The 40,740-nt window shown below is 67.6% G+C and carries 44 protein-coding genes (1 of these 44 cut by a window edge); 31 read left to right on the top strand and 13 right to left on the bottom strand.

The window, feature by feature from the left end:
• Positions 1–116 precede the first annotated feature (116 nt).
• From ACW7G2_RS12325 to ACW7G2_RS12310, 4 genes are all read left to right on the top strand, one after another.
• A complete protein-coding gene (locus tag ACW7G2_RS12325; protein ID WP_456976192.1) occupies positions 117–533 on the top strand; it encodes a CopD family protein in 417 nt (138 codons plus the stop codon).
• Between the two features lie 145 nt (positions 534–678).
• On the top strand, positions 679–1,683 hold the full coding sequence (locus tag ACW7G2_RS12320; RefSeq protein ID WP_456976190.1) for a hypothetical protein: 1,005 nt from the start codon (positions 679–681) through the stop codon (positions 1,681–1,683).
• A gap of 117 nt (positions 1,684–1,800) precedes the next feature.
• Positions 1,801–2,283, top strand: a complete 483-nt coding sequence (locus tag ACW7G2_RS12315) for a YajQ family cyclic di-GMP-binding protein (protein WP_456976188.1) — start codon at positions 1,801–1,803, stop codon at positions 2,281–2,283.
• Positions 2,284–2,385: 102 nt separating this feature from the next.
• Entirely contained in the window at positions 2,386–3,018 is a 633-nt protein-coding gene (locus tag ACW7G2_RS12310) for a DUF2799 domain-containing protein (protein ID WP_456976186.1), read from the top strand.
• Here ACW7G2_RS12310 and ACW7G2_RS12305 read toward each other — a convergent pair.
• The 5 genes from ACW7G2_RS12305 to ACW7G2_RS12285 all read right to left on the bottom strand — a co-directional run bounded on the left by ACW7G2_RS12305 (position 2,910) and on the right by ACW7G2_RS12285 (position 7,253).
• Positions 2,910–3,143, bottom strand: coding sequence for an N-6 DNA methylase (locus tag ACW7G2_RS12305; RefSeq protein WP_456976184.1), 234 nt, complete (start codon positions 3,141–3,143; stop codon positions 2,910–2,912). The two genes, ACW7G2_RS12310 and ACW7G2_RS12305, sit on opposite strands and share 109 nt — an antisense overlap.
• Positions 3,130–3,210, bottom strand: a complete 81-nt coding sequence (locus ACW7G2_RS12300; protein WP_456976204.1) for a hypothetical protein — start codon at positions 3,208–3,210, stop codon at positions 3,130–3,132. Before ACW7G2_RS12300 ends, ACW7G2_RS12305 begins: the two co-directional genes overlap by 14 nt.
• 142 nt (positions 3,211–3,352) lie before the next feature.
• The gene (locus ACW7G2_RS12295) at positions 3,353–4,555 is read right to left on the bottom strand and encodes a patatin-like phospholipase family protein (protein ID WP_456976182.1); all 1,203 of its coding nucleotides are present in this window, start codon (positions 4,553–4,555) and stop codon (positions 3,353–3,355) included.
• Positions 4,552–5,337, bottom strand: coding sequence for a 3-hydroxybutyrate dehydrogenase (locus ACW7G2_RS12290; protein WP_456976180.1), 786 nt, complete (start codon positions 5,335–5,337; stop codon positions 4,552–4,554). The genes ACW7G2_RS12295 and ACW7G2_RS12290 overlap by 4 nt, the downstream gene beginning before the upstream one ends.
• 233 nt (positions 5,338–5,570) lie before the next feature.
• Positions 5,571–7,253, bottom strand: a complete 1,683-nt coding sequence (locus tag ACW7G2_RS12285; RefSeq protein ID WP_456976178.1) for an alkaline phosphatase — start codon at positions 7,251–7,253, stop codon at positions 5,571–5,573.
• A 135-nt stretch (positions 7,254–7,388) separates the two neighbouring features.
• Here ACW7G2_RS12285 and ACW7G2_RS12280 point away from each other — a divergent pair, with 135 nt between their 5' ends.
• Positions 7,389–8,654, top strand: a complete 1,266-nt coding sequence (locus ACW7G2_RS12280; RefSeq protein ID WP_456976176.1) for a dicarboxylate/amino acid:cation symporter — start codon at positions 7,389–7,391, stop codon at positions 8,652–8,654.
• A 34-nt stretch (positions 8,655–8,688) separates the two neighbouring features.
• Here the strand turns inward: ACW7G2_RS12280 and ACW7G2_RS12275 are convergent, their stop codons facing one another.
• Positions 8,689–8,955, bottom strand: coding sequence for a hypothetical protein (locus ACW7G2_RS12275; protein WP_456976174.1), 267 nt, complete (start codon positions 8,953–8,955; stop codon positions 8,689–8,691).
• A gap of 146 nt (positions 8,956–9,101) precedes the next feature.
• On the opposite strand from ACW7G2_RS12275, the gene ACW7G2_RS12270 reads away from it, so the two are divergent.
• Genes ACW7G2_RS12270 through pdeM form a run of 5 tightly spaced genes read left to right on the top strand, consistent with a single transcriptional unit; the run spans position 9,102 to position 15,459 of the window.
• The gene (locus ACW7G2_RS12270; RefSeq protein ID WP_456976172.1) at positions 9,102–9,587 is read left to right on the top strand and encodes a pyridoxamine 5'-phosphate oxidase family protein; all 486 of its coding nucleotides are present in this window, start codon (positions 9,102–9,104) and stop codon (positions 9,585–9,587) included.
• A gap of 11 nt (positions 9,588–9,598) precedes the next feature.
• On the top strand, positions 9,599–10,594 hold the full coding sequence (locus tag ACW7G2_RS12265) for a ligase-associated DNA damage response exonuclease (protein WP_456976170.1): 996 nt from the start codon (positions 9,599–9,601) through the stop codon (positions 10,592–10,594).
• Positions 10,594–12,219 (top strand): ATP-dependent DNA ligase, encoded by a 1,626-nt coding sequence (locus ACW7G2_RS12260; protein ID WP_456976168.1) that lies wholly within the window; start codon positions 10,594–10,596, stop codon positions 12,217–12,219. The genes ACW7G2_RS12265 and ACW7G2_RS12260 overlap by 1 nt, the downstream gene beginning before the upstream one ends.
• Positions 12,216–14,753 (top strand): ligase-associated DNA damage response DEXH box helicase, encoded by a 2,538-nt coding sequence (locus ACW7G2_RS12255; RefSeq protein ID WP_456976166.1) that lies wholly within the window; start codon positions 12,216–12,218, stop codon positions 14,751–14,753. Before ACW7G2_RS12260 ends, ACW7G2_RS12255 begins: the two co-directional genes overlap by 4 nt.
• Positions 14,746–15,459, top strand: a complete 714-nt coding sequence (gene pdeM, locus ACW7G2_RS12250) for a ligase-associated DNA damage response endonuclease PdeM (RefSeq protein ID WP_456976164.1) — start codon at positions 14,746–14,748, stop codon at positions 15,457–15,459. Before ACW7G2_RS12255 ends, pdeM begins: the two co-directional genes overlap by 8 nt.
• Before the next feature lie 21 nt (positions 15,460–15,480).
• Here the strand turns inward: pdeM and ACW7G2_RS12245 are convergent, their stop codons facing one another.
• From ACW7G2_RS12245 to ACW7G2_RS12235, 3 genes are all read right to left on the bottom strand, one after another.
• Positions 15,481–16,356, bottom strand: coding sequence for a bile acid:sodium symporter family protein (locus ACW7G2_RS12245; RefSeq protein ID WP_456976162.1), 876 nt, complete (start codon positions 16,354–16,356; stop codon positions 15,481–15,483).
• A gap of 138 nt (positions 16,357–16,494) precedes the next feature.
• Positions 16,495–17,184 carry a C40 family peptidase gene (locus tag ACW7G2_RS12240; RefSeq protein WP_456976160.1) on the bottom strand — a complete coding sequence of 230 codons (690 nt, stop codon included), beginning with the start codon at positions 17,182–17,184 and terminating at the stop codon, positions 16,495–16,497.
• A gap of 149 nt (positions 17,185–17,333) precedes the next feature.
• On the bottom strand, positions 17,334–17,813 hold the full coding sequence (locus ACW7G2_RS12235) for a C40 family peptidase (protein ID WP_456976202.1): 480 nt from the start codon (positions 17,811–17,813) through the stop codon (positions 17,334–17,336).
• Between the two features lie 175 nt (positions 17,814–17,988).
• Here ACW7G2_RS12235 and ACW7G2_RS12230 point away from each other — a divergent pair, with 175 nt between their 5' ends.
• From ACW7G2_RS12230 to hutG, 5 genes are all read left to right on the top strand, one after another.
• The gene (locus tag ACW7G2_RS12230; protein ID WP_456976158.1) at positions 17,989–18,468 is read left to right on the top strand and encodes an FKBP-type peptidyl-prolyl cis-trans isomerase; all 480 of its coding nucleotides are present in this window, start codon (positions 17,989–17,991) and stop codon (positions 18,466–18,468) included.
• Between the two features lie 82 nt (positions 18,469–18,550).
• Complete coding sequence (locus tag ACW7G2_RS12225; RefSeq protein ID WP_456976156.1) at positions 18,551–19,792, top strand: DUF418 domain-containing protein; 1,242 nt, start codon at positions 18,551–18,553, stop codon at positions 19,790–19,792.
• 9 nt (positions 19,793–19,801) lie between these two features.
• A complete protein-coding gene (locus ACW7G2_RS12220) occupies positions 19,802–21,052 on the top strand; it encodes an NAD(P)/FAD-dependent oxidoreductase (RefSeq protein WP_456976154.1) in 1,251 nt (416 codons plus the stop codon).
• The gene (gorA, locus tag ACW7G2_RS12215; RefSeq protein WP_456976152.1) at positions 21,045–22,409 is read left to right on the top strand and encodes a glutathione-disulfide reductase; all 1,365 of its coding nucleotides are present in this window, start codon (positions 21,045–21,047) and stop codon (positions 22,407–22,409) included. Before ACW7G2_RS12220 ends, gorA begins: the two co-directional genes overlap by 8 nt.
• Before the next feature lie 34 nt (positions 22,410–22,443).
• Positions 22,444–23,220: an N-formylglutamate deformylase gene (gene hutG / locus ACW7G2_RS12210; RefSeq protein ID WP_456976150.1), complete on the top strand. Its 777-nt coding sequence runs from the start codon at positions 22,444–22,446 to the stop codon at positions 23,218–23,220.
• Between the two features lie 170 nt (positions 23,221–23,390).
• Here hutG and parE read toward each other — a convergent pair whose 3' ends face one another.
• Positions 23,391–25,295 (bottom strand): DNA topoisomerase IV subunit B, encoded by a 1,905-nt coding sequence (gene parE / locus ACW7G2_RS12205; protein ID WP_456976148.1) that lies wholly within the window; start codon positions 25,293–25,295, stop codon positions 23,391–23,393.
• 303 nt (positions 25,296–25,598) lie between these two features.
• Between parE and ACW7G2_RS12200 the strand changes: the two genes are divergently transcribed.
• From ACW7G2_RS12200 to ACW7G2_RS12160, 9 genes are all read left to right on the top strand, one after another.
• Complete coding sequence (locus ACW7G2_RS12200; protein WP_456976146.1) at positions 25,599–25,859, top strand: hypothetical protein; 261 nt, start codon at positions 25,599–25,601, stop codon at positions 25,857–25,859.
• A gap of 173 nt (positions 25,860–26,032) precedes the next feature.
• On the top strand, positions 26,033–27,715 hold the full coding sequence (locus tag ACW7G2_RS12195; RefSeq protein ID WP_456976144.1) for a CTP synthase: 1,683 nt from the start codon (positions 26,033–26,035) through the stop codon (positions 27,713–27,715).
• Positions 27,716–27,749: 34 nt separating this feature from the next.
• The gene (gene kdsA, locus ACW7G2_RS12190) at positions 27,750–28,583 is read left to right on the top strand and encodes a 3-deoxy-8-phosphooctulonate synthase (protein ID WP_456976142.1); all 834 of its coding nucleotides are present in this window, start codon (positions 27,750–27,752) and stop codon (positions 28,581–28,583) included.
• Between the two features lie 43 nt (positions 28,584–28,626).
• Entirely contained in the window at positions 28,627–29,913 is a 1,287-nt protein-coding gene (gene eno, locus ACW7G2_RS12185; protein WP_456976140.1) for a phosphopyruvate hydratase, read from the top strand.
• Positions 29,914–29,925: 12 nt separating this feature from the next.
• Positions 29,926–30,258, top strand: coding sequence for a cell division protein FtsB (ftsB, locus tag ACW7G2_RS12180; RefSeq protein WP_456976138.1), 333 nt, complete (start codon positions 29,926–29,928; stop codon positions 30,256–30,258).
• Positions 30,255–30,938 (top strand): 2-C-methyl-D-erythritol 4-phosphate cytidylyltransferase, encoded by a 684-nt coding sequence (gene ispD, locus ACW7G2_RS12175; protein WP_456976136.1) that lies wholly within the window; start codon positions 30,255–30,257, stop codon positions 30,936–30,938. Before ftsB ends, ispD begins: the two co-directional genes overlap by 4 nt.
• Before the next feature lie 65 nt (positions 30,939–31,003).
• Positions 31,004–31,495: a 2-C-methyl-D-erythritol 2,4-cyclodiphosphate synthase gene (gene ispF, locus ACW7G2_RS12170; RefSeq protein ID WP_456976134.1), complete on the top strand. Its 492-nt coding sequence runs from the start codon at positions 31,004–31,006 to the stop codon at positions 31,493–31,495.
• The gene (gene truD / locus ACW7G2_RS12165; RefSeq protein WP_456976132.1) at positions 31,492–32,550 is read left to right on the top strand and encodes a tRNA pseudouridine(13) synthase TruD; all 1,059 of its coding nucleotides are present in this window, start codon (positions 31,492–31,494) and stop codon (positions 32,548–32,550) included. Before ispF ends, truD begins: the two co-directional genes overlap by 4 nt.
• Positions 32,551–32,670: 120 nt before the next feature.
• A complete protein-coding gene (locus ACW7G2_RS12160) occupies positions 32,671–32,919 on the top strand; it encodes a hypothetical protein (protein ID WP_456976130.1) in 249 nt (82 codons plus the stop codon).
• Positions 32,920–32,945: 26 nt separating this feature from the next.
• On the opposite strand, the gene ACW7G2_RS12155 is transcribed toward ACW7G2_RS12160, so the two are convergent.
• The gene (locus ACW7G2_RS12155; protein ID WP_456976128.1) at positions 32,946–33,491 is read right to left on the bottom strand and encodes a Smr/MutS family protein; all 546 of its coding nucleotides are present in this window, start codon (positions 33,489–33,491) and stop codon (positions 32,946–32,948) included.
• A gap of 91 nt (positions 33,492–33,582) precedes the next feature.
• Between ACW7G2_RS12155 and surE the strand changes: the two genes are divergently transcribed.
• The 3 genes from surE to ACW7G2_RS12140 all read left to right on the top strand — a co-directional run bounded on the left by surE (position 33,583) and on the right by ACW7G2_RS12140 (position 35,866).
• Positions 33,583–34,365: a 5'/3'-nucleotidase SurE gene (gene surE, locus ACW7G2_RS12150; protein ID WP_456976126.1), complete on the top strand. Its 783-nt coding sequence runs from the start codon at positions 33,583–33,585 to the stop codon at positions 34,363–34,365.
• Positions 34,362–35,042 carry a protein-L-isoaspartate(D-aspartate) O-methyltransferase gene (locus tag ACW7G2_RS12145; protein ID WP_456976124.1) on the top strand — a complete coding sequence of 227 codons (681 nt, stop codon included), beginning with the start codon at positions 34,362–34,364 and terminating at the stop codon, positions 35,040–35,042. The genes surE and ACW7G2_RS12145 overlap by 4 nt, the downstream gene beginning before the upstream one ends.
• A gap of 92 nt (positions 35,043–35,134) precedes the next feature.
• Positions 35,135–35,866 carry a peptidoglycan DD-metalloendopeptidase family protein gene (locus ACW7G2_RS12140; protein ID WP_456976122.1) on the top strand — a complete coding sequence of 244 codons (732 nt, stop codon included), beginning with the start codon at positions 35,135–35,137 and terminating at the stop codon, positions 35,864–35,866.
• Positions 35,867–35,934: 68 nt separating this feature from the next.
• Here ACW7G2_RS12140 and ACW7G2_RS12135 read toward each other — a convergent pair whose 3' ends face one another.
• Together ACW7G2_RS12135 and yhbY are read right to left on the bottom strand one after the other, a co-directional pair.
• Positions 35,935–36,312, bottom strand: a complete 378-nt coding sequence (locus ACW7G2_RS12135; protein WP_456976120.1) for an Mth938-like domain-containing protein — start codon at positions 36,310–36,312, stop codon at positions 35,935–35,937.
• A gap of 33 nt (positions 36,313–36,345) precedes the next feature.
• Positions 36,346–36,651, bottom strand: a complete 306-nt coding sequence (yhbY, locus tag ACW7G2_RS12130; RefSeq protein ID WP_456976118.1) for a ribosome assembly RNA-binding protein YhbY — start codon at positions 36,649–36,651, stop codon at positions 36,346–36,348.
• A gap of 87 nt (positions 36,652–36,738) precedes the next feature.
• Between yhbY and rlmE the strand changes: the two genes are divergently transcribed.
• The 4 genes from rlmE to putP form a co-directional block, all read left to right on the top strand.
• Entirely contained in the window at positions 36,739–37,383 is a 645-nt protein-coding gene (gene rlmE / locus ACW7G2_RS12125; protein ID WP_456976116.1) for a 23S rRNA (uridine(2552)-2'-O)-methyltransferase RlmE, read from the top strand.
• Between the two features lie 32 nt (positions 37,384–37,415).
• Positions 37,416–39,329 (top strand): ATP-dependent zinc metalloprotease FtsH, encoded by a 1,914-nt coding sequence (gene ftsH / locus ACW7G2_RS12120; protein WP_456976114.1) that lies wholly within the window; start codon positions 37,416–37,418, stop codon positions 39,327–39,329.
• A gap of 70 nt (positions 39,330–39,399) precedes the next feature.
• Positions 39,400–40,299, top strand: coding sequence for a dihydropteroate synthase (gene folP / locus ACW7G2_RS12115; RefSeq protein WP_456976112.1), 900 nt, complete (start codon positions 39,400–39,402; stop codon positions 40,297–40,299).
• A gap of 120 nt (positions 40,300–40,419) precedes the next feature.
• Positions 40,420–40,740: the 5' portion of a sodium/proline symporter PutP gene (gene putP, locus ACW7G2_RS12110; RefSeq protein ID WP_456976110.1), read on the top strand. 1,170 nt of this gene lie beyond the right edge of the window; the window shows 321 of its 1,491 coding nt (coding positions 1–321); its start codon is at positions 40,420–40,422; its stop codon lies off the right edge, out of view.

The raw sequence follows: 40,740 nt of genomic DNA, 5'->3' as shown, positions 1-40,740 counted from the left end.
CCCCCCCCCCCCCCCCCCCCCCCCCCCCCCCCCCCCCCCCCCCCCCCCCCCCCCCCCCGCTCCTACCCGGGGGCCGGGTTGTGCGATCCTGTGGGATGGATTCAGGGAGTACCGAAATGTATCTGTGGACCAAGACTTTCCACCTGCTGTTCGTCATGGCCTGGATGGCCGCGGTGTTCTACCTGCCGCGCATCCTGGTGAACCTGGCCGAGGCCGGCGAGTCGGCCGAGGTGCGCGCGCGTCTGGTGCTGATGGGGCAGCGGCTGTACCGCTTCGGGCACATCATGTTCGGGCTGGCAGTGGTGCTGGGGCTGGTGTTGTGGATGGGATTCGGCGTCGTGGGCGGCTGGCTGCACGCCAAGCTGCTGCTGGTGGCGCTGATGCTTGCGCACTACATCGTGGCCGGGCGCTGGCTGAAGCGCGCTGGCGCGGGCGCGGAACTGTCCACAAGCGGCAAGCTGCGCCTGTTCAACGAGATCCCGGTGTTCCTGCTGCTGGCCATCATCTGGCTGGTGCTGGCCAAGCCGTTCTAGGAAACGGCCGGCGCCGTACGCCGCTGCTGTCCTGATTTTCCCTGCGCCGGCGTGTATGGGGGTGACATCCATTGCGGATGCCGCCCACGGGCCGGCATGCCGCGCATCAGTGGCATTGGGCCGACGGTTTCGGCGAGGAAAATCGATGGACTTCAACATTGGACGCGTCATCAGCCTGCTGCTGCGCACTTTGCCGTTTCTTGTGCTGCGCTTGCTGGTCTACATGGCGATCACCCTTGCGTACATCGTTGTCACCGGTATCGGGGTCGGGGCGGGCTGGCTGTTCGGCAGCGCCGCCAGCACCGGGGCGACTGGCGCGCTGTGGGGCGGCATGGCCGGCTTTGCGCTGACCAGCGGCGTGCTGTTCTGGGCCCGCGAGTACCTTCTCTACATGGTCAAGGCCGGGCACGTGGCAGTGCTGGCGCAGCTGCTGGATGGCAAGGAGATTCCGGGCGGTCGCGGGCAGATCGATTACGCCCGCACCGTGGTGAAGGAACGCTTCGTGGAAAGCTCGGTGCTGTTCGCCGTTGACCGGCTTATCGTTGGCATCCTGCGCGTGTTCAACCGCGTGACCATGCGCGCCGCCAGTCTGTTGCCCATCCCGGGGCTGGAGCCGGTGGTGAAGCTGGCCAACGCGGTCATCAGCACCTCGCTGACCTACGTTGACGAGGTCATCCTGGCCCATAACGTGCGTACTGCATCGGACAATCCCTGGGCCTCCAGCCGCGACGCGCTGGTGCTGTATGCGCAGAACTACAAGACCATGCTGAAGAACGCGGTGATCGTGACGTTCATCGTGTGGGGCCTGACGCTGGCCATTTTCGTCGTGGTGTTTGCGCCGGTGGCGGCGCTGGTTGCGCTGTTCCCGGGCATGGCAGGGTTCTGGACGTTCGTGCTGGCGGCCGTGGTCGCATGGGGGTTGAAAGCGGCGCTGGTTGATCCCTTCGCCATGACTGCGCTGATGCAGGTGTATTTCAAGACCACCACCAACCAGGTGCCGGACCCGGAGTGGAGCGCCAAGCTGGAGAAGATGTCTGGCAAGTTCCGCCAGCTCAAGGACAAGGCTGCCGCGGCGCTGCCGGGCGCCGCGGCGACCACCGTTACCGTTCCGGTCGCGCTTCAGCCTGCAAGTGAAGAAGCGTCCGCCTGAAGGTCCCGCAGGGCCGCGGATCTGGAGGCCTCCTTGCCCCTCGCATGGAGCTCCGGCCGGCATCCGGGCAACCTGATCGGCTAACCTTTCAGGTTGATCCTTCCACAGAGTATTGCCATGCCTTCCTTCGATATCGTTTCCGAAGTGGATTCCCACGAGCTGACCAACGCCGTGGACCAGGCCAATCGCGAGCTGTCCAACCGGTTCGACTTCAAGAACGTGGATGCCACGTTCGAACTCGAGGGCGAGGTGATCACCCAGTCGGCGCCCAGTGATTTCCAGCTCCAGCAGATGTCCGACATCCTGCGTGCGCGGCTGGCCGCCCGGGGCATCGATGTGCGCTGCCTGGAGTTCGACGAGGTGGAAACCAACCTGGCCCGCGCCCGGCAGAAGGTCAGCGTCAAGCAGGGCATCGGCCGCGAGCTGGCCAAGAAGATCCAGGCCAGCATGAAGACCGCCAAGCTGAAGGTGGACAGCCAGATCAACGGCGACAAGCTGCGGGTCAACGGCAAGAAGCGCGATGACCTGCAGGCGGCCATTGCGCTGCTGCGCGGCGAGGAATTCGAGCTGCCGCTGCAGTTCGAGAACTTCCGCGACTGAGTCAGCCGTACCCGCCCGGTGTCCTGTTTGGGCGGCGGGCAGCGTGCATGGGTTCATCGGCGCCCCATGGTGGGGCTGCCTGTATTCCACGGAGTGGCGTGCATGCGTTCAAGCATGTCTGTAGCTGTAATCCTGCTGGCACTGGTGCTGTCCGGCTGCGCCACGATGACCCAGAACGAATGCCTGAGCGGCAGCTGGCTGCGTGTCGGCTACCAGGACGGCGCCGCCGGGCATCCGCCTTCGCGCCTGGGCAATCACGAGGCCGCCTGCGCCGCACACGGCGTGGGAGTTGATGCACAGGCCTATTTCGACGGCCGCGAACGCGGCCTGCTGGAATACTGCACGCCCTATGGCGGCTTCACCGCCGGGCGCAACGGCCGTAATTACCACGGCGTCTGCGCGTATGAGATCGAGGGCGGATTCCTGACCGGCTATGCCGACGGCCGCCATGTGCACGATGCCGATCAGCTCGCCTCCCGGGCCCGCTCGGACGTCAGCACGCGGGAAAACAGGATCCGCCGCCTACGTCGGGATATCGACCGTGCACGCGAGCGCCTGGACGGGGAGAGCGGTGACAACCGCAAGGTGCTGGTTGACGAGCTGCAGTCCCTGCGGAGCGACCTGCGCTATGCCGAGCGCGATCTGGACCTCGCCCGGCGCGAGCGTGAGATGGCCGAACGCGAGCTGCAGCGGGTTCTGTACCTGCTTGAGCCGCGGTATCGCGGCGGCTGGTGAAAGAGATAGCCCAGCGCATGTAGGACAAAGGCGAAGTCGGCCTTCGATTTGGGTGCCAGCACCCCCGCCGGCGCGAAGCGCTCATCGTTGATCAGGGTCGAGTCGTCGGATTCAACCCATTTCACCGAAGTACGGGGGGTTGGAGACGATGGCGTCGAAGGGCTTGTCCTCGCCAAAGTGCGGTTCGGTCAGGGTGTTGCCCAGCTGGATGTTGAACTTGACGTAGTTGAGGACTTATTGTTTGAAGTCCCAGCCATCGACTGCGCCGCGCACCTCGTTGGCGATCTGCCAGATCTGGCGATTTGTCACGCGGCTTCGCGCGCGTGGCGCGCTCCTACACGGGGTGCTTGGGCGTGATTCCGTTGGTGAGGCGGTGGACGTCGTGGGTGGCAACGCCGATGTCGCGGTCCGGCAGGTCGAAGAATTCCGGGTGATCCAGGGTCAGGGCCATGTCGCGCAGGCCGCTCTCCCAGTGCTCGCGCAGCGGGATCCGGCCGAAGGCGTGGTCCTTGTGCTGTTGCTCGTGCGATTTGGCCTGGTAGATGAGATGGATGACGTTGAAGACGCGGTTGTCCAGGTAGGGTGCGAACACGTCGGCCAAGTGCGGCGGCAGCTTGCGGTCAGGCAGGTGGGTGATCAACTCGTTGAGCGCGGCGCGCAGGTTCTGCCCCAGTTCCACCATGCGGGTGCCGTGGCGTGTGCGGCTGGAGAAGCGGATGTCCTTGATCCGCTCAAGCACGTCGGGCAGGGAGCGCGGGAGCGCGCCGCGCGCGCTGAAAAGGTCCACCTGCAGGGCGAGGGTGTCCCCGTCCGGATGGCGGTCGAGGATGAATTCAAGCGGGGTGTTGGACACGATGCCGCCGTCCCAGTACGACTCGCCGTCGATTTCCACCGCGGGAAACGCGGGCGGCAGGGCGCCCGAGGCGAGGATGTGCTCGACCCGGATGACGTCGCGGTCGCTGTCGAAGTAGCGGAAGTTGCCTGTGGTGATGCCAGTGGCGCCCACGGTCAGGCGCACGCTGTGGTCGTTGTTGATGCGGTCGAAGTCCACGAACCGCTCCAAGGTGCGGCGCAGCGGTTCAGTGTCGTAGAAGCTGGTGGCCTGGGGGCTGCCGTCGTTGAACAGGAACGGCGAGAACATGCGCGGCTCGAAGAACCCGCGCTGGCCCTGCAGAATCGCCCCCATGGCGCTCTGGTTACGGGCCCACGCCAGCAGGTTTTCGTCGTCCGGAAACGCGGCCACGGTGCCGCGCACGGCGGCTGACAGGGCTGAGAGCGGACCGGCGGGCTCGGCGATCAGGTTCCAGAATTCACGCAGCCTGGCAACGCGCTCCTCCGGCGGGTTGCCGGCAAGGATCGCGCCGTTGATCGCGCCGATCGAAGTGCCGGCGAACCAGTTCGGCCGGATCCCCGCTTCGTGCAGCTCCTGGTACACGCCGCACTGGTAGCCGCCCAGCGCGCCGCCACCCTGCAGGACCAGGGCCACGGTGGGGTAGCGCTCGACCCGTTCGCAGATCTCTGCCAGACGGGGGTTCATTGCATGAACCAGCCGTGGCTGACCACGATGCTCTGGCCGGTCAGGGCGTTGGTCTCGAACGCCGCCAGGGTCAGCGCCATGTTGGCCACGTCGTCGACGGTGGTGAATTCACCGTCCACGGTGTCCTTGAGCATGATGTCCTTGACCACCGCTTCCTCGCTGATGCCGAACTCCTTCGCCTGCTCCGGGATCTGCTTGTCCACCAGTGGCGTACGCACGAAGCCCGGACAGATGACGTTGGCGCGCACGCCGTAGGCGGCGGCCTCTTTGGCCACCGTGCGGCACAGGCCCAGCAGGCCGTGCTTGGCGGTGACGTAGGGCGCCTTCAGCTGGGAAGCCAGATGCGAGTGCACCGAGCCCATGTAGATGATCGCGCCGCCTTCGCCGCGCTTTTCCATGTTGCGCAGGCATTCGCGGCTGGTGAGGAAGGCGCCGTCCAGATGGATGGCGAGCATCTTCTTCCAGTCGGCCAGGCTGAAGTCGGTGATCTTGTTGACGATCTGGATGCCGGCGTTGGACACCAGCACGTCCACCCGGCCCCATTCGGCGACCACCTTGGCCACGCCGTCGACCACCTGCTGCTCGTCGGTGACGTCCATGGCCACGGCCATGGCCTGGCCGCCACCGGCGCGGATCGCCTGGGCGGCGAATTCCGCGGCCTCAAGCTTGAGGTCGGCGATGGCCACGCGGCCGCCGGCCTTGGCATAGACCTCGGCGATGCGCTTGCCGATGCCGCTGGCCGCGCCGGTGACGATGCAGACCTTGCCGTCGAGTCGGTTCATGGGGCGTGCTCCGCTGTTCTGTGACTGCCGGGAGCATACCGGTCGCAGTCGGCCGGATCTGTTGCACCAATGGCCAACCCGGGCCGCCCCCCTGTAGGAGCGCGCCACGCGCGCGAAGCCGCGTGACATCGGGCCTTGCGTCGAGGCACCGGATCCAATGCGGGTACCGAAGCCCCGAGCCTGGACATGATTCACATGGTTTCGCGCGCGTGGCGCGCTCCTACGGGGTGCAGTCAGGGCATGAAGTTGGCGGGGTGGGGCAGCTCCACGGGCACGCCGTCGGCGTTGCACAGGCCCGCGTCGCACAGGCGCTGGCGCAGGCGCGGGTTGGACTGGACCATGAAGTGGAACAGCACGTGTTGCTCCACGTTGCCGCGCACGGCGTGGGAACCGGGTCCGCGTGCCCAGACGCCGACGTCGTCGCCGCCGTGGGTTTCGCTGGCCAGTGGCACGGTCACTTCCTGCAGGTAGTCGCGGTGGGCGGTGTCCACGGCGGTCAGGTCCGGCCGGCCGCTGGCGCGCTGGTAGCCGGGTCCGGAGTGCGGATGGGCCTTGGGGCCCTCGGGTTGGGCGCTGCTGGCACCCACATACCCCGGACCATTGGCGTAGCCCAGGGTGGTATAGGGCAGTCCGGTGGCGTCAGGTGTGTAGCCCGCGTCGCTGCCCGGATCGGTACTGACCTTGCCCAGGATCGGGTTGCCGCGCGCCGGGTAGCCGGCGAAAGTCAGGGTATGGGCGTGGTCGGCGGTCACCAGGACCAAGGTGTCGGCCTCGTCGGTCATCCCGGCGGCTACCTGCACGGCGTCGGCCATGGCCACGGTGTCGACCAGGGCGCGGTGGGCGTTGCCGGAATGGTGGGCGTGGTCGATTCGGCCGGCTTCCACCAGCAGCACGTAGCCTTCGCCGGTGCCCTGCAGGCGGCTGATCGCCTCGCGGGTGAGTTCGGCCAGGCTGGGCTCGTCCGGGTCCTGCTCGCCGCGATCGGCTTCGAAATGCAGGTGGTCATATTCGAACAGGCCCAGGATCGGCCCCTGGCCGCCGGCGGCCTGCATCTGCTCGCGGTTCCACACGAAGGCCCCGCCGGGGTTGCGCTCCTGCCATTCACTGATCAGGTTGCGGCCATCGGTGCGGCGACCGGTGCGGTCCCGTTCCGGGTCCTGTGCGTCCTGCGGCAGGAAGTGCTGGCGACCGCCGCCGAAGATCACCTGCGGACCGTTGCCGAAGGGGTTTTCCAGCAGCTGGGCGGCAATATCGGTGCAGCCCAGTTCGCGGGCCGCGGCCGGCACCTGGGCGTCGTTTTCCCAGTTGCGGTCGGGAGAGCGGGCGAAGGTCGCCGCCGGGGTGGCGTGGGTGATGCGGGTGGTGGTGACGATGCCGGTGGCCATGCCGGCGCTCTGGGCCAGCTCCAGCACGCTGAGCAGGCCGCGCTCGGCGTAGGCGCTGCAGTCGCCGCGCGGGCGGGTCTGGTCGACGTTGATCACCCCGGCGCGGGTCTTCACTCCGGTGGCCATCGCGGTCATGGTGCCGGCCGAATCCGGGGTCTGCATATCGGTGTTGTAGGTGCGCGCCAGCGCCGTGTGCGGGAAGTCCTCCCAGCTCAGCCGGTATTCCTCGCCGGCGCCGCCGTCGCCCTGGCCGGCAAGGATGCGGGCGGCGGCCACCGTGGTCAGGCTCATGCCGTCGCCCACGAACAGGATCACGTTCCGGGCGTTGCCCTCCATCGCGCCGCGTTCCGCCGCCGCGGCCGCGCCGCTCTGGAACCACCACTGCGGGGTTTCGCCCTCGGGCCGCTCGATCAGCGGCACCTCGATGGGGGCGACGTTGGTGGCCGGGGCTGGGAGGGGAGCCTGATCACGCACGGGCGTGGCGCAGGCGGTGAGCAGGGTGGCAAGGCAACACAGGGCAGGAATGCGCATCGATCTCGGGGGACGGGGAGTGTGGAACACCCATTATGCCGTCGCTGGTGCGCTGCTGTGTTGCAGTAAAACGACCGCGCCGGGGTGCCGCGCTGGGTTAAGGTCTCCTGTTCCCTGTATAGACGACGGTGGCCCATGGTGGTCTGGTGGTTCCGAATTCCCTTCTGGCAGCGCGTGGCTGCGGGCTTCGTGCTGGGCGCCCTGGCGGGCTGGCTGATGGGCCCCGCCGCCGGGACCTGGCTGCAGCCGCTGGGCACCCTGTACATCAACCTGATCCGCATGATCGCCGTGCCGCTGGTGTTCTTCGCCGTGGTCAATGCGGTCTCGGCGCTGCACGGGCAGCAGCGGATGGCCCAGCTGGGCGGACGCACCTTCGGATGGTTCGCGGCGACCGCCGTGCTGGCGGTGGGCGTGGCGTTCGCGGTCGCGTACGTGGCCAATCCCGGCCAGGGCGTGGACCTGCTGCCGCCCTCGGACTTCGTGCCACGTGATGTGCCCACGCCGGTGCAGGTGGTCCTGGACATCGTGCCGACCAACCCGTTCGCGGCGCTGGCCGAGGGCCGGATCCTGCAGGTGATCTTCTTCGCCGGACTGCTCGGCTTTGCGCTGGTCAAGCTGGGCGACCGCACCGAGGGGCTGCGCAACATCGTCGGCCAGGCCAGCGAAGCGATGATCCAGGTCACCCGCTTCGTGCTGGAAGTCACCCCGATCGGCACCTTCGGCCTGATCGGAGCCCTGGTGGGCACCTACGGCTTCGAACAGCTGCTGCCGCTGGGCAACTTCGTGATCGCGATCTACGTCGCCTGCGCGCTGCACATCGTGTTCGTCTACGGCGGCCTGCTGTTGGCCCACGGGCTGAATCCGGTGAAATTCTTCCGCGGCGCCGCGCCGGGCATGCAGGTGGCCTTCGCCAGCTCGTCCAGCTTCGCCTCGCTGCCGGTGGCGCTGCGCAGCGTCACCCACAACCTGGGGGTGGACAAGGATTACGCCGCGTTCGCGGTGCCGCTGGGCGCGAGCATCAAGATGGACGGGTGCGGCGCGATCTTCCCGGCGATGGCGGCGGTGTTCGCCGCGCAGTATTACGGCATTGAACTGAGTGCCGCGCAGTACATCGTGATCCTGCTGGCCTCGGTGCTGGGCAGCTTCGGCACCGCCGGTGTACCCGGTACGGCGGTGGTGATGGCCACGGTGGTGCTCAGCGCCGCCGGGCTGCCGCTGGAGGTACTGGGCATCCTGCTGGCGATCGACCGGATCCTGGACATGATGCGCACCATGACCAACGTGACCGGGCAGATGCTGGTGCCGGTGCTGGTGGCCAAGGAAACCGGGCTGCTTGACCGTGAGGCCTACGAGCGCGCCTCGAGCAACGTCGGCATGGAAGAGGTCACCGAAACCAGATAGTGGGCGTCGCGGCCGGCGCGCGGTTGGCCGCGCGCTATTGCGCCGCCTGCCAACGCCGCACCAGCAGTCCCACCTCGCCGACGATGGCGGTCAGCAGGATCAGCGAGTTGGTGACGATGAATACCCAGTTGTCCAGCATCCAGCTGTAGATGATGAAGCCGGTGGACGCTGCCATCTGGCCCAGGAACAGCCAGCGCGACACGCCCTTGGCGTCCTTGTCCTTCCACTGGGTAATGATCTGGCGGGTGAGGGTGGCCAGCAGGATGGCCGAAGCCGCCCAGCCGACGATATCGGGATTCACGGGTTGACCTGCCTTTTCCGGGCTGTGGGGCCGCGATATTCCGGTAATGCCGGTCCGCATCAGGTGAACCGGCCCCAGGCGGCGCCAACGCGGCTGTCACCCGCGCGGTGATTACATCGGGCTCCAACCCCCATCCGGAGCGAACGATGACCGATCCCCGTGAACTCGAAGAGAAATTCTGGAAGGTCCTGGAGGACGACCGCACCGTCATGCTCGGGCTGGACGGCCAGGAAGATGGCCACGCCCGACCGATGACCGCCCAGTGCGAGGAGCGCCGCTCTCCGATCTGGTTCTTCACCTCGGTCGACAACATGCTGGTGCAGCAGTTGGGGCAGGGCGGCGGCCGGGCCATCGCCGGCTTCGCATCCAAGGGCCACGACCTGTTTGCCAGCATCCGCGGCAACCTGCGCGTGGATACCGACCGGGCCGTGGTGGAGCGGCTGTGGAACCCCTTCGTGGCCGCCTGGTATGAAGGCAAGGACGATCCGAAGCTGTGCCTGCTGCGGCTGGATGCCGAGGACGCCGAGGTGTGGACGGATGCCAGCAGCATGCTGGCAGGGGTCAAGATGCTGCTCGGCATGGATCCCAAGAAGGACTACAGGGACAAGGTCGGCGAGGTGGACCTGCGCTGAGTACCGCTGCGGTGGCGCGGGACGATCTGGTGGTGCTGACGCCGGAGGGGCTGTACTGCCCGCCCGGCGACTTCCACATCGATCCCTGGCGGCCGGTGCCCCGCGCCGTGATTACCCACGGCCATGGCGATCACGCACGCGGCGGCATGGGCTGCTATTACGTCGCAGAGGAAGGTCTGCCGATACTTGAGTGGCGGCTGGGCGAGCAGGACTACCGGGTGCATGCGCTGGGCGAGCGGGTACGCATCGGTGGAGCGGTGATGTCATTCCATCCGGCCGGACACGTGCTGGGCTCGACCCAGGTGCGGATCGAGGCCGGCGGCGAGGTGTGGGTGGCCTCGGGTGACTACAAGCGCGATCCCGACCCCACCTGCCTGCCGTTCGAGGTGGTGCCCTGCGATGTGTTCATCACCGAATCCACCTTCGGACTGCCGATCTACCGCTGGCCGCCGGCTTCGGAGGTGGCAGCGGAGATCGAGGCCTGGCGGGCGGAGTGCGAGGCCAACGGCGAGGTCGCCATCCTCTATTCCTACGCGCTGGGCAAGGCGCAGCGGGTGCTGGCCGAACTGGCCGCGCACACGGACCGTCCGGCCTGGCTGCACGGCGCCATCGATGCCGGGGTGCAGGTGTACCGCGAGGCCGGGGTGCAGATGCTCGATACCCTGCGGGTTGCCGATGAGGCCCGCGGCGCGGACTTCGCCGGCCGGCTGGTGATCGCACCGCCCTCGGCGGCCGGCAGTCCGTGGATCCGGCGCTTCCGCCGGGCCCAGCAGGGTTTTGCGTCGGGCTGGATGCGCATCCGCGGCAACCGCAGGCGGCGCAACTATGACCGTGGTTTTGTGGTTTCCGACCACGCCGACTGGCCGGCGCTGCTGCGCACGGTGGAGGAAACCGGGGCGCGCCGGGTCATTGCCACCCACGGAGATACCGACGCGCTGGTGCGCGTGCTCAACGAGCGCGGCATCGACACGGGCACGTTTGCCACCGGGTACGGCGAGGAGGATTGATGCGCCGCTTCGCCGCCCTCTATGAACGCCTTGACCGCAGCACCGGCACCACCGACAAGCGGCGCGCGCTGATCGATTACTTCCGTGACGCGCCGCCGCGCGATGCCGCCTGGGGCCTGTGGCTGCTGGCGGGAGGCAAGGTGGGCGGCGCACGGAAGAAGATTGCCGGCACCGGGGAGCTTCGCGCCTGGATCGGTGAGGAAACCGGCACCCCGGACTGGCTGGTGGAAGCCTGCCACCACCAGGTGGGTGACCTGGCGGAAACCCTGGCCCTGCTGCTTGACGATCCTCCCGGTGACGCGGTTGCCGACGTCGGGCTGGCGGGCTGGATCGAGCAGCGGCTGACCCCGGTGGCAAATGCCGATCCTGACGTGCGCCGCACGGTGGTGGTGGGTGCCTGGTGCCGCCTGGCCTTCCGCGAACGGCTGGTTTTCAACAAGCTGCTCACCGGCGCGCTGCGGGTGGGCGTGTCGCAGGGGCTGGTGCAGCGGGCGCTGGCGGAAATGTCCGGCGTGGATATCGCGCTGATTGCCCAGCGCATGCTCGGGCACTGGACCCCCAGCGAGGCATTCCTGCAGGGCCTGCTTTCGCCGCAGGCACAGGCGGGCGACGCCGCGCTGCCGTATCCGTTCTTCCTTGCCTCGCCGCTGGAAGGCGGGCCGGAGGCGCTGGGGGCAATCGACGACTGGCTGCTGGAGTGGAAGTGGGACGGAATCCGCCTGCAGCTGATCCGCCGCAGCGGCGAGGTGGCGCTGTGGTCGCGCGGGGAGGAACGGATGGACGGGCGCTTTCCCGAAATCGAGGCCGCAGCTGAGCTGCTGCCGCGCGACTGCGTGATCGACGGGGAGTTGCTGGCTTGGCAGCCGGGCGAGGCCATGCCCATGCCCTTCAGCGCCCTGCAGACCCGTATCCAGCGGTTGAAGCCGGGGCCGAAATCGCTGGCAGCAGCGCCCGCGCGCGTATTGGCCTATGACCTGCTGGAGCTGGAAGGCGAGGACCTGCGTGCGCGGCCACTGCGAGAGCGGCGGTCAATGCTGGCGGAACTGGTCGGCACACAACTGGCACCCGACGGGGAAGACACTCCACGCATCGTCCTTTCGCCCGTCGTCGAGACATCCAGCTGGGAACGTGCCGCCGAGCTGCGGGAAGGTTCGCGCGAGCTGGGCGTGGAAGGCCTGATGCTCAAACGCATCGATTCGCCCTACCGCCACGGCAGGAAGCGCGGTGACTGGTGGAAGTGGAAGGTGGATCCGCTCACCATCGACGCGGTGCTGATCTACGCTCAGTCCGGCAGCGGTCGGCGCAGCACGCTGTTCACCGATTACACCTTCGGCCTGTGGGACGGCGATGTGCTGGTGCCGGTGGCCAAGGCCTACTCAGGCCTGGATGACGCCGAGATCTTGCGTCTGGATCGCTGGATCCGGGCGAACACCCTGGAGCGTTTCGGGCCGGTGCGCGCGGTGCAGCAGGTGCACGTGTTCGAGCTGGGATTCGAGGGCGTGAACGTTTCCAAACGGCACAAATCCGGCATCGCCGTGCGCTTCCCGCGCATCCTGCGCTGGCGCGAGGACAAGCAGGCCGGCGAGGCCGACCGTCTGGAAGCGCTGCAGGCACTGGCGCGGTGAAGGTCCCGGGCGAGGAGGGCGCCACTGGAACAGCGGGGAAGACACGATCAACCGCTGGTGGAACGCCGCCACGACGGTGCGGCCGGGCCGAGGCGCCGCTTGCAGACTGGTTTGCCGCCCAGGGTTGGCGCCCTGCGCCGTTCCAGCGTAAGGCGTGGCGCCACTACCTGCGCGGCGAGTCCGGCCTGCTGGTCACGCCGACCGGCAGCGGCAAGACCCTGGCCGCGGCCGGCGGGCCGCTGCTGGAAGCGCTGCGCCTGGGTGATAAACCGGCCCCCAAGCGGACGCCGGCAAACGCGCCGCCGCGCCTGCGCCTGCTGTGGATCACCCCGCTGCGGGCGCTGGCTTCCGACACCACGCGCGCGCTGCGCGAGCCGATCGAAGCGCTCGGCGTGCCCTGGACCGTGGCCATGCGCACCGGCGATGCCGGCGCGCGTGACCGGCGACTGGCTCGGCGCGGCCTGGCCGACGTGCTGGTGACCACGCCCGAGTCGCTGTCATTGGCCCTTTCCTATCCCGATGCCGGTGGCATCTTTTCGGGCGTGCGCGGGGTGGTGGTGGACGAGTGGCACGAACTGCTTGGCAACAAGCGCGGCGTGCTGCTGCAGCTGGGCCTGGCGCGACTGCGGGCATTGGCGCCGGGCGCGCGCATCTGGGGGCTCTCGGCCACGCTCGGCAACCTGGAGGAAGCGCGCGACGTGCTGCTGCCGCACCGCCCGGACGCGCCGATTCTCACCGCGCCGCGGCGCAGGAAGATGACCCTGGAAACGCTGCTTCCCGGCAGCGACGAACGCTTTCCGTGGGCCGGGCATCTCGGCCTGTCGCAGCTCGAACGCGTCGCCGAGGTGCTGCAGCGCAGCGGCAGCAGCCTGCTGTTTACCAACACGCGCTCGCAGGCCGAGCTCTGGCATCGCGCGCTGCAGTCGGTCTGGCTGGCTGATCCGTCCACCCTGGCGCTGCACCACGGGTCCCTCGACGCCAGCCTGCGTGCCGCCGCCGAACAGGGGCTGCGCGATGGCAGCGTGCGTTGCGTGGTGGCCACTTCCAGCCTGGACCTGGGCGTTGATTTCCCCGCCGTCGACCAGGTGCTGCAGGTGGGCAGCCCCAAGGGCATGGTGCGGCTGCTGCAGCGCGGCGGCCGGGCCCGGCACCGCCCGGGCGAGGTGGGACACGTGGTGTGCGTGCCCACCCATGCCCTGGAGCTCGCGGAGTATGCGGCGGCGCGACGGGCGCTTGCAGCCGGCAGGATCGAATCGCGCGAGCCGCCGAGCCTGTCGCTGGATGTGCTGGCCCAGCACTGCGTGACCCTCGCCCTGGGTGGCGGCTTCGGGCCGGAGGCCCTGCTGGCCGAAGTGCGCGGCACCCACGCCTTTGCCGCTCTGCCTGATGCCGCTTGGCAAGCGGTGCTGGACTTCATCGTGCGCGGTGGCAACGCGCTGGAGTCCTACCCCGACTACCGGCGGGTGGTGCGTGACGAGGACGGCATCTATCGGGTACACGAGCGCCGCGTCGCCTTCCGCCACCGGCTGTCGATCGGCACCATCACCAGCGACGGCGGGGTGCAGGTGCGGTTCCTCAAGGGCGGGTACCTGGGCGTGGTGGAGGAAACTTTCGTCTCGCGCCTGCGTCCGCGCGACCGCTTCCAGTTCGCTGGCCGCACCCTGGAGCTGGTTCAACTCAAGGACATGACCGCGTACGTGCGCATCGCCCGCAAGGGCGAGGGCACCGTGCCGCGCTGGCAAGGCGGGCGGATGCCGCTTTCAAGCGAGCTGGGTCATGAGGTGGAGGCGATCCTCGCCCAGCCCGCCCGCAACCCGGAAATGCGGGCACTGGCGCCGCTGCTGAAACTGCAGGCCGGCATTTCCGCCTTGCCCACGCCGGAAACCCTGCTGGTGGAAGCGGTGAAGACCCGCCAGGGCTGGCACCTGTTTGTGTTCCCGTTCGCCGGGCGTGCGGTGCACGAAGGCCTGGCGCCGCTGCTGGCCCTGCGCTGGGCACGCGAAGCGCCGAACACCTTTTCCTGGGCGGTCAACGACTACGGCCTGGTGCTCACTGCCCAGGCGGAAGCCTGGCCGGAGCCGGAACTGCTTGCCCGCATGTTCGCCGGCGAGGGGCTGCTGGAAGACCTGCGTGCGAGCCTCAACCTGGGCGAGCTGGCACGTCGCCAGTTCCGCGAAATCGCCCGCGTGGCCGGGCTGTTGCCGCCCTCGCTGCCGGGGCGGGCGGCCCGCTCGCTGCGCCAGCTGCAGGCCTCCAGCGGCCTGCTGTTCGATGTGCTGCAGCGCCATGATCCCGACCACGTGCTGCTGGCCCAGGCCGAGCGTGAAGTGTTGGAGTCGCAGCTTGAGGTCCGCCGCCTCGCCGAGGCGCTGGAGCGTTGCCGCGCGCGCCGACTCGATCTGCGCCGCCCGCGCGGACTTACCCCGCTGGCGTTCCCGCTGTGGGCCGAATCGGTCCGTGGCCAGCTCAGCACCGAGGACTGGCGCACCCGCGTGCGCCGCGCCGCCGAGCAGCTGGAGGAACGGCATGGATGAGCAGGCGGGAAGCGTGATTGATCTGGTCATCGCGGGAGAGGCGATGCGCCTGTTCGCCGACCGTGCGCTGTACTGGCCGGCTCGCTGCCGGCTGCTGATCGCCGACCTGCACCTGGGCAAAGGCGACATCCTGCGCGCGGCGGGCATTCCGGTGCCCAGCGGCGGCACCGGGCATGACCTGATGCGGCTGGGCGCGCTGTTGCAGGCGACCGGCGCCAGCGAACTCTGGGTATTGGGCGATTTCCTCCACGGAGCGAGGCAGCCGCGGGTGGAGGCTGCATGGCGCGCCTTCGTTTCCACGCATCCGGGCTGTACCTGCAGCGTGATCGCCGGCAATCATGATCGCGCCCTGGTGCCCGACGCTGCCGGGGTGGTGCACCTGCCCGACGACGTGCGCGACGGGCCGTTCCGCTTCCGCCACATGCCGATCGATGCGCCTGGCGTCACCGATGGAGCCAAGGGCGAGGGCGGCGGCCCGGACCGTGAGCATGTCATCTGCGGCCATGTGCACCCGGTGGTGCGTCTTCCGGGCTTGCCCGGCAGGTACCCGGCGCTGGCGCTCGACCCTCACCAGAGCATCCTGCCCGCGTTCTCGACTTTCACCGGTGGCTGGCTGCTGGAGGGAAATCGCAGCTGGATCGCCTGTGCCCACGGAGAGCTGCTTGGACACATGGACGGGGCCTGGCGCGAGGGGGCGGGCCGCTGAGCTTGGCCGGACGCGGCCTGGTCAGGCGACCGCGGGCGCCGTCGCATGGCGCCGGCTGGTCCACCAGGCAAAGCCCGCGGCGGTGAAGAACATCAGCAGGCTGTAGACCGCGGCAGGTACCGACATGGTCGCGTTGCCCAGCACGTTGAGGGCGATGAAGATCGCCAGGGTGCCGTTGTGGATGCCGATCTCCATGGCGATGGCGATCGCCTGCGGCCGCGGCAGCTTCAGGGTGAGCGGCGCGGCATAGCCGACCCCCATGCTGACCAGGTTGAACAGCAGGCACGCCAGGCCGACCACCGCAAACCACGCCAGCAGGGTTTCCCAGGCCTGGGAAACCGCGGCCACGATCAACAGCGCCAGCACCAGCACCGAGAGGAACCGGATGGGCTTGGCCATGCGTGCTGCAAAGCCCGGCGCGAAGGCGCGTACGGTCATGCCAATGGCCACCGGCAGCACGATCAGCGCGGCCACCTCCACCACCTTGCTCACCGGCGGCGGCACGTACTGGCCGGCGCCGAGGAAGAACTCCAGTGACAGGTTGAGGATCACCGGCAGGGTGACCAGGCACAGCAGGCTGTTGATCGCGGTCAGGGTAATGTTGAGCGCCACGTCGCCGTGGGCGAGGTGGCTGTAGATGTTGGCGGTGGCGCCGCCCGGGGAGGCCGCCAGCAGCATCAGGCCGACCGCCAGCTCGGGCGGCAGCCGGAAGGCCAGCGCCAGTCCCAGGGCCACCCAGGGCAGTAGCCCGGTTTGCAGGAAAAGGCCGATCAGCACCGCGCGTGGATAGCGTGCGACGCGGCGGAAATCCTCCACCGTCAGGCCCAGCCCCAGTCCGAACATGATCACGCCCAGCGCCACTGGCAGCAGGACGTTGGTCAGCAGCGTGGCTTCCATGAACTCCGCACCTCCCCCGAGGACCGTTGGAGAATGGCGCGCCCGCCGCCCGGCCGCAACTGTCCACAAACGAACAGGCCATAAAAGAGCAGGCCGCCCGGAGGCGGCCTGATGTCATGCTGCTGTTGCCTGCACTGCTCAGTGCGTGGCGATGCGGCGCGCCTGCTTGAACTTGCCGGCCCAGTAGCCGCCATCCAGCGCCGAGACGGTGACGTCGCGGCCGGTGCGTGGAGCGTGCAGGAAACGGCCTTCGCCGATGTAGATGCCCACGTGGTCGATGCGGCCGCCGCGCAGGGCGAAGAACACCAGATCGCCTGCATCCAGCTGGGTGCGCTCCACCGGCTCGCCGGCGCGGGCCATGTCGCGCGAGACGCGAGGCAGATCAATCCCCAGGGTGGTCTTGAATACGTAGCTCACCAATCCGCTGCAGTCGAAGCCGCGTTCGGGCGAGGTACCGCCCCAGCGGTAGGGCGTGCCCAGAAGGGCCAGGCCGCGCTGCAACAGGCTCTGCTGCCGCACGGCGGTCTGCGGTGCGGGCGCCAGATCAATCTGCAGGTCCGCCGAAATCGTGATCAGCTGGTTCACGTCGGCGGCAAACAGCAGTTCGCGGCTGGCGGCAGGCAGCGGGTCAGACAGCTGCTGGCTGATCGAGGTCGAAATCGGGAAGCCATCCGCGCTGTCGGTTGCGAGCCCCGTGGCGGCAAACGCCGGCGCTGCACCGGCACAAAGCAGTGCGGAGAAGAGAAGGGTGACGGCCCGTTGACGAAGGCGGGAAGCGGAGGTTCGGGTGGCGGCTTGGCGGCCTTGACTTGGGTCTTCGATCGTCACGCGGCTTGATTCACATATGTCATGGAGGCGTGATGGTGCCGGAGGAAAGAGCCTGTCTTGTTAAATTCAAGTTAATGAGAGTGACGCGCGACACATCTTCACGCGGTTGATTCAGTGGGAATTGGCGGGAATGAACCCACTCCCCGCATTCAGGATCCGCCCAGGACTCGGCGGGAACCGGTGTAGTGATCACGCCAGTAATGACCGTCAAGATGATCGAGCCGCACGGTGCCGCCGCTGCTGGGTGCGTGGACGAAGCGGCCTTCCCCCACGTAGATGCCCACGTGGCTGACGCTGCCGCGGCTGCCGAAGAACACCAGGTCACCGGCAGCCAGCCGTTCGGGTGCGATGCGTGGCCCTTGCCAAGCGAACAGATCGCGCGTGGTGCGCGGCAGACGAAGGCCAAGCATGTCGCTGTAGACATAGTTGACCAGGCCGCTGCAGTCGAACCCGCCCTGGGGGGTGTTGCCGCCGTAGCGGTAGGGCGTGCCGACCAGTCCGATGGCGCGGATGGTGACTGCATTGGCGGCCGTCGGGTCGGAGGGGGACATCACCGGCCACTGGTTGCTTGATGCGCTGGACGGGGCCGGGGCAGCCGGGCGGCTCTGCTTGCCCCCGCAGCCGGCCATCACCGCAGCGGCGACGAGCACAAGGCAGGCCAGCTGCCAGCAACGCCGTGACGGTCGGGTTGGCGCGGCGCGGCCGCTGCCCGGATAATGCGTAGTACTCACGGCCGGCATCTTGGCCGAATCCACCTTCCAATAACAAGCGCGGCCACTGCCGCCACACCAGGTACCGTTGCCCATGAAGATCGAAAAGGACCGCGTTGTCCGCTTCCACTACACCGTTTCCGAGACTGGCCAGCCGCCGGTCGAGAGTTCCAGGGAGGGTGAGCCGCTGGCGATCCTGTTCGGGCACGGCAACATCATTCCGGGCCTGGAAAAGGCGATGGAAGGGCATGAAACGGGCGATACCTTCAGCGCCGACGTAGTGTCCGCCGACGCCTATGGCGAGCGCCGCCCGGATCTGACCCAGCGGGTGCCGAAGAAGCACTTCGGCAAGCAGCGCCTGGCCGCGGGTGAGCAGGTGGTACTGACCACCAACTTCGGTCCGCGCCCGGTGACGGTGCAGAAGGTGGGCATGAGCGTGGTGGACGTGGACCTGAACCACCCGATGGCCGGCAAGGACCTGACCTTCGAAATCGAGATCATCGAGGTGCGCGAAGCCGACGCGGCCGAGATCGAGCACGGTCACGTGCACGGCGACGGCGGTCACCAGCACTGACCTGCCGTGTTGCCCCGTCACCTGGTGCGTCGCATGCGCCGGGTGACGGGAGTTTGAGCGGGCCGGAGAGGGGGAGGCGGCCATGAACCGGTACTCGACGCCGTTTCAACCGACCGCCGCGGGTGAGCGGATCGAACTGCTTGATGCACTGCGCGCCGTCGCCCTGCTCGGCATCTTCCTGGTCAACCTGCCGTGGTTCACCAGGCCCTGGCAGGAGGTCGACCGCGGGATCCTGCCCGGACTGGAGGGTGTGGACTACGCGCTGGCCTGGGGCCTGCACGTATTCGTTGCGGGGAAGTTCTGGATCATGTTCTCGATCCTGTTCGGCGCCGGATTCGCGCTGATGGCCGGGCGCGCGCAGGCGGCCGGCGTGTCCAGCCGACCCTATGTGCGCCGCATGCTGGCGCTGCTTGCCTTGGGCGTGGCCCATGCCCTGCTGCTGTGGGTCGGGGACATCCTGCATACCTATGCCGTGGCCGGACTGCTGATGCTTGCCTTCCGTGACCTTGCCCCGCGCAGCCAGCTGATGGCGGGGCTGCTGATTTTTGCCGCCGGTGCGGCCCTGAACCTGCTTGTTGCGCTTGGCCTGATGGTGGCGCCGGACGACGTGCTCGCCGGGATGCGTGCGCAGGCCGCGGCCGAGAGCGCCTTGGGGCTCGAGGCGGCCGGCGTCTACGGCAACGGTGGATTCGCCGCTATCACCGCGCAGCGGCTGGCCGATTTTTCCACCCTGGTGGCCATGAACGTGCTGGTCGTACCGCTGGCCCTGGCCATGTTCCTGATTGGAAGCTGGCTGCTGCGTTCCGGCCTGCTGCGTGACGTGGCCGCGCACCAGCGTTTCTTTCTGCGTCTTGCGGCGTCTGGTTTGACGCTGGGGCTGGGCCTGACCCTGTGGTCGGCTTCCATAGAGGTCACCCATCCCCATGGAATGGTGGAATCGCGCGCCGTGTTCGCCGCCAGCCTGCACCAGCTCGCTGCGCTGCCGCTGTCGCTTGGCTACATCGCGCTGGCTGCGCTGGCATGGCAGTCACGCGGCGGCCAGCGGGTGCTGTCAGCGGTGGCGCCGGCCGGCCGCATGGCGCTGACCAATTACCTCGGCCAGTCCCTGTTGGCCTCGCTGGTGTTTTATGGCTACGGGTTGGCCCTGTGGGGTAGGGTCGATCCGGCCGGGCTGGTACTTCTGGCGCTGGTGGTGTTTGTGCTGCAGGTGCTCGCCAGCCGCTGGTGGCTGGGGCGCTACCGCTTTGGGCCGCTGGAATGGCTCTGGCGCTGGCTGACCTACGGCACGCGGCCGGTGCTGCGCAGGCAGTCTTCCGGCGCGTAAACTCCGCGCATGGATGCGACGGATGATGTGCTGGTCGTCGGCGGCGGGGTGATTGGCCTTGCCAGCGCGTTGGCGCTGCTTGAACAGGGGCGCCGCGTGCGCGTGCTGGACGCCGGCCGGGTGGGCGGCGGCAGCTCGCACGGCAACTGCGGCACCATCACGCCCAGCCACGCAGCGCCGCTGTCGGCCCCGGGTTCGGTGGCGATGGCCTTACGGTGGATGCTCACGCCGGACGCGCCCTTCTACCTGAAACCCCGCTTCGACCCGGCCCTGTGGAGATGGCTGCTCGGCTTTGCCCGACGCTGCAATCCGCGCGACTGGCGGCGCGGGGCCGAAGCCAGGCTCGCGATCCTGACCGCGGCGCGTGACGCGCTGCCCGAGTGGGTGGAGCGGTACGGGCTGGACTGCGAATACGAGCCGTCCGGCGTGGACTATGTGTTCCGCTCTGAAAAGGACGTGGCCGAATTTGGTGCCGAGCTGGCGCTGCTGGATGAGATAGGCGTGCCCTACGAGCGCATCAACGGCGCAGCGTATGTGCGCGACGAACCTGCGCTGCGCGACGGGGTGGTGCAGGTGGTGCGCTTTCCGGGCGATGCGCGCCTGCGTCCGGACCGCTACGTTGCCGGCCTGGCGCGTGCCGTGCGTGAGCGCGGCGGGATCATCGTGGAGCACTGCAGCGTCAGCGCGATCGATTCCGATGATGATGGCGTCATGGTGGGCAGTTCCGGCGGCAGCTTCCGCGGGCGCGAGCTGATCCTGGCCACCGGCGCCTGGCTGCCGCAGATGGCGCGCGCGCTGCGGCTGCGGGTGCCGGTGCAGCCGGGCAAGGGATATTCGATCACCTATTCGCGACCGGCCCTGGTGCCCAGGCGTCCACTGGTGTTGAGCGGGCCGAGCGTGTGCGTGAGCGCCTGGGACAGTGGCTTTCGCCTTGGCAGCACCATGGAGTTCTCCGGCTATGACACCAGCCTCAACCGGCGGCGACTGGATGCGCTTGAGCGCGGCGCCGCGCAATACCTGCACCAGCCGGTCGGCCCGGAGAAGCAGGAGGAGTGGTACGGCTGGCGGCCCCTGAGCGTGGACGACCTGCCGTTGCTGGGTCGGGCACCCGGGCATCGTCACCTCTGGCTGGCAACCGGCCACGGTATGCTCGGGGTCAGCATGAGCACCGCCACTGGCAGGCTGATGGCTGAACTGATCTGCGGGCTCGACCCACACCTGGACCCGGCGCCGTTCGACCCGGCGCGATTTTATGAATGACAAGAACGGTTTTGATTACGACCTGATCGTCGTCGGCGGCGGCTCTGGTGGCCTGGCCGGCGCCTTCCGCGCTGCCGAGCATGGCGCGCGCGTGGCGCTGGTGGAGCCGGGCGACCTCGGCGGCACCTGCGTCAACCTGGGCTGCGTGCCGAAGAAAGCCATGTGGCTGGCCGCGGACCTGGCGGCGAAGATCGACGTGGCGGCGCGGCTGGGCTTCAACGTGCCGCCCCGTGCCGAGCTGGACTGGCGCGAATTCATCGTGGACCGCCAGCGCTATATCTCCGGGATCCATGAGAGCTATCGCAAGCGGCTGGACGAGGCTGGGGTGAGCCTGGTGCCGCATCGCGGCGTGCTGGTGGACGCGCACGTGGTGGAAGCCGGGGGCGTGCAGCTGCGTGCGCCGCACGTGCTGCTGGCCACGGGCTCACATCCGGTCAAGCCGGAGGTGCCGGGCGCGGAATACGGCGGGGTGTCGGATGATTTCTTCGACTGGGACCGCGCGCCGGAGCGGGTGGCACTGTTTGGTGGTGGCTATATCAGCGTTGAGCTGGCCGGCATGCTGCAGGCGCTGGGCAGCCGGGCGGATGTGTTTGCGCGCGGCGGGCGATTGCTCAAGCAGATGGATGCGGAAGTGGTGGAGCAGCTGCAGGGCAACTACCGCCATCTGGGTGTAGGCCTGCATCTGGACTACGAGCTGCAGGAGATGCAGCGCGGTGACGACGGGCGTCTGGTGCTGGTGGACGAGTCGGGTGCGGCCAGCGGGCCGTATGACGAGGTGGTGTTCGCCATCGGCCGCAGAGCCAGCACCGCGGGCATCGGGCTGGAGCAGGCCGGAGTCGCCCTCGGTGAAAAGGGCGAGGTGCAGGTGGACGCTTACCAGAACACCAGCGCGGCCGGGATCTACGCAGTCGGTGATGTCACCGGACAGCTGACCCTGACGCCGGTGGCGATCGCCGCGGCGCGGCGGCTGATGGACCGGGTGTTCGGCGGCAGGGCGGATTCGAAGCTGGACTACAAAGATGTTCCGTTCGTGGTGTTTTCCCATCCGCCGCTTGGTGGCATCGGCCTGACCGAAAAGCAGGCGCGCGAGCAGCATGGTGATGCGGTCGAGGTGTATCGCAGCAGCTTCCGGCCGATGCTGCAGGCGCTGGCGGATACGCCACTGCGCAGCCTGTTCAAGCTGGTGTGCGTGGGGGAGGAGCGGCGTGTGGTGGGCATCCACGCGTTTGGTGAGGCGGCCGACGAGATCCTGCAGGGGTTTGCGGTGGCGCTGAAGCGTGGCATCACCCTGGATGACCTGCATGACACAGTGGCGATCCATCCGACCAGTGCTGAAGAGTTTGTGCTGATGCGGTGAGGTGGGGCGTCCTGCTCTCCGGCACAATGCGTGCATGGACATATTTACCTTGCACAAGGGCATGGCGCCGCTGCTGGTGAGCGTGCCGCACGACGGTACCTTCGTTCCCGATGACATTGCGGCGCGGCTGACGCCGGAGGCGCGGCGCGTGCCGGATACGGATTGGCACATTGCCCGCCTGTACGCCTTTGCGCGCGAGCTGGGGGCGTCGATGATCGTGCCCACGCATTCGCGCTACGTGGTTGATCTCAACCGCTCGGAAGATGATGTGTCGCTGTATCCGGGGCAGAACACGACCGGGCTGTGCCCGGTGGTGCGGTTCAGCGGGGAGCCGGTGTACCTGGAAGGCCAGGAGCCGACGCCTGATGACATCGCGTGGCGGGTCAAGACGTTCTGGCGGCCCTACCACCAGGCGCTGCGGGCGGAGCTGGACCGGCTGCGCGATCTCCACGGCCGGGTAGTGCTGTGGGAGGGACATTCGATCCGGGGCGAGCTGCCGTTCCTGTTTGAAGGCCGGCTGCCCGATTTCAACCTGGGTACCGCGGGAGGGGCAAGCTGCACGCCTGGCCTGCAGCAGCGGCTGGAGTCGGTGCTGGCCGGACAGGAAGGCTACGACTTCGTCGTCAACGGCCGCTTCAAGGGCGGGCATATCACCAGGCATTACGGCGATCCGTCCAGCGGGATCGAGGCGGTGCAGATGGAGACCAGCCAGCGCGCCTATATGGATGAGCGTAGTTTTGAGTATCTGCCGGACAAGGCGGAAGCCGCGCAGGAGCTGCTTCGGCGCCTGCTCCAGGCCACCCTCGCGTAGACCGTCGCCCCGTGTAGGAGCGCGCCATGCGCGCGAAGCCGCGTGACACATGGCGCCCGGGGGGGCTTCGGCCGTAACGACGTAATCGAGGCTACGACGAGCCGCCCGGATTCACGCGGCTTCGCGCGCATGGCGCGCTCCTACCGGGGCGATCGCGTCGCTGGCCCGGGTCAGACTTCCAGGGTGGCCAGGTCGCCCTTTTCTTCCAGCCATGCCTTGCGGTCGCCTGACCGCTTCTTGGCCAGCAGCATGTCCATCAGTGAATGGGTCTCGGGGCCCTCGTCCACGGTCAGCTGCACCAGGCGGCGGGTATCGGGATGGATGGTGGATTCGCGCAGCTGCGAAGGGTTCATCTCGCCCAGACCCTTGAAGCGGGTGACGTTGACCGCGCCCTTGGGGCCCTTCTTCGAGGTGCCCTCGCGCTCGATTTTCTCCAGCAGCAGGCGCTTTTCCTCTTCGTCCAGGGCGTAGAACACCTGCTTGCCCACGTCGACGCGGTACAGCGGGGGCATGGCGACGAAGACGTGGCCGGCGGCCACCAGTGAAGGGAAATGCCGCAGGAACAGTGCCGCCAGCAGGGTGGCGATGTGCAGGCCATCGGAGTCGGCGTCGGCCAGGATCACCACCTTGCCGTAGCGCAGGCCGGAGATGTCATCCTTGCCCGGGTCGCAGCCAATCGCGATGGCGAGGTTGTGCACTTCCTCCGAGGCCAGCACGCTGGTCGACGCGACCTCCCAGGTGTTGAGGATCTTGCCGCGCAGCGGCAGGATCGCCTGGAAATCCTTGTCGCGCGCCTGCTTGGCGCTGCCGCCGGCCGAGTCACCTTCCACCAGGAACAGTTCGGTCCGTGACAGGTCCTGGCTGATGCAGTCGGCCAGCTTGCCGGGCAGGGCCGGGCCCTGGGTGACCTTCTTGCGGGTGATCTGCTTCTCGGTCTTGAGCCGCGCGCTGGCGCGCTCGATCGCCAGCTGGGCGATCTTCTCGCCCAGCTCCACGTGCTGGTTGAGCCACAGGCTGAAGGCGTCGTGGGCGGCGCCCTCGATGAACCCGGCCGCCTGGCGTGAGCTCAGCCGCTCCTTGGTCTGGCCGGAGAACTGCGGGTCGGTCATCTTCAGGCTGAGCACGAACGAGACCCGGTCCCAGACGTCCTCCGGTGCGAGCTTGACCCCGCGCGGCAGCAGGCTGCGGAAGTCGCAGAACTCGCGCAGCGCATCGGTGAAGCCCGAGCGCAGGCCGTTGACATGGGTGCCGTGCTGGGCGGTGGGAATCAGGTTGACGTAGCTCTCCTGCACCAGTTCGCCTTCGGGAACCCAGGCTGCAGCCCAGTCCACAATCTCGGTCTCGCGGGCCAGGCTGCCGGTGAACAGCTCCGGCGGCAGCAGCTCACGCCCGGACAGTTCGCCGCGCAGGTAGTCGAGCAGCCCGTCTTCGTAACGCCATTCGTCGCGCTCGCCGCTGGCCTCGTCGTACAGCTTCACGGTCAGGCCCGGGCAGAGCACGGCCTTGGCCCGCAGCAGGTGGCGCAGCGGGCGCAGGGCGAATTTGGCCGTATCGAAGTACTTGGGGTCGGGCCAAAAGCGCAGCCGGGTGCCGGTGTTGCGTTTGCCCACGGTGCCGACCACATCGAGCTCGGAGGCGCGGTCGCCAGCCGCGAATGACATTGCGTATTCGTTGCCGTCGCGCTTGATTGCCACGTCCAGGCGGGTGGACAGGGCGTTGACCACGCTCACGCCAACGCCGTGCAGGCCGCCGGAGAAGGTGTAGTTGCGGTCGCTGAACTTGCCGCCCGCGTGCAGCCGGGTCAGGATCAGTTCCACGCCGGGAACCTGTTCCTCGGGATGGATATCCACCGGCATCCCGCGTCCGTCATCGGACACTTCGCAGCTGCCGTCCTTGTAAAGCGTCACCTCAACTACTTTCGCGTGTCCGGCCAGGGCCTCGTCGACCGAGTTGTCGACCACTTCCTGCACCAGGTGGTTGGGGCGGGACGTATCGGTGTACATGCCGGGGCGGCGTTTGACCGGATCCAGGCCGGTCAGGACTTCGATGTCGACGGCGTTGTAGCGGGCGCTCATGCGGTGGACGCTGCAAAAAAAGGGGGCGGTAAGCTTACCAGTCGCATTGGGCCGTCCGATGCGGGAACAGCGGGACGAAGCGCGCCGGACCCGAAGCGGGAGGCATATGCGCACTCACGCCCCCGCCGGTTTGTCATCTGGGGAAAACCCTTGTGATCCAATGGCTTGCCCGTTCCGTTAAGAGATCGTTGTTCAGTTGCGGGAAGGTGGAAGGTGCGTAGGGTTCGCATCGTCGCTGTCAGGGGAAGCGGCCGAACTGATCCACTTTCGATCCACTTCATTATGATTTTGGAGACACGACAAATGACCAAGCGCAATATTCTGTTCACTGCTCTGATTGCTGCGGCGTTCGCCGCGCCGGGCGCTTTCGCCCAGGAAGTTGACCAGCAGGCTCTGCGCGATGCCGAACAGGCCGCGCAGCAGGCTGCCGCGGCTGCTGCCGCTGCTGAAGAGCAGGCCACCGACGCGGTGGACCAGGCTGAAGTCGCCGAAGACACGGTGGACCAGGCTGAAGCCGAGGCCTGGCAGACCGAGGAAGAGGAAGAAGAGGAAGATCCGGCCTGATCCACGGATGGAACAGCGGTTCTGGAGCGCCCCGCATCTGCGGGGCGTTTTTTTTGCGCGGCGTTTCCCCCGGCCCGTTCCAGGCAATGCCATCGCAGCGGCCGCCGCCGCAGCGGAGCGCAGCGTGATGTGGACGCGGTGTAGAATGTGGCTTTCCAGCGACCAGCTGCGCCATGCCATCCCCCAGTTCTGTTACACCACTTGTTTTCGTCACCGGAGGCGTTGTTTCTTCCCTTGGGAAGGGCATCGCCGCTGCCTCGCTCGCCGCGATCCTTGAGACCCGCGGGCTGCGGGTGACGATGATGAAGCTCGATCCCTACATCAACGTCGACCCCGGCACCATGAGCCCGTTCCAGCACGGCGAGGTGTACGTGACCGACGACGGCGCCGAGACCGATCTGGACCTCGGCCACTACGAGCGCTTCGTCAACGTGCGCCTGTCGGGGAAGAACTCGATCACCACCGGCAAGATCTATGAAAGCGTGATCGCCAAGGAGCGCCGCGGCGATTACCTCGGTGCCACCGTGCAGGTGATCCCGCACATCACCGACGAGATCAAGCGCTGCATCGATGCCGCCACCCAGGGCTATGACCTGGGCCTGGTGGAAATCGGCGGTACGGTGGGTGACATCGAATCGCTGCCGTTCCTGGAGGCGATCCGCCAGATCCGCACCGACCGCGGTCCGGAAAAGGCCATGTTCATCCACCTGACCCTGGTGCCGTACATCGCCGCCGCCGGCGAGCTGAAGACCAAGCCCACCCAGCACTCGGTCAAGGAGCTGCGCTCGATCGGCATCCAGCCCGATGTGCTGTTGTGCCGCAGCGAGCAGCCGCTGCCCGACAGCGAGCGGCGCAAGATCGCCTCGTTCACCAACGTGTCGGAGAAGGCGGTGATCTCGGTGGTGGACATGGACAACATCCACAAGATCCCGCTGTGGCTGGATGCGCAGGGGCTGGACGACCTGGTGGTGGAGCGGCTGCGGCTGGGCGACCGTGTCGCCCCGCAGGCGGACCTGACCGAATGGCTGGACGTGGTGGACGCCGCGGAAAACCCCGTCGATGAAGTCACCATCGGCGTGGTGGGCAAATACGTGGACCACAAGGACGCCTACAAGTCGGTGGCCGAGGCGCTGCGCCACGGCGGCCTGCGCCAGCGCACCCGGGTGAACCTGGAGTGGATCGAGTCGCAGGACATCGAGCGCGACGGCGCCGAGGCGGTGCTGGGCGGGCTGGATGGCATCCTGGTGCCGGGCGGCTTCGGCGATCGCGGTTTCGAAGGCAAGGTGCTGGCTTCGAAGTACGCGCGCGAGAAGGGCATTCCCTATTTCGGCATCTGTTACGGCATGCAGGCGGCGGTGGTGGATTTCGCCCGCCACGTGGCCGGCCTTGAAGGTGCCAACAGCACCGAGAACGACCGCCAGACCCCGCACCCGGTAATTGGGCTGATCGCCGAGTGGCGCACCACCAGCGGCGAGATCGAACGCCGCAGCGAAGACAGCGACATGGGCGGCACCATGCGCCTGGGCCTGCAGGAGCAGCGGATCAAGCCCGGCACCCGCGCCCATGCCCTGTATGGCCAGGACGTGGTGGCCGAGCGCCACCGCCACCGCTACGAGTTCAACAACCGCTATCGCACCCAGCTTGAGGACGCCGGACTGGTGGTCAGCGCCAAGTCCCTGGACGACCTGCTGGTGGAAATGGTGGAACTGCCGGACCATCCGTGGTTCATTGCCTGTCAGGCGCATCCTGAATTCCAGTCCACTCCGCGCAGTGGGCATCCGCTGTTCATCGGATTTGTACGGGCCGCCCGCGAAAAAAAGGCAGGTGGCAAGCTGCTGAAGGAAGCCACGGCGTGACCTGCGCCGACCCATGCAGACACAGGGTTTTGTCATGAATCTATGCGGTTTCGAGGTTGGCCTGGAGCGGCCGTTTTTCCTGATTTCGGGCCCCTGCGTGGTTGAGAGCGAACAGCTGCAGGTGGACGTGGCCGGGCAGCTGAAGGAAATCACCTCGGCGCTCGGCATCCCCTTCATCTTCAAGTCGAGCTTCGACAAGGCCAACCGCACCTCGCTGGACAGCTTCCGCGGTCCGGGCATGGAGGAGGGCCTGCGGATCCTGGCTGAGGTGAAGCGCCAGGTAGGCGTGCCGGTGCTGACCGACGTGCACGAATACACGCCGATGGACGAGGTGGCCTCGGTGGTCGACGTGCTGCAGACCCCGGCGTTCCTGGTGCGGCAAACCGATTTCATCCTGCGCGCCTGCTCGGCCGGCAAGCCGGTCAACATCAAGAAAGGCCAGTTCCAGTCGCCGTGGGACATGAAGCCAGTGGTGGAGAAGGCCAAGTCCACCGGCAACCAGCAGATCATGGTCTGCGAGCGCGGCGCCAGCTTCGGCTACAACAACCTGGTCAGCGACATGCGCTCACTGGCGGTGATGCGTGACACCGGCTGCCCGGTGGTCTTCGACGCCACCCATTCGGTACAGCTGCCGGGCGGGCAGGGCGGTTCCAGCGGGGGCCAGCGCGAGTTCATCCCGGTGTTGGCGCGGGCCGCGGTGGCCGTGGGCGTCGCCGGGATGTTCATGGAAACCCACCCCGAACCCGAGAAAGCCCTCAGCGACGGCCCCAACGCCTGGCCGCTGGCGAAGATGCGCGCGCTGCTGGAAACCCTGGTTGACCTGGATGCCGCCACCAAGCGTGGCGGCTTCCTCGAACGCGAAGTCTGATCCTTCCTCCCCACTGCCCTTCCTGAGGTAACAAAGCGAGACCATGACCAAGATTGCCAAGATCCATGCCCGTGAAATCCTCGATTCGCGAGGCAATCCCACCCTTGAAGCGGAAGTGACGCTCGAGGACGGCAGTTTCGGCCGCGCCATGGTTCCCTCCGGCGCCTCCACCGGCGCCCGCGAGGCGGTGGAACTGCGTGACGGTGATCGCACCCGCTACATGGGCAAGGGCGTGCGCAAGGCGGTGGCCAATGTGAACGGCACCATCGCCGAGACCCTGAAGGGTTTTGACGCCGCCGACCAGGCCGGCCTGGACAAGCGCTTGATTGATCTGGACGGCACCGAGAACAAGGGCCGGCTGGGCGCGAACGCGCTGCTGGGCGTGTCGATGGCCAACGCCCATGCGGTGGCCGCGTCGAAGAAGATCCCGCTGTGGAAGCTGCTGGCCGGCGACCGCGCTCCGGTGCTGCCGGTGCCGATGATGAACATCATCAACGGCGGCGCCCACGCCGACAACAACGTCGACTTCCAGGAGTTCATGATCCTGCCGGTGGGCTTTGATTCGTTCTCCGAATCGCTGCGCGCGGGCACCGAGATCTTCCACGCGCTCAAGTCGGTGCTGAAGGGCCACGGCCTGAGCACCGCGGTGGGCGACGAGGGCGGCTTCGCCCCGGACCTGCGCAGCAACGTGGAAGCGCTGGACACCATCCTGGAAGCGATCGGCAAGGCCGGTTACGCCGCGGGCGAGGACGTGCTGCTGGGCCTGGACGTGGCCTCCAGCGAATTCCACGAGAGCGGCAAATACCATCTGGTGGGCGAGGGCAAGCGCCTGACCGGCGAGCAGTTCGTCGATTTCCTCGCCGACTGGTGCAGCCAGTACCCGATCATCAGCATTGAAGACGGCATGGACGAGGCCGACTGGGATGGCTGGAACCTGCTGACCGCGCGCCTGGGCGACAAGGTGCAGCTGGTGGGTGACGACCTGTTCGTGACCAATCCGAAGATCTTCCGCCAGGGCATCGACTCGGGTACCGCCAACGCGATCCTGATCAAGGTCAACCAGATCGGTACCCTGACCGAGACCCTCGAAGCGATTGCCATGGCCGACGCGGCGAAGTACGCCGCGGTGGTCTCGCACCGCTCCGGGGAAACGGAGGACACCACCATTTCCGACATCGCCGTGGCCACCACCGCCACCCAGATCAAGACCGGCTCGCTGTGTCGCAGCGACCGCGTGGCCAAGTACAACCAGCTGCTGCGGATCGAGGAATCGCTGGGCGGACAGGCGCGCTACGCCGGGCGCGACGCGTTCGTGTCCCTGCCGCGGTAAGGCCCGGCCGCCGTGCGCGTCCTCGCTCTCGTAGTGCTGGTGCTGGCGTTGCTGCTTGGATGGCTGCAATACCGGCTGTGGTTCGGCATTGGCGGGGCGGGTGACGTGGCGCAGCTGGAGGCCCAGGTAGCCCAGCAGGCGCATCAGAACGACGGCCTGCGCGAGCGTAACGCCGCGCTGGCCGCCGAAGTGGCGGACCTGAAGTCGCCCACCGGTGAGGCGGCCGTGGAAGAACGCGCACGTAGTGAGCTGGGCATGATCCGGCCCGGGGAAACCTTCTACCGGGTGGTGGACGCCCCGGCCGTGCGGACGTCGACGCGGCAGCAGCCGGAGCCTTCGCCGTGATCTGGGCAGTGGTACCGGCCGCGGGCAGCGGCAGCCGTTTCGGCGCTGAAATTCCCAAGCAGTACCTGGAGGTGGCCGGCGAGCCGCTGCTGGCCCATACCCTGCGCGCCCTGCTGGCCCACCCTGGTGTAGCCGGGGTCGTGGTGGTGCTGGCCGCGGATGACCCGCACTGGCCCGGCTGGAGTGAGCTGGAAGGCAAGCCGGTGCTGCACTGCGTGGGCGGCGAGTCCCGTGCGGATTCGGTGCTGGCCGGCCTGCATGCGCTTCCGGAGGACGTGCGGGCGGATGATTTCGTGCTGGTGCACGACGCCGCGCGGCCCAATCTCGCGTTCGCCGATCTTGATCAGCTGATCGAGCGGGGGCGCGTTGATCCGGTGGGCGCGATCCTGGCCGCACCGGTGCGCGACACCCTCAAGCGGGCGGGCAATGAGGGCGGCATCGACCGGACCGTGCCGCGCGAACGCCTGTGGCGCGCGCTGACCCCGCAGATGTTCCGTCATCTGCAGCTTTCCCAGGCCTTGGAAAAGGCGCGTGCGGCCGGCATCGAGGTCACCGACGAATCCATGGCCATGGAGCGCAAGGGCGCCCGCCCGCTGCTGATCGAAGGCCGCGAGGACAACATCAAGGTCACCACCCCGGCGGATCTGGCGTATTTCGAATTCCTGCTGTCGCGCCGTTGAGAGAAACGGCCACGGCAGGAGCGCGCATGGCGCGCCCTACGGCCGGTTGGCGGTAGCATTGCGTGATGACTGACAACATCCCGTTCCGCATCGGCCAGGGCTTCGATGTGCACGCCTTTGGTGAAGGCGACCACGTGGTCATCGGCGGCGTGCACATCCCGCACGGACGCGGCTTCGTCGCCCACAGTGACGGCGACGTGGCCCTGCATGCGCTGTGCGATGCCATGTTTGGCGCGCTGGCCATGGGCGACATCGGCACCCACTTCCCGCCCAGCGATCCGCAATGGAAAGACGCCGACAGCCGCATGTTCCTGCGCCGCTGCCGCGAACTCGTCGCCGGCCGTGGCTGGCGGCTGGGCAACGCGGATATCACCATCGTGTGCGAGCAGCCGAAGATCGGCCCCCACGCCCAGGCCATGCGTGAGCTGATCGCCGCCGACCTCCAGGTGGATATCGATGCGGTCAGCGTCAAGGCCACCACCAACGAAAAGTTGGGCCACCTTGGCCGCGAAGAGGGCATCGCAGCCCACGCCGTGTGCCTGCTGGTTCGCGCGTGAGCGCACCTGATGCCGGCGCCGGCCGGGGATTGCCGCGTGCCTGGGGAGAAACTGTGCTGCAGGCGGCCATGCGCAGCGTGGTGGAGGATTTCCGTGTCGATGAGATCGACGGTTTCGAGGCCACCGGCAGCGGCGAGCACGAGCTGCTCACGATTGAAAAGCGCGGACTGAATACCGCCGAGGTCGCCCGCCGCCTGGCGCGCTGGGCCAGCGTACCGGAGATGGCGGTCGGCTATGCCGGGCTGAAGGACCGCCATGCGGTCACCCGACAGCGCTTCAGCGTGCACCTGCCGGGACGCGAAGCGCCTTCGATCGACGCGCTGGAGGGCGATGGCCTGCGGGTGCTCGAGCAGACCCGACACGTGAAGAAAATCCCGCGCGGGGCACTGGTGGGCAACCGCTTTGAATTGACCCTGCGCGAAGTGGAGGGGGAACGCGCCGCGATCGAAGAGCGGCTTGCACGCGCCGCGGCGGAAGGCGTGCCCAACTGGTTTGGCGAGCAGCGCTTTGGCCGGGGTGGCGGCAACATCGATGCGGCCCTGGCCATGTTTGCCGGCCGCCGGGTGCGCCGCGATCAGCGCGGCCACCTGCTCTCGGCCGCCCGCTCGGAGCTGTTCAACCGGGTGCTCGCCGAACGGGTGCATGCCGGCAACTGGAACGTGCCGCTAGAGGGGGAAGCATGGATGCTGGACAGCAGCCGTGCCGCATTCGGGCCCGAGCCCTGGAGCGAGGTGCTGGCCGGACGGCTGGCCGCGTTCGATATCCATCCCAGCGCACCGCTGTGGGGGAAGGGCGAGCTGCGCAGCGAAGGCGAGGCGCGGGCGCTGGAACTGGCTGCGCTGGATACGCCCGACGCGCACGCAATGCGCCAGGGGCTGGAAGCGGCCGGCCTGCGCCAGGAGCGTCGTTCTACCCGGCTACGGCCGCAGGATCTGGCCTGGAGCTGGCTCGCAGACGATGTACTGCGCTTGAGGTTTTCGCTGCCCCGCGGGACCTACGCCACCGCGCTGCTGGCGGAGCTCGGCCCGGTCCGGGATGCCGCGCAGACCGGCTGACCGTTGGTCGGGCGCCGGCGGGAATCACAGCAGGCTGCCGCGGCCAGGCGTATAACCGGAATCGGGCGTCGACGCCCTCCGCGCCGGCGCCGTCCCGGATACCGCATGGGAGGATCCGTCATGAAAGGCCTGCTTCGTAGCTGCTTCATCATCGCCGCGTCCGGCCTGGCCGCTTGTGCCAGCCAGGCCGACATGCGCTTGGCTGCGCCGGTTGCGACTACCACCATCCAGTCCGACGTGTTCAGGAACGACGCGGCGTACATCTCGGGCGTTGAGCGGATCGCCCGGCGCCGCGGGGTGGAAGTGCATTGGATACATCCGCCGCTCCTCCGTCCTGACACAGCAGTTGTCGACAACGGGCTGGAATAATCTGGCGGAGACAGCGCGGCCGGGGTTCAGCGCGGCCTGAGCAGTACCAGCACCGCTCCCGTCCCGCCCTGGGCGGGCGGGGCGGAATGGAACGCCAGTACGTCGGCGCGCTGGCGCAGGAGGCGATCAACCATGTTCTTGAGCACGGGCGTGCCGCTCCCGTGCAGTCCCTTGCCATGCACGATCCGCACGCAGCCGCTGCCAGCGTCACGCGCTTCCGCCAGGAATTGCCGCAGCATGGATTCGGCCAGCCGCGTCCCAGCATGGTGCAGGTCCAGTTCGTCCTGGACCGCGTAATGGCCCTTGGCCAGCCTTTTGAGCATGCGCGGACTGATTTCATCGCGCCGGTAGCGCAGGCTGTCGCCGGCTTCCAGTGGACCGGACTCCAGCATCTTTGCGAACTCGCTCAGCGCCTCGCGCTCGTCACGCTCGGCCATCCGCGGGCGCGGTTCGGGGGGCGGAGCGCGCGGCGTTGCGGGCGTCTCAGGGAGCTGCCGGACCGGGCCGATGGCGTCCCGGAACAGCGCGGCATCGTCCGTGTCCACCTCGTCCTGCTTGCGTCGCCTGGCCATGCGCCCAGATTACCCGAGCCGGGCCAGTCAGGTGGGCGCATCCGCTATCATGTCGCCTCGATTCACAGCACGGGGCGGCGCGGAAAGTTTCATGCGGATACTGGTCAGCAACGACGACGGCGTAGACGCGCCGGGCATCCGGATCCTCGCCGAAGGGTTGCGCAATGCAGGTCACCACGTGCAGATCGTCGCGCCCGACCGCGACCGGTCCGGCGCGAGCAACTCCTTGACCCTGGACATGCCGCTGCGCGTGGTGCAGCTCGAAGATGAGGTCTGGCGCGTGCATGGCACGCCCACCGACTCGGTGCACGTGGCCATCCGCGGCATGCTGGAGCAGGAGCCGGACATCGTCGTATCGGGCATCAACAACGCCGCCAACATGGGCGATGACGTGATCTATTCCGGCACGGTGGCCGCGGCGATGGAGGGGCGGTTCCTTGGCCTGCCCGCGCTGGCCGTCTCGCTGGTTACCGCGGACCACGTTGGCAGGCACTACGAGACCGCGGCACGCGCGGCCGTGGAGCTGGTGCAGCGGCTCAAGGCCGACCCGCTGCCCGCCGACACCATTCTCAACGTCAACGTTCCGGATATTCCCTGGAGCGAGGTGAAAGGGTTTGAAGTGACCCGTCTGGGCAACCGTCACCGCGCCGAGCCGTGCGTGCCGCTGGAAGACCCGCGTGGCCGCAGCTGGTACTGGATCGGTCGCGCCGGGGCGGAGCAGGACGCCGGCCCAGGCACGGATTTCCACGCCGTGCGCACGGGCAACATCTCGATCACTCCGATCGTGGTTGATCTCACCCGCTATCAGGCCCTGGAACAGGTGTCGAGCTGGGTAGGCGGATTGGCCGGCCAGCTCAGGGAGAACGGGCGATGAGCCCGCGCCTGAGACTTCAGCCCGAGGCGATCGGCGTTGGCATGACCTCGCAGCGAGTGCGTGACCGGTTGATCGAGCGCCTCCGTGAGGGCGGCATCAGCAATGAGCGCGTGCTCAATGCAATGGGCCTGGTGCCGCGGCACCTGTTCGTCGATGAAGCCCTGGCCACGCGCGCCTACGATGACACCGCGCTGCCGATCGGACACGGCCAGACCATTTCCCAGCCCTGGGTGGTGGCAAAGATGACCGAAGAGGTGCTGGAGGGCGGTATGCCTGCGACGGCGCTGGAAATCGGCACCGGCTCCGGGTACCAGGCTGCGATCCTGGCCTCGCTGGGAGTCAAGGTCTACACCGTCGAGCGCATCGGCGAACTGCTGCGGGTCGCCCGCAAGCGGTTCCGGTCGCTGGGGCTTACCGTGCGCAGCCGTCACGACGATGGCCGCATCGGCTGGCCCGAGCATGCGCCGTTCGACGCCATCCTGGTCACGGCTGGTGCGCCCGCGCTGGTGGATGCGCTGACCGATCAGCTGGCGCCGGGCGGAGTGCTGGTGGCTCCGGTGGGCAGCGGCAGCGCGCAGGTGCTGGTCAAGCTGCGCAAGCACGCCGACGGCTCCCTGGAACGTACCGAGATTGCCCAGGTGATATTCGTGCCGCTGCTGGCTGGAGTGGTGGACTGATGTACCGGGTTCCTTCATTGGCCATGAGGCAGAATGATTTCCGTGGTTGGTCTGGCAGGCGCCCCGGGGTTGGGCAGGATGGAGTTGCATTGATGAGGATGGCAATCGTGCTGGTGGCTCTGAGCGTGCTGCTGAGCGCATGCGGCAGCAGCCGGGTAGTCCGCGAAGGCGGGAAGGCGTCCGCATCCACGGCGCAGCCTGGACAAACCGTGACCGTCAAGCGTGGCGACACCGTTTACCGGCTTGCCGTCAACAACCGGATCAGCCCGCTGGACCTGGCCACCTGGAATAACATCGCCCCGCCTTACACCATCTATCCCGGACAGCGCCTGCGGTTGTATCCAGCCGATGGCCGGGCCCCTGCGCGCACGGCATCGACGCCTTCGCGGCCTGCGGGTCAGTCCACCCCCACGCAGCCGCCGGCAACGCCTGCGCCGGCACCGGCGCGCAGTTCGGTGAGCTGGCGCTGGCCAGCCGATGGCCAGCTGGTGAGCCGGTTCGCTTCAGGGGATCCGACCAAACAGGGCATCGGTATTGCCGGCAGTGGCGGTCAGCCGGTGAAGGCGGCCGGGGACGGCGTGGTGGTCTACTCGGGTTCCGGCCTGGTGGGCTATGGCGAGCTGATCATCGTCAAGCACGACGACGAGTGGCTGTCAGCCTATGGCCACAACCGCGCACGCCTGGTCAATGAAGGCGAGCGGGTGCGCGCAGGCCAGCAGATCGCGGAAATGGGCCGCAGCGGTGCGGCGCGTGACATGCTCCACTTCGAGATCCGTCACAACGGCCGTCCCGTGGATCCCCTGTCCTACCTTCCCCGGCGCTGAACTTTCCAGCGCGGCCGGTCGGCGGGAGCTCGTTGGCAGTCCGGCCGGTGTGGCCGGGACCTGTGCGCTTACGAACCGCTGAGGATAAAGCCAGCCACCACCCGGCGGCCTTCGCCCGCGAGCACGTGGTAAGTGCGGGCGGCCGAGTCGTTGGCCATGGCCTCAAGGCCGATGCCGCGCGACAGGCAGGCAGCCATGATTTCCGCCGGCGGGAACACCTGACCGGGCCCTGTGCCCAGCAGCACCAGGGCAGGTGACAGCGCCAGGATCTGTTCCAGGTCCGGCATCTGCATTGCGGTGGCGTCGCGTACCGGCCAGTCTTCGATCAGAACGTCCGGGCCAACCACGAAACTGCGGGTCAGCCGGCGCTCGTTGACCAGGGCGGAGCTGCCACCGGCGCTGCGCAGGTAGAACTCGTAGTCGGGTCGTTCAAGATGAAGCTGCATGGGAGCGGTTCGCGCTATGCGTATGCGGCGCCGTCAGGCCCTGGGCAGGACGATCTGGCGTTTGCCGATGCTGGCACGGTAGAGCACGGCCACTTTGCCGATCTTCTGCACCAGTGCGGCGCCGCTGCGCTCGGCCAGTTCGGCCACAATCGCGCTGCGCTGGTCGCGGTCGTCATCGGCGATCTTCACCTTGACCAGCTCATGGTGCTCCAGCGCTCCCTCCAGCTCGGCAATCACCGGGTCGCTTACCCCCTTTCCGCCTACCTGCAGGATGGCGTTGAGATCATGAGCCTTGCCGCGGAGGAAACGGATCTGTGCGGCGGTCAGGGCGGCTGGCATACGGGTTCGCGTCAATGAGGGTGGGAGCGGCAGGGTATCATGACAGCGGCGATCTTCCGCCGCCCCCATCGCTCCCGAATCTTCCCCATGGCCCGCAGCAAGAGCAGCCAACGCTGGCTGAAAGAACACTTTTCCGACCCCTTCGTGAAGAAGGCGAAGGCCGAGGGCATGCGCTCGCGCGCGGTCTACAAACTGGAAGAGCTGGTCGCCCGCGACCGGCTGCTCAAACCGGGCATGACCGTGGTGGACCTGGGTGCGGCCCCGGGAGGGTGGTCGCAGTGGGTCCGCCAGGAGCTGGACCGCATGGATGAGTCCAGGCCGGGGCGGGTGATCGCCCTGGACATCCTGGAGATGCCGCCGCTGGCCGGGGTCGAGTTCCTTCATGGCGACTTCAGGGAGGGTGAGGTCTTATCGAGTCTTGAGACTGCCCTCGCCGGAAAGCCCGTCGACCTTGTGTTGTCGGATATGGCCCCAAACAAGAGTGGTATGGATTCGGTGGATCAGCCGCGGGTGATGTACCTGGCCGAGCTGGCGATGGATTTCGCCGACGGTCACCTGAGGCCGGGCGGCGCGTTCCTGATCAAGTTGTTCCACGGCGTGGGTTTCGACGACTACGTACGGGAACTGCGCCGCCGCTACGACCGGGTGGTGATCCGCAAACCGTCGGCATCGCGGCAGCGTTCGCCGGAAGTCTATGCGCTCGCACAGGGCAAGCGTGTACAGATGAAGTAGCATGGCGCCCGAGCGCCTGGGAAAGAATTTGAATGAATGATCTGGTCAAAAATCTGTTGCTTTGGGTGGTTGTCGCCATCGTATTGATGATGGTGTTCCAGAGCTTCAGCCCGAACACTGCCGGCCCGCAGGAAGTGCAGTACTCGCAGTTCATGGAGGAAGTGCGGAACAGCCGGATCAAGCGGGTGGACATCGCCGAGGACGAGCGCACGATCTCGTTCGAGCGCGCCGATGGTGCCCGTGGCACCGTGATCGCGCCGCGCCGCGACGAGCGCATGATCGACGACCTGATCAACCACAACGTGGAGATCAAGCAGGCGCCGCCGTCCACCGGGCCCTCGCTGGCCTACATCCTGATCAATTTCCTGCCGGTCCTGCTGATCATCGGGTTCTTCTTCTTCATGATGCGGCAGATGCAGCAGGGCGGCGGCAAGGGCGCCATGAGTTTTGGCCGTTCGCGCGCCAAGCTGCTGAACGAGGACCAGGTCAAGGTCAACTTCAGTGACGTGGCCGGCTGCGACGAGGCCAAGGAAGAAGTCTCCGAGCTGGTCGAGTTCCTGCGCGATCCCTCCCGCTTCCAGAAGCTGGGCGGCAAGATTCCGCGCGGCGTGCTGATGGTCGGCCCGCCCGGCACCGGCAAGACCCTGCTGGCACGTGCGATCGCCGGTGAGGCCAAGGTGCCGTTCTTCTCGATCTCCGGTTCCGACTTCGTCGAAATGTTCGTCGGCGTCGGTGCGTCGCGCGTGCGCGATATGTTCGAGCAGGCCAAGAAGCACTCGCCGTGCATCATCTTCATCGACGAGATCGACGCCGTCGGCCGCCACCGTGGTGCCGGCCTGGGCGGCGGTCACGACGAGCGCGAGCAGACCCTGAACCAGCTGCTGGTCGAGATGGACGGCTTCGAGGGCGGGGAGGGCGTGATCGTGATCGCCGCCACCAACCGCCCCGACGTGCTCGATCCGGCGCTGCTGCGTCCGGGCCGCTTCGACCGCCAGGTGATGGTGGGCCTGCCCGACGTGAGGGGCCGCGACCAGATCCTCAAGGTGCACATGCGCAAGGTGCCGCTGGACGATGACGTGGAGCCGATGATTGTGGCCCGCGGTACGCCCGGCTTCTCCGGCGCGGACCTGGCCAACCTGGTCAACGAGGCGGCGCTGTTCGCCGCCCGGGAAAACGCCTCGGTAGTGCGGATGGAGCACTTCGACCGTGCCCGCGACAAGATCCTGATGGGCGCCGAGCGCCGCTCGATGGCCATGAGCGAGGACGAGAAGGAGCTGACCGCGTATCACGAGGCCGGCCACGCCATCGTCGGCCGCCTGGTGCCCGAGCATGACCCGGTCTACAAGGTCACCATCATTCCCCGGGGCCGCGCACTGGGCGTGACCATGTACCTGCCCGAGGGCGACAAATATTCGATGAACAAGATCGCCATCGAGTCGCAGCTTTGCTCGCTGTATGGCGGGCGGGTGGCCGAGGAGCTTATCTTCGGTGAGGACAAGGTCACCACTGGCGCTTCCAACGACATTGAGCGGGCGACCAAGATCGCGCGCAACATGGTCACCAAGTGGGGCCTGAGCGACGAACTGGGTCCGATCGCCTACAGCGATGACGAGGACGAGGTGTTCCTTGGCCGCTCGGTCACCCAGCACAAGAGCGTGTCCGACGACACCGCGCGCAAGATCGACGAGGTGGTGCGCCTGATCCTCGATCGTGCCTACGACCGTACCCGGGAGATTCTGAGTGGCAACATGGACAAGCTGCACGCCATGGCCAGGCTGCTGCTGGAATACGAGACCATCGACGTGCCGCAGATCGACGCGATCATGGAAGGCCGTGATCCGCCGCCGCCGATGGGCTGGGACAAGGCGCGCAAGAGCGGTGACGGCGGAGACGGTGGCGATGACGGCCAGACCCTGCCGATCGGCGGCCCTGCGGAACAGACCTGATCTGACCCGACCAGCTGACTTGACCTGAGCGGAGCCCGGTACGGCCGGGCTCCGTGACCGGACGCCCTGGATGTTCGATACCACCCCAACGCTCGACTGCGCCGGCCGCCCGCTGGCGCTTGACCGCCCGCGGGTCATGGGGATCGTCAACATCACCCCGGATTCGTTTTCCGATGGTGGTGCGCACTTCGACCTGGACGCCGCGGTGGCCCACGGCCTGGCGCTCGTGGCCGAAGGGGCGGACGTCCTTGATATTGGCGGCGAGTCCACGCGCCCCGGGGCTGATGCGGTTCCGCTTGAGGAAGAGCTGCGCCGCACGGTGCCGGTCATAGAGCGTCTGGCCCGGGAAACCCCAGTACCGCTGTCGATCGACACCTTCAAGCCCGAGGTAATGCGCGCCGCCGTCGCAGCGGGCGCGGGCATCATCAATGACATTTACGGCCTGCGCCGGGAAGGGGCGCTGGATGCCGCCGCCGAGCTGGGCGTGCCGGTCGTGCTGATGCACATGCTCGGCGAGCCGCGCTCGATGCAGGATGCGCCGTACTACGAGGACGTGGTGGGCGAAGTGCACCGCTTCCTCGCCGAGCGCATCTTCGCCGCCGAAATGGCGGGCATCCCGCGGTCGCGGATCGTGGCTGATCCGGGGTTCGGCTTCGGCAAGACGACTGCCCACAACATGATCCTGCTGGCGCAGCTGCAGCGGTTCACAGAATTGGGGGTGCCGGTGCTGGCGGGGCTGTCGCGCAAACGCAGCATTGGTGAACTCACCGGGCGCAATACGCCGCTGGAGCGTGTGCACGGGTCGGTGGCGGCGCATCTGGTGGCCGCCCAGCGCGGGGCGAAGATCCTGCGGGTGCACGACGTGGCCGCCACGGTGGACGCGCTCAGGGTCTGGGAAGCGGTCGATGCCGTTCCCGTTCCCCGCACGGGGACGGTGACCGCGCAACCGCGCTGGCCGGAAGACGGGTAGACGCACCCGGGCGCCGCTGTGCCGTTGGTCACGGTGGGCTGACGTCAAGCGCATGCTGCGTTAGGCTGCGCCCTCGTTGCCGCCGTACTGGCGGCCGGATCCCGAGGGGAAGCGTTGCCCATGCTTGAAACCAGTACGCCACTTGTCGTCACCTTTCTTGCCTATCTCGCCGGCATGGTGCTGATCGGCTTCTACGCTTGGCGGTCAACCAAGAACTTCGACGACTACATCCTGGGTGGTCGCCGGCTCAGCCCCACCACCGCCGCGCTGTCGGCCGGCGCATCGGACATGAGCGGCTGGCTGATGATGGGCCTGCCTGGTGCGATGTACCTCAACGGTCTGTCAGAGGCATGGATTGGGCTTGGCCTGGTCACCGGTGCGTGGCTCAACTGGCACTACGTGGCCGGCCCGCTGCGGGTCTATACCGAAACCACCGGCAAT

The organism is Luteimonas sp. A277 (assembly GCF_054052045.1).
This window is presented reverse-complemented; position numbering and strand designations above follow the sequence as displayed.

Excerpts from the sequence above, each read along its gene's own strand:
- ACW7G2_RS12325 (WP_456976192.1), top strand. The coding sequence starts at position 117 with ATGTATCTGTGGACCAAGACTTTCCACCTGCTGTTCGTCATGGCCTGG.
- ACW7G2_RS12320 (WP_456976190.1), top strand. The coding sequence starts at position 679 with ATGGACTTCAACATTGGACGCGTCATCAGCCTGCTGCTGCGCACTTTG.
- ACW7G2_RS12315 (WP_456976188.1), top strand. The coding sequence starts at position 1,801 with ATGCCTTCCTTCGATATCGTTTCCGAAGTGGATTCCCACGAGCTGACC.
- ACW7G2_RS12310 (WP_456976186.1), top strand. The coding sequence starts at position 2,386 with ATGCGTTCAAGCATGTCTGTAGCTGTAATCCTGCTGGCACTGGTGCTG.
- ACW7G2_RS12295 (WP_456976182.1), bottom strand. The coding sequence starts at position 4,555 with ATGAACCCCCGTCTGGCAGAGATCTGCGAACGGGTCGAGCGCTACCCC.
- ACW7G2_RS12290 (WP_456976180.1), bottom strand. The coding sequence starts at position 5,337 with ATGAACCGACTCGACGGCAAGGTCTGCATCGTCACCGGCGCGGCCAGC.
- ACW7G2_RS12285 (WP_456976178.1), bottom strand. The coding sequence starts at position 7,253 with ATGCGCATTCCTGCCCTGTGTTGCCTTGCCACCCTGCTCACCGCCTGC.
- ACW7G2_RS12280 (WP_456976176.1), top strand. The coding sequence starts at position 7,389 with ATGGTGGTCTGGTGGTTCCGAATTCCCTTCTGGCAGCGCGTGGCTGCG.
- ACW7G2_RS12270 (WP_456976172.1), top strand. The coding sequence starts at position 9,102 with ATGACCGATCCCCGTGAACTCGAAGAGAAATTCTGGAAGGTCCTGGAG.
- ACW7G2_RS12260 (WP_456976168.1), top strand. The coding sequence starts at position 10,594 with ATGCGCCGCTTCGCCGCCCTCTATGAACGCCTTGACCGCAGCACCGGC.
- pdeM (WP_456976164.1), top strand. The coding sequence starts at position 14,746 with ATGGATGAGCAGGCGGGAAGCGTGATTGATCTGGTCATCGCGGGAGAG.
- ACW7G2_RS12245 (WP_456976162.1), bottom strand. The coding sequence starts at position 16,356 with ATGGAAGCCACGCTGCTGACCAACGTCCTGCTGCCAGTGGCGCTGGGC.
- ACW7G2_RS12235 (WP_456976202.1), bottom strand. The coding sequence starts at position 17,813 with ATGGCCGGCTGCGGGGGCAAGCAGAGCCGCCCGGCTGCCCCGGCCCCG.
- ACW7G2_RS12230 (WP_456976158.1), top strand. The coding sequence starts at position 17,989 with ATGAAGATCGAAAAGGACCGCGTTGTCCGCTTCCACTACACCGTTTCC.
- ACW7G2_RS12225 (WP_456976156.1), top strand. The coding sequence starts at position 18,551 with ATGAACCGGTACTCGACGCCGTTTCAACCGACCGCCGCGGGTGAGCGG.
- ACW7G2_RS12220 (WP_456976154.1), top strand. The coding sequence starts at position 19,802 with ATGGATGCGACGGATGATGTGCTGGTCGTCGGCGGCGGGGTGATTGGC.
- gorA (WP_456976152.1), top strand. The coding sequence starts at position 21,045 with ATGAATGACAAGAACGGTTTTGATTACGACCTGATCGTCGTCGGCGGC.
- hutG (WP_456976150.1), top strand. The coding sequence starts at position 22,444 with ATGGACATATTTACCTTGCACAAGGGCATGGCGCCGCTGCTGGTGAGC.
- parE (WP_456976148.1), bottom strand. The coding sequence starts at position 25,295 with ATGAGCGCCCGCTACAACGCCGTCGACATCGAAGTCCTGACCGGCCTG.
- ACW7G2_RS12200 (WP_456976146.1), top strand. The coding sequence starts at position 25,599 with ATGACCAAGCGCAATATTCTGTTCACTGCTCTGATTGCTGCGGCGTTC.
- ACW7G2_RS12195 (WP_456976144.1), top strand. The coding sequence starts at position 26,033 with ATGCCATCCCCCAGTTCTGTTACACCACTTGTTTTCGTCACCGGAGGC.
- kdsA (WP_456976142.1), top strand. The coding sequence starts at position 27,750 with ATGAATCTATGCGGTTTCGAGGTTGGCCTGGAGCGGCCGTTTTTCCTG.
- eno (WP_456976140.1), top strand. The coding sequence starts at position 28,627 with ATGACCAAGATTGCCAAGATCCATGCCCGTGAAATCCTCGATTCGCGA.
- ispF (WP_456976134.1), top strand. The coding sequence starts at position 31,004 with ATGACTGACAACATCCCGTTCCGCATCGGCCAGGGCTTCGATGTGCAC.
- ACW7G2_RS12160 (WP_456976130.1), top strand. The coding sequence starts at position 32,671 with ATGAAAGGCCTGCTTCGTAGCTGCTTCATCATCGCCGCGTCCGGCCTG.
- ACW7G2_RS12155 (WP_456976128.1), bottom strand. The coding sequence starts at position 33,491 with ATGGCCAGGCGACGCAAGCAGGACGAGGTGGACACGGACGATGCCGCG.
- surE (WP_456976126.1), top strand. The coding sequence starts at position 33,583 with ATGCGGATACTGGTCAGCAACGACGACGGCGTAGACGCGCCGGGCATC.
- ACW7G2_RS12145 (WP_456976124.1), top strand. The coding sequence starts at position 34,362 with ATGAGCCCGCGCCTGAGACTTCAGCCCGAGGCGATCGGCGTTGGCATG.
- ACW7G2_RS12140 (WP_456976122.1), top strand. The coding sequence starts at position 35,135 with ATGAGGATGGCAATCGTGCTGGTGGCTCTGAGCGTGCTGCTGAGCGCA.
- ACW7G2_RS12135 (WP_456976120.1), bottom strand. The coding sequence starts at position 36,312 with ATGCAGCTTCATCTTGAACGACCCGACTACGAGTTCTACCTGCGCAGC.
- yhbY (WP_456976118.1), bottom strand. The coding sequence starts at position 36,651 with ATGCCAGCCGCCCTGACCGCCGCACAGATCCGTTTCCTCCGCGGCAAG.
- rlmE (WP_456976116.1), top strand. The coding sequence starts at position 36,739 with ATGGCCCGCAGCAAGAGCAGCCAACGCTGGCTGAAAGAACACTTTTCC.
- ftsH (WP_456976114.1), top strand. The coding sequence starts at position 37,416 with ATGAATGATCTGGTCAAAAATCTGTTGCTTTGGGTGGTTGTCGCCATC.
- folP (WP_456976112.1), top strand. The coding sequence starts at position 39,400 with ATGTTCGATACCACCCCAACGCTCGACTGCGCCGGCCGCCCGCTGGCG.